Raw genomic sequence first — 57671 nt, forward strand, 5'->3', positions numbered from 1 at the left:
CTCCGCGCCCTACTCGTCCTCACCCACCACGAACAACACCACCCCACCAGCACCACCCACACCCACTGACCAGCCAAAACAGGATGAAAAATCCCCATTGGGGGCACACAGCACCCGGACCTTGCCGGGCCCTGGCATCAGACGCCGTGAGGGCCCCCTTCACGGCGTCGGCGTCAGCCTGCGTCGCACGTGTGAACGCATTCACGAAGTTCAGCGGGTCACGGTCAGCACCGCCGGATAGCCCTCGGCGGCCGGCGGGGGCGGCGCGGCTGGCAGCGTGATGGCGACGGTGTCGCCCCGGCGTTGCCAGCGCAGCGGTTCGCCACGCCCGCCCAGCACCCGGATCCGCGCACCGTCGCGGATGGGTAGGTCGCCGGGGACGACGAGTTCGCCTGCAGGCCAGGTGAAGGTGATGATGTTGAAGGTCCGGTCGGACACGGTGTACCGCAGCGGGCCGTCTTCGGCTCGGTGCCACGGTTTCGAGTCGTGGATGGCCCCGCCGTTGGTCCGCAGCCAGGCGCCGATGGCCAGCAGCCGGTCGCGTTGCCAGGCGGCGATCGTGCCGTCCGGCTTCGGGCCGATGTTCAGCAGCAGGTTGCCGTTCTTGGCGACGATGTCGGCCAGCAGCTGCACCAGTTTCTGGCCGGTCTTGATGTCGTAGGTGGGATCCATGTAGCCCCACGACCGGCTCATCGTCAGGCACGCCTCCCAGGCGTCGGTGCGCAGCGGGTAGCCGGGCTTGTCGCCCTCGACCGAGTCGATGTCGGCGTGCGAGGCGATGAACCTGTCGTTGACGAGGACGCCTTTGCCGCGCCGCACCGCCTTGTTGTAGTAGTACGCCAGGATCTCGTCGCTGTGCCAGTTCCACACCGGCGGGCGGAAGATCTGGCCCGCGCCGAAGTTGTGGCTGCCGTGGCCGTCGCCCCAGAGGATGTCCGGGTCGTAGCGGTCGATCAGGGTCCGCAGGTGGACGTGCTCGTACTCGCGGACGTAGTCGTTCACCGGTCGGTAGCCGGTGTAGGGCACCAGCGCGCCGGTGTACGGGTTGCGTGGCGGGGTGCCCAGTGCCGGGCTGTAGAACTCGCCGAGCGAGTAGTACAGCCCGCGCCTGAGCCGGGTTCCCCGCGCGGCACGGAACAGTTCGCCGACGAGATCCCGGCGCGGCCCGAGCAGGACCGAGTTCCGGCCGGAGGCATGGTTGGGGAACAGCTGGAACCCGTCGTGGTGCTTGGCGGTGAGGACGAAGTAGCCCGCTCCCGAGTCGGTGAACAGGCGAACCCACTCGGCGGGGTCGTAGTGCTCGGCGGTGAACCGCGGAATGAAGCCGTCGTAGGGAAAGTCCGCGCCGTAGGTGCTCCGGTGGTGCTCGTGGACGGTCCCCTTGGCCGTCGCGTTCATGCCGTACAGGTACCACTCCGAACTCCACGACGGGTCGCCGTAGGCAGGCACCGCGTAGACACCCCAGTGGATGAAGATTCCGAACTTCACCCGCGGGTACCAGTCCGGCAGCGGATGCCGGCGCAGCGACTCCGGCGTCGGCAGGTACGGGCCGGAGGCCGACGCGGGCGTGGAGCCGAGCAGTACGCCGCCTGCGGCGAGTGCCGCACCCGTCAGCACATTCCTTCTGCTCACAACCATTCGACGTGCCTTTCCCGGTCAGCCGAGCGTGGCCCGGTAGTGATCGACGGAGGGCTTCATGCCGTGGTCGGGATCGGCGTCGTAGAGACCGTCCGGGCCACGCTTGCCGAAGCTGTAGGGCTGGTAGAGCGTCGCGCAGGACGGCTCCCGTGCGGCGAGACGTTCCCAGCGCCGCCACTCCGCGTCGTAGCGGGCGAGGTGCCAGCGCATGGCCGCCTCGTCGCGGGGCGCACCCTGTTCGGCGGCGAACCCACGCAGCATGACCTCCCAGCCGTGGTGCACGACGCGGTGCCAGTGCAGGCCGTACCGGGTGGACACCCGCAGATAGTCACGGTCCTCTGTGGACCGAATCGGCAAACCATCGGCCAGCGCGACGATCTCGTCCCACATCCGCGCGGCCTCCCGCTTCTCCGCCAGCACCCGGTCGACGAGTCCCTGCCGCACGATGCCGGTGAAGTCCTTCGTGAGGTCCTTGTCGGAGCCGCCGAGGAACTGGTCGCGGGTCCAGGTCCACCGGATCGGGTGATGCAGGCTGTAGTGCCCGCGCAGGACGGCGTCGGCGGAGAGCAGGGCGAGCCTGCGGAACCGCCGGGTGTGCTCGCCGCGCAGGCCGAGCCGGGCGGCGTACTGGGCGAACGCGGCTTCCTCGCCGAGGCCGGTGTCGCGGGCCCAGCGGGCGATCACCCAGGCGTTGAGGTCACACCACAGTTCGTTGCGCAGGTACGGGCCACGCCACCCGCCGCCGCGCGACCAGGTCCAGATTCCCGCGACGACCGGGTTCTCCACGACGTCGGCGAGCCCGATCGGTTCGGTACGCGGCCGCGTGCGGAACTCCTCGAACCCGTTGATCACGCCGTCGATGACGTAGTTGGGGAACGCGCCCTTGCCCTCGTACTCGCGCTGGCACTGGACCTCGACGATCTGCCGGTGCGTGCCGACCCCAATGGTCTGGTTGAACTCGACGGTTCGCCAGAAGTCCCGTGCGGTGTGCTTGATGGAGAACAACAGGTTCTCGTGTGGTGCGACCTGGCCGGTCACCTGGCGGTAGAACGCGGGGTCGCTGGTCAGCTTGTCGCCGCCGGTGGACCAGGTCCGGTAGAACAGGCGTTTCCCGGCGCGGACGCAGACCTCGTCGCGCAGGATCCCGAGCAACGCGAGATGGCTCCGCTCGCCGTTGGTGATGGGGTTGTTCCCGGTGTGGAACGGCGTGTTCTGCAGGTAGGTCTCGCCGGTACGCACCACGATCCCGTCCAGGCCGGGGAACCGGGTGAAGATCTCCCGCAGCATCGCGCGGTGGATCTGGTGGGTGAGCGGGCGTTCGAAGCTGATCCGGCCCTGGTCGTCGAGGATCTGGTCGCCGTAGAGCTCCACCAGCGGCTTGGGCAGCACGATGATGTCGGTGAACACGTAGACCGCGATACCCGCGGCGTGGGCCCTGGCGATGTGGGCGTCGATGCCGCGGGCTGTTGCCTCCACCCAGGCCCGGCCGGGCGAGCCCGCCGGGAAGATGCGAGGGTCGAACGAGTCGAACGTGATGGCCGTCTGCGGCGGCCGGAACTCGTTGATCACCTGGCCGTCGTAGCCGTAGGCGGCCAGGGTGGCCGGATCGTTGAACCGGCTCCGGAAGGACGGCTCGCCGGGGTTGTTGTGCACCATGTCGAGCAGGAACGGCAGCCGGCGCCCGCGTGGCGCCGCGTCCGCGCCGGTGACGGTCACGCCGCTGGCGACGGCCGCCGCCAGCGCGACGCCGCCCCGAAGCACCGTCCTGCGCCCTGTCTCCACCACACAACCCCCGATTCATCAGATGTATCCCCTGACGCTAGGAACGTGTCCGGTCTCCGTCAAGGCTCCATCTGGACGGCTGGCCGCAAGACATCGGATGTAGTCACTGCTCACGGCAGGGGACGGGTCGACCAGGGCACAGAAAGTAACGACAATGCGCTACGTGATCCCTGACCCGCCGCACGTCGCCGCATCGGTGTACTCGGACGTTCGCGCCGAGAATGAGCTACCGGATGTGATCCTTCGCAGCCTCGCCAGGATCGGCGAGGGGTCCGCGTGCCGGTACAGCAGGGCGTGCTCGAACACCAGCCCCGGTGGCGGATCGACCAGGTCGACGTAGGCGGCGCCGGTCCGGGCGACAGCGCGGGCAGACGCCGGCAGCAGGGCCACGCCGAGCCCGCCCGCGACGAGCGCCGCGATCGTCTGCAGCTGGACGGCCTCCTGTGCGACCCTCGGGGTGAACCCGGCGGCGCGGCAGGCCGCGATGACGGTGTCGTACAGCCCGGGCCCCAGCGTGCGGGGGAAGAGCACGAACGGTTCACCGGCGAGGTCGGCGAGCCGGATGTCCGCGGCCGTCGCCAGCCGGTGGGTGTCCGGCAGCGCCGCGACGAACGGGGTGCGCCGCAACATCACCGACGCGAGTCCGCCGTCGTCGTGCAACGGCGGACAGCCGATGCCCGCGTCCACGTCGTCGTCGAGCAGCATGCGGACCTGCTGCGCGGTGGTGGCCTCGGTCAGCACCAGTTCCACGTCGGGATTGGCAGCGCGGAACGCGGTCAGCATGCCGGGCAGCACCTCGAAGGTGGCCGAGCCGACGAAAGCGAGACGCAGCGTCCCCGCCCGGCCCGCTGCCGCGCTGCGGCCGGCGTCCGTCGCCCGCGCGGCCCGGGCGAGGACGGCCCGGGCCTCGGTGAGGAACACCTGCCCCGCCGGGGTCAGCCGGGCGCCCTTGCTGGTGCGGTCGAACAGCCTGCCGCCGAGTTCGGTCTCCAGCCGACGGATGGCGGCCGACAGCGGGGGTTGCGCCATGTGCAGCCGCGCCGCCGCCCTGCCGAAGCCACCTTCCTCGGCGACCGCCACGAACTGGTTGAGCAGTCGGAGATCGATCGCGGCCATACTTTCAGCGTATCGAGCCGGGTGTGAACCGGTATTGGACCGCTGGGCCCGCGCGATGGACCGTGGTCGGTATGAGGCTCAGCATTCTCACGCTCGCGTTGGTGGGCGTGCTCACCGGCGCGAGCGCCACCGCCGACGCGGACGGCGGTCAGGCGCAGCGGCAGACCCTGTTCACCCGGACCGCCGACGGTTTCACCGTCGCGGTGCGGGAAGTACGCCCCGCCCGGGCGTCCGGAACACCGGTCGTGTTGCTGCACGGCGCCAGGGTGCCCGGCGAGGCATCGTTCGACCTGCCCGTGCCCGGCGGTTCACTGGCCGCCGACCTGACCGCCGCCGGGCACCCGGTGTACGTCGTCGACGCGCGGGGTTATGGGCGGTCGCAGCGACCACGGGCGATGCACCGGCCACCGGCCGAGTCGGCGCCGCTGGTGCGCAGCCACGAGGTCGTCCGCGACATCGACGCGGCCGTCGACCTCGTGCGCCGGCGCACCGGCGCGTCCGGAGTCACGTTGTTCGGGTGGGCGACCGGCGGGCACTGGGCGGGGATGTACACCGCGCTGCACCCGGAGAAGGTGGGCGGGCTGGTGTTGTTCAACAGCCTCTACGGCGGTACCGCCGGACACCCGACGCTGGGCCACGGTTCGCCGTACGAGGACCCGGACCGTCCGGGCCGGTTCCATGCCGAAGCCTACGGCGGCTACCGGCTCAGCACCGCGGAGTCGCTGCTCGGGTCGTGGGACGACTCGATTCCGGACCAGGACAAGTCGACGTGGCGCGACCCGGCCGTCGTCGCCGCCTACCAGCGTGCCGCGCTCGCCAGCGATCCCGAGTCCGGCAGGCACAGCCCGCCCGCCTTCCGTGCGCCGACCGGCGCGCTGGCCGACAGCTTCTACCTGGCGATCGGGCACCGGGCGTGGGACGCCTCCGCCATCACCGCACCCGTGCTGATCCTCCGCTCGGAACGGGATTTCTGGAGCCGTGCCGAGGACGTCACGCGGCTGACCGCTGACCTCGTCGACGCGCCCGAGGTCCGCGCGGTGACGCTGCCAGGCGCCACCCACTACGCGCACCTCGACCGGCCCGACCGTGGCAGGGCGACGTTGCTGACGGAGCTGACCGCCTTCCTGGACCGCCGCGCCCGGTGAGGCCGTCAGCGGCCCTGCCGTCGCAGGAGCGCGTCCAGGCGCGGGTAGACGGCGCGGGCGTTGTGCTCCCGGATCGCCGCCCAGTCCTCTTCGGACAGTTTCGCCGCCTCGGCGTAGCGGCGGGTGTCGTCGAGGTGGTGGCCGGTACGCGGGTCGATTTCACGGCGTACAGCCTGCGGCAAGCGGCTGCCGACAACCGCGCCCGGCTCGACCGGGACATGGCCTGGATCGCCGAGGTCACCGGCTACCGAGGGGACGCCCCTGACCAGGGACACTAGAGTGTCCCCATGTCCACTGTGCAGCGTCGCCCCGGCCGACGTCGTACGCAGGAGGAACGCTCCACCGCGATGCGGCAGCGCCTGCTGGAGGCGACGATCGACTGCCTGGTGGAGTACGGCTACGCGGGGACCACGACGACCAGGGTGGCCGAACGCGCCGGCGTGACGCGTGGTGCGCAACTGCACCACTTCCGCACCAAGAACGACCTGGTCACGGCCGCTGTCCGGCATCTGGCGGTCAAGCGGGCCGACGCCGCGCTGGAGCAGGTGGACCGCCTGCGTGGATCGGACGACGTACTGGACGCGGCCCTCGACCTGCTCTGGGACGTCCATCAGGGGCCGATCTTCGCCGCCACCGCGGAACTCTGGATGGCGGCGCGTACCGACCCGGATCTGCAGGCCCAGCTGCGCCAGGTCGAGCCCATGGTCAACTCCGCCCTGCTCAGCTTCGGCGCGGAGCTGGTGCCGGGTTTCGCCAACCATCCGCAGCTTCGGCACTGGGCCTACACCGCGATGGACGTGGTGCGCGGGCTCCTGGTCGGCAGCGGTGTGATCGGTGACGCCCAGCTCGAGCAGCGGTGGCGGCGTGCGAAGGCGCATCTCAAGATCGTCGGCGAACAACTACTCGCCGACGCCGGGGCAACTTACCTGCAGCCCTGATCGTAAATTTAGGCACTCTGACCTGCATGTATATGGCACTCGGTCGGTTCTGCCCTTGTTAAATACAGTCCAGACGGTATCTTTTGTCGCACGGGCGACGAGGAGGTCCGCGGGTGGCGAACAGGGTGTACGTCGTCGGCGTCGGCATGACCAAGTTCGAGAAGCCGGGCAGCCGGCCGGACTGGGACTACCCGCTGATGGCGAAGGAAGCCGGGACGAGGGCACTCGCCGATGCCGGGATCGGGTACGACCGGATCGAGCAGGCCTACGTCGGCTACGTCTACGGCGAGTCGACCTCCGGTCAGCGTGCCCTCTACGAGCTGGGGATGACCGGCATCCCGGTGATCAACGTCAACAATAACTGCTCGACCGGCTCGACCGCGCTCTATCTCGCGGCGCAGGCCGTCAGGAGCGGTCAGGCCGGCTGCGCGCTGGCACTCGGTTTCGAGAAGATGCAGCCCGGGTCGCTCGGGTCGACGTTCGACGACCGGGAACAGCCGCTGGGCAACCACATGCAGGCCCTCGCCGAGATCTCCGAGGTGCTGTTCCCGCCCGCTCCGTGGATGTTCGGCGCGGCCGGCCGTGAGCACATGAAGCAGTACGGCACCACGGCGGAACAGTTCGCGAAGATCGGCGAGAAGAACCACCGGCACTCGGTGAACAACCCCTATGCGCAGTTCCAGGACGAGTACACGCTCGACGACATCATGAACTCGCGGATGGTGTACGACCCGCTGACCAAGCTGCAGTGCTCGCCGACCTCGGACGGTTCCGGTGCCGCGATCCTGGCCAGCGAGTCCTTTGTGGACGAATATGGGCTGGCCGGGCAGGCGGTGGAGATCGTCGGGCAGGCGATGACCACCGACTTCCGGTCCACCTTCGACGGCACCGCGAAGAACATCGTCGGCTACGACATGAACGTCCAGGCCGCACGCAAGGTCTACGAGCAGTCCGGGCTCGGTGCCGGGGACTTCCAGGTCATCGAGTTGCACGACTGCTTCTCCGCCAACGAGCTGCTGCTCTACGAAGCACTCGGGCTGTGTGCCGAAGGCGAAGCCGGGAAGCTGATCGACGACGGCGAGACCACCTACGGCGGCAGGTGGGTGGTGAACCCCTCCGGCGGGCTCATCTCCAAGGGGCATCCGCTCGGCGCCACCGGGCTCGCCCAGTGTGCCGAGCTGACCTGGCAGCTACGCGGCACCGCGGACCGGCGGCAGGTCGACGGCGTCACCGCGGCACTGCAGCACAACATCGGCCTCGGCGGCGCCGCCGTGGTCACCGCCTACCAGCGCGCCGAGCGCTGAACCCGTTCGACACATCACCGCAGGAGGAATCATGGGTCAGGTCGACGCCGTCGCCGAGATCGCCGCTCCGCCGGAGAAGGTCTGGGCCGAGTTCTCGAACCCGAACAACTTCGAGAACTGGCTGACCATTCACAGCAAGTGGAAGGGCGCGGTGCCGGCCGAGTTCAGCAAGGGTGCCCAGGCCTCCCAGGTGGTCACCATGCTCGGCATGCCCAACACCATCACCTGGACCGTCGACGAGTTCGACGCGCCGAAGCGGCTGGTCATCTCCGGGGTCGGCATGGCGGGTGTCAGGTGCACGTTCACCCTCTCGGTCGAAGCCGGGGAGGGCGGCGGGTCCACCGCGACCATCGTCGCCGCGTTCGAAGGTCAGATGATCGTCGGCGCGATGGGCAAGGCGGTGGAGAAGGACGCCAAGAAGCAGCTCGACGCGTCGCTGGAGAAGTTCGCCGCGCTGGTCAGCTGAGGGAGCCGGACATCATGGCCGAAACGGAACTCCGGTTCGACACGCGCGGGCTGGGCACCTGGACCGGGGAGACCACCTTCGAGGTCACCAGGGAACGCCTGATCGAGTACGCCAGGGCGACCAACGACCCGACCCCCGCTCACCTCGCCGGCGACCTGGCCGCCCCGGTCTTCGCGATCGTGCCGGTGTTCCAGTCGCTGCTGGAACCGGCGCTGGAGGTGGTGCCCACCGAGCTGCTCGGCAGGGTGCTGCACGGCGAGCAGGACTTCCGCTTTCACCGGCCGATCCGGCCCGGGGACGAACTCGTCGCCAAGGGCACGATGACCGGCTGGAAGGGCCGGAGCAACGGCACCGCTGCCGCGGTCTACCTGGAGACCCGCGACCGGCACGGGCACCTGGTCAACGAGCAGTACGTGACGTTCTTCGTCCGTGGGTTCGACACCGGTGACACGGCCGGCACGCAGGCGCCGGAGCACAAGTTCGACGAGGCCCTGCGGGAGCGGCAGCCGGTCGCCACCCGTACCCAGCACGTCGACGACGACCAGACGTTCCGGTACGGCCCGGCCGCTGGCGACCCGATGCCGATCCACCTGGACGACGACGTCGCCAAGGCGTCCGGCCTGCCCGGGATCATCGCGCACGGCCTGTGCACGATGGCGTTCACCTCGTGGGCGATCCTGACCGAGGTCGGCGGCTCCGACGTCACCCGGCTGAAGCGACTCGCGGTGCGGTTCGCCAAACCGGTACTGCCCGGGCAGGACATCACCACCACCATCTGGCGGGCGGGCTCGGCCGCCGGCGTGACCAGCTACGCCTACGAGACGACCGTCGGCGACACCGTCGTGATCAAGGACGGCCTCGCCGAGCTCGTGGACTGAGCGGAGGAGAACCACCATGGGACAACTGGACGGGCGGGTCGCCGTCATCACCGGCGCGGGCCGTGGCATCGGCCGTGAGCACGCGCTGCTGTTCGCGCGTGAGGGTGCGAGTGTCGTCGTCAACGACCTCGGCAGCGGGAACGACGGAGCCGGAGCCGACGCGGGCCCGGCCGGACAGGTCGTCGACGAGATCACCGCGGCGGGCGGCAGGGCGGTGGCGAACACGGAGAACGTCGCCACCTGGCAGGGTGCGAAGGCGCTGGTCGATCAGGCGGTGGCCGAGTTCGGCAGGCTGGACGTCGTGGTGAACAACGCCGGGATCCTGCGGGACGCGTTCGTGGCCGGGATCGAGGAATCCCAGTGGGACGCGGTGATCGCCGTACATCTCAAGGGGCACGCGGCGGTGTTGCATCACGCGGCGGCGTACTGGAAGGCGCGGTCGAAGGCCGGGGAACAGGTCGCCGGATCGGTGATCAACACCGCGTCGGCGTCCGGGCTCACCGTGCCGAACGCGGGACAGGCGAACTACGGCGCCGCGAAGGCGGGGATCGCGGCGCTGACCCTGGTCGCCGCCGCGGAACTGGAGCGCTACGGCGTGCGGGTCAACGCGATCGCGCCGATCGCCCGTACCCGCCTCACCCTGGCCACCCCCGGGATGGGCGCGATCTTCGCCCAGGAGGTCGAGGAGGGCGAGTTCGACGCCTTCGCCCCGGCCAACATCGCCCCGCTGGTCGCCTATCTGGCAACCGAGAAGTGCCCGCACACCGGCCAGGTGTTCGCCGTGCAGGGTGGCTGCATCCAGCGGCTTCAGGGCTGGACCGTCGCCGAGACGACCGAGACCGACGGACCGTGGACCGTGTCCGAGGTGGGCGCGCGGCTCGCCGAGTGGGGCACACCGTGATCGAGTGGTCCGAGACCGAGCTCCTGATCCGCGACGCCGTCCGCGAGTTCGTCGACAAGGAGATCCGGCCGAACGTCGACCGGCTGGAGTCGGGCGAGCTACCGCCGTACGACATCATCCGGAAGCTGTTCGCCACCTTCGGTCTCGACGTCATGGCCCGGGAGGGCGTCACGAAACTGCTGGCTAAGCAGCGTTCCGGTGGCGGGAGGAAGTCCGGCGGCTCCTTCGGCGGCCAGGAGTCGATGGCCGTGATCGCCGCGAGCGAACTGGCCGGGGTCAGCCTGGGGCTGGTCGCGTCGATCGGCGTCAGCCTCGGGCTCACCGCGCAGACGATCCTGTCGAAGGGCACCCTGGCGCAGAAGGAACGCTGGCTGCCGAAGCTGGCGACGTTCGAGCACGTCGGCGCCTGGGCGATCACCGAGCCGGACTCCGGTTCCGACGCGTTCGGCGGAATGAAAACCTACGTCCGGCGCGACGGCGACGGCTACGTCCTCAACGGCCGCAAGACGTTCGCCACGAACGGCCCGTACGCGGACGTGATCGTGGTCTACGCGAAGCTGGACGAGGGCGACGGCGCCGACAAGCGTGCCCGGAAGGTGCTGACCTTCGTGCTGGACAAGGGAATGGCCGGCCTGACGCAGGGTAAGCCGTTCAAGAAGATGGGCATGATGTCCTCGCCGACCGGCGAGCTGTTCTTCGACGACGTCAGGCTCGGCAGGGACCGGCTGCTCGGTGAGCGGGAGCCGGACGCGTCCGGTGCGGACAGCAAGGACGAGGTCCGGTCCGGGTTCACCCTCGAACGTATCGGGGTGGCCGCGCTGTCGCTGGGCATCATCAACGAGTGTCACCGCCTGTGCGTCGACTACGCGAAGAGCCGGACGCTCTGGGGTCAGGAGATCGGCCGCTTCCAGCTCATCCAGCTCAAGCTGGCCAGGATGGAGATCGCCAGGGTCAACGTGCGGAACATGGTGTTCGCCTGCCTGGAGAAACTGCGGGAGGGCAGGGAGATCACCCTGGCCGAGGCCTCGGCGATGAAGCTCTACTCGTCGGAGATGGCCACCGAGGTCGCCATGGAGGCCGTGCAGCTGTTCGGCGGCAACGGCTACATGGCCGAGTACCGGGTGGAGCAGCTAGCCCGCGACGCCAAGTCCCTGATGATCTACGCGGGCAGCAACGAGATCCAGGTGACCCACATCGCCAAGGCCCTCCTGGGCTGAGCGCGGCCCCGGCCGACTGTGCCGTGAAGGGAGGCTGCCACCCCGGGGCGGGAGTCCATGAAGGCCACCTTCATCACATGAGACGACAGAAACTCGGCCTTCACACCCCGAACTTCGGGCCACGCCCACGTGAACGGGTCCGTTCGCGCGAGTCGTACGTTCTGGGGCGCGAGTCGTAGGTTCTGACGCGCGAGTTGTACGTTCCCGCCCTCCTGGTCCCACTTTCCGGCACGCTGGTCCCAGATAGCGAGACCAGCTCGTCATCGGCTGGCCGAACGGGCCGCTCGCGCGGCCCTGCCGGGCCGGACCGCGAGTTTCGTCTTCCGGAACGCGAATGACGCGCTCCGGGCCACCCGACTTTGCCGGGGCAAAGTCCTGCATCTGACGTGCACCTCTTCAACTCGGCACGGCAGCGAGGCCGCCGTGTCAGCGCCGTGGCAGGCCGGTGTCAGTGGCCGGCGCGATCGTGGTCGTCATGAGCAGGTTGACGACGGCACCAAGGCGCTTGCGCGCCAGCTATTCAGCGTTACTATGTACCGGTAGTCAGTGTCGCTGAATAGCTGGAGGCGCGGTCGTGGGCAAGCAGATGACGGAGATGCTCAAGGGAGTGCTTGAGGGGATCGTCCTGGCGATCCTGTCCGGCCGCCCCGCCTACGGCTACGAGATCACCGCCTGGCTGCGTGCCCAGGGCTTCACCGACATCGCCGAGGGCACCGTCTACGCGCTGCTGGTCAGGATCGAGCGGCGCGGCCTGGTCGACGTGGAGAAAGTCCCGTCCGAGAAGGGCCCGCCGCGCAAGGTGTTCTCCCTCAACGCGCAGGGACGGCGGCAACTGGACGAGTTCTGGACGGCCTGGGGGTTTCTCGCCGGCCGGCTCGAACAGCTTCGTGAACGAGAGGAATGACATGAACATCCTCGAAGAGGAAGAGAGAACAGTCAGATGACGACACAGCACGCTCCGGCGATCCAGGTGCGTGGCCTGGAGAAGTCCTACGGTGACCTCAGCGTGTTACGCGGTGTGGACTTCGACGTGGCACGGGGCAGCATCTTCGCCCTGCTCGGCTCCAACGGGGCCGGCAAGACCACCGTGGTGCGGATCCTGTCCACGCTGCTCAAGGCCGACGCGGGAACCGCGGCCGTCGACGGGTTCGACGTCGCGGCGCAGCCGGCGAAGGTGCGCGAGGTCATCAGCCTCACCGGCCAGTTCGCCGCCGTCGACGAGGTCCTCAGTGGACGGGAGAACCTGGTGCTCGTGGCCAGGCTGCGGCACCAGAAGAACCCCGGCGCGATCGCGGACGAGCTGCTGGCGCGCTTCTCGCTGACCGAGGCGGGCGGCCGCAGGGTGGCGACGTACTCGGGTGGGATGCGCAGGCGGCTGGACATCGCGATGAGCCTCATCGGGAATCCGTCGGTGATCTTCCTCGACGAACCGACCACGGGTCTCGACCCGGAGGCCCGCGTCGAGGTGTGGGACACCGTGCGGGACCTCGCCGGACGCGGCACGACGGTGCTGCTGACCACGCAGTACCTGGAGGAGGCCGAACAGCTGGCCGACCGCATCGCCATCCTCCACAAGGGACGGATCATCGTGAACGACACGCTCGCCGAACTCAAGCGGCTGCTTCCGCCTGCCGAGGTCGAGTACGTCGAGAAACAGCCGAGCCTCGAAGACGTCTTCTTCGCCATCGTTGGTTCGGACGCGTGAGGAGACAATGATGAACACTCACACCTTCGGCGACACCACCGTCCTGCTGGGACGGTCCATGAAACACATCACCCGCAGCCTGGACACCATCATCACGACCGCGATCATGCCGGTGGCGATGATGCTGTTGTTCGTCTACGTGTTCGGCGGCGCCATCAACACCGGCGCCGAGTCGTACGTGAACTACATGCTGCCGGGCATCCTCCTGATCACGATCGCGTCGGGCATCGCCTACACCGCGTTCCGGCTCTTCACCGACCTCAAGAGCGGGATCTTCGAACGGTTCCAGTCGCTGCCGATCGCCCGGTCGGGCGTTCTCTGGGCACACGTGCTGACCTCGCTGGTCGCCAACCTGATCTCGCTCGTCATCGTGGTGGGCGTCGCCCTGATCATGGGATTCCGCACGGACGCCGGTGTGCCGGCGTGGCTCGCCGTCGCCGGCATCCTGATCCTGTTCACGCTGGCGCTGACCTGGCTCGCGGTGATCGCGGGCCTGTCCGCGAAGTCCGCGGACGGCGCGGGCGCGTTCTCCTACCCGCTGGTCTTCCTGCCGTTCCTCAGCTCCGCGTTCGTGCCCACCGGCACCATGCCGGGACCGGTACGCGCCTTCGCCGAGCACCAGCCGGTGACCTCGATCGTCAACACGATCCGCGCCCTGTTCACCGGCCAGCCGGTCGGCAGCGGAATCTGGACCGCACTCGCCTGGTGCACGGGCATCCTCGTCGTCGCCTACATCTTCGCCATGGTCGTCTACCGCCGGAGGATCTCGTAGTCATGAATTTCTGGGAAACCATCACCGGCAGCGATCTCACCAGGGAATGGAAGGCGTTCGAAGCCAGGGCCGCTGCCCTTCCCGCCGACTTCCAGGCGGCATGGAACGACATCCGGGACCGCCTGCTGCCCTACTCGGACCTGTCCGGCCGCAAGCTGATGCCCATTCTGGACAGTGCGCTGGGGCTGCTCGAGGAGACGGCGGCCGACGGGCAGAGCATCCACGACGTCCTCGGTGACGACGTCGAGGGTTTCTGCGCGGCACTCGCCGGTGCGGAGGGCCGCCGGAACCAGCGCGACCGGTGGCGTGAGCAGCTGAACAGGAACGTGGCCAGGAAACTGGCCCAGCTAGGAGACTGACGTGGGGATCCAGGACATCATCCAGGGCAAGAAGCAGTGGCGGGCACACATGGCGCGGGTCAAGGCGCTCCCGCCGGATTACCAGATCGTCTACAAGGAAATGCAGCGGTACTTCTTCAAGGTCGGCCCGGTCGACCTGCCCGATGGCCCGCTGCTCCCGGGGATCGTCGACTTCTTCGAGGAAGGTGCCGCCGCCGGCAGGGGAGTGCTGGAACTCGTCGGCCAGGACGTCGCGGCGTTCTGCGACGACCTGATCAAGGACTCGCCCACGTACGCGGACATCTATCAGGAGTCCGTCAGCGGAAAGCCTGGTGCGGCAGGGAAGTGACCGGCGAGGGCCACAGCGCCACCGCGGCGACGGTGCCACCGGCGGCGAGGACGCCGAGCGCGATCCAGCCGGTGGTGAACCCCAGTGCGGTGACGCCCCAGCCCGCGATGGGGTAGCTGAGCAGCCAGCAGGCGTGGGACAGCGAGAACTGGGCCGCGAAGATCGCCGGCCGGTCGGCCGGAGCGGTGGAGCGCCGCAGCACCCGGCCGACCGGCGTGAGCACCAGCGCCACTCCGGCGCCGAGGACGGCCCAGATCCCCAGTGCCGCGGGCCATCGCCACGCTCCGCTGTCCACAGCGGACAGTGCCAGCGCACCGGCGACCCCGGCGCACAGCGTGATCGCGCCGCCGGTCATCACCGTCCGTTCGGGCAGCCGGTCGAGCGTCCTCGGCAGGGCGAGTGCCACCACGATGGTGCCCGCTCCGTTGGCGGCGAGCAGGATCGCCACCTCCGGATCGCCCAGGTGCAGGGCGTCGTGGACGTAGTTGACCGTGTTCACCATGACGATGGCGCCGGCGCCCGCGACCACCAGGTCCAGTGCGAGCACCGCCCGTAGCCGCGGGGTGGACAGGAAGATCCGGGTGCCAGCGGCGACGCGGTCCACCACTCCGGTGCGTGCGCTCGGGGTGGCGCGGGGGATCCGGGAGGTCAGCACCAGCAGGGCGGAGACGGCGAAACCCGCCGTGGTGCCGCTGAACAGCCAGTGGAAGCTCACCACGCTGAGCAGTGCCGCCGCCAGCACCGGGCTGAGCAGGGTCTCCATGCTGGACGCGAACTGCGACGCCGACAGTGCCCTGGTGTACTGCTTCTCGTCGGGCAGGATGTCGGGCAGCGTCGCCTGGAAGGTGGGCGTGAACGCCGCCGAAGCCGACTGCAACACGAAGATCAGCACGTAGACCTGCCAGATCTCGGTGACGAACGGCAGCGCCAGCACCACCAGCGCCCGCACCGTGTCGAGACTGACCAGGAACGCGCGCCGGGGCACCCGGTCGGCGTAGGCGCCCGCGATCGGCGCGATGGTCACGTAGGCGACCATCTTGATGGCCAGCGCGGTACCGAGCACCGCTCCCGCGCGTTCGCCCGCCAGGTCGTAGGCGAGCAGTCCCAACGCGACCGTGGCGAGTCCGGTGCCGAACAACGCCACCACCTGCGCCCCGAACAGGCGCCGGTAGTCCCGGTTGGCGAACAGCGCACGCACAAGTGTCCTCCCGTCCTTGGCTGCCGCCAAGGTAGCACACTTGAAGAGATGTTCAATCGTGCGCTGTTTACACTGGTCGCATGGGTCACGAGGCACCGGGACACGCGCGTCCGCGCGGCCAGCTCGACGCGGCGGATGCCATCGTCGTGGCCGACACCCTGCAGGCGCTGGCCACGCCCAGCCGGCTGCGGATCCTGACCCGGCTACGGGAGGGCCCGGCGTCGGTCGGCGAGCTGGCCGAGTCCGTGGAGATGGAGACCTCCGCCGTGTCCCACCAGTTGCGCCTGCTGCGCAACCTCGGGCTGGTCACCAACACCCGGCACGGCCGCAGCATCGTGTACCGCCTCTACGACACCCACGTCGCGATGCTGCTGGACGAGGCGATCTACCACATCGAGCACCTGCGGCTGGGCCTGCGGGACGACTCACCACTGCCGCCCGCCGACGAGCCGGAACTGGCCGAGCGCTAGCCGGTGAACGAATGGTGTTCGTGCGTCACCGTCCACCGGTCCTCAACCTTGGTCAGGCCGATGGTCAGCCGCAGCCTGCGCTCGGGCTCGCGGTCGAGTTCGGTGGGTGTGCCGCACCGCAGCAGTGCGAAGGCGAACGCGACGTCGGTGCCTGCCGTGACCTCCAGCGACTCGATCTCGAACATCGCACCGGAAGCCTGCCACTCGAAGAAGCCCGGCCAGGTGTCCCGGTAGGCGTCGATGCCGCGCACGCCCTGCTCGGGCGGTGGAACGTCGAACATCACGATGCCGGGTGCGTGGTCGGCGAGCACGGTGTCGAGGTCGCCGTCGTGGACAGCGGTGGCCCAGCGTTCGATGAGGTCGCGGATCTGCTGTTCGTCGGTCATGGCCGTTCTCCTTCGTAGGGTTGGTACGGGTGAAACCCGGCGCGTCGCCGGAATTCATCGCGGGGGGCAAGATGGGCGGATGACCGCGCCCCTCGACACCGAGGCGTTCGACCGGTTGGTCGCGCCGTACCAGGACGAGCTGCGGGCGCACTGCTACCGCATGCTCGGATCCGTACACGACGCCCAGGACGCGCTGCAGGAAACGCTCGTGCGTGCCTGGCGCAACATCGGCAGGCTCGACGACCGCGGGTTCGTCCGTGCGTGGCTCTACAAGATCGCCACCAACCGCTGCCTCACCGCGATCGAGCGACGCGGCCGCCGCGAGCTGCCCGTCGACGTCGGCCCCGGCACACCGGCCACCGAGATCAACTGGCTGGAACCGTATCCGGATCCGTCACCGGAGGCGCACTACCTGGCCCGCGAGAACGTCGAACTCGCGTTCGTCGCCGCGTTGCAGCACCTGACCGGGATCCAGCGAGCCGTGCTGATCCTGCGTGAGGTGCTCGGTTTCTCCGCGGCGCAGGTAGCCGATCAGCTGGATACTTCGCCCGCGTCGGTGAACAGCGCGTTGCAGCGAGCGCGGAAAGTGATCGACTCGGCCGCCCCGGCTCGGCACACCATCGTGCGGGACCTCGGCGACGAGACCGTGAACCGCTGGGCTGACGCCTGGCAGCGCGGTGACGTCGACGCGATCGTCGCGATGCTCGCCGACGACGCGCGTTTCTCGATGCCGCCGCTGCCCGAGTGGTACCGCGGCAGGGAGGACATCCGTGCCTTCCTGCTCGACGGCCCGCTGCGGACCCGGTGGCGCTTCCTGCCCACCACGGCGAACGGTCAGCCGGCCTTCGGCACCTACCGGTGGGACGAGGCCACCGGGCACTACCTGCCCGGCGGGCTCGACGTCCTCACGATCCGGCGGGGGCAGGTCCGCGACGTGACGTCCTTCCTCACCGCCGACCTCACCCTGTTCCGGCTGCCCGAGCGCGTCCGCCCGGTGCCGTAGCCCGGCTCGCCGCGCCGCTGCTCGTCACGGGTTGTGCCGGGCCCGGTCAGTTCCACGGTTCCGCGGCCGGGTCCTCGCCGAGCACCTTCGCGGACGCCTCGCACAACGCCATGCCGAAGCGTTGATCCCCGGCGCTGTCCGTACCCCAGACCGCGTCCGCCTCGGTAGCGATCTCCCGCCAGGTCATCCCGGCCGGCTCCGCACGCCACCGCCGGACCTGCCGGGCGACCTCCGCGGTGACGGTCAAGCCAAGGGTGTCTTCCGGAGAGTCCATCGGCATTCCCGTCCGTTCGTCGGAGCGCTGGCGTTTCGGACGATATCGGCCACCCGGCCGGGCCGGGCCCCTAGCACCAGACGCCGTGAGGGCCCCTTCCCGGCATCGAGGTCACTGACGGTGGCCTTCGCATGCGCTGGCCCGGCAGGCAGGCCCGGAGCCGGGTGAGTCCCTCGCCGATCCGCTCGGCACTGACCGTCCCGAAGCCGATCGCCAGGCCCTCCCGCGTTCCGCCGTACGCCGTGAGGTTTTCGACGGCCACCCCGGCCCGGGCGGCGGCCTCGACGACCGCACCGCCGTCGCCTTCCGAGAGCAGGGCGCACACGTGCAGCCCGGCACTCGACGGCACCGTCCGCAGCATGGGCTGATCCCGCAGGGAGGCCAGGATGTGATCGCGGCGCACCGCGTACTCCCGCGTCGTCCGGCGCACGTGGCGGGCGAGCAGGCCCTCGTCGATGAAGCTCGCCAGCGCCGACTGGGTGACGAGGTCGCCGTGCCAGTCCAGCAACTGCCTCGCCTGCCGCAGCGCCGGGTGCAGCGACGCCGGCGCGACGAGGAAACCCATCCGCAGCGCGGGAAGCAACGTCTTCGAGAACGAGCCGACGTAGAGCACGCGCCCGTGGCGGTCCAGGCTCTGGAGTGGTTCGAGTGGCCGGTCGCTGAACCGGTACTCGCTGTCGTAGTCGTCCTCGATGATGACCGCGTCGTTGCGTTCGGCCCACGCCAGCAACGCCGTTCGCCTGGCGAGCGACATCGGCATGCCGAGCGGGAACTGGTGGGACGGCGTCGTGTAGACCAGCCGGATGCCTCTCGGCAGCGCGTCGACGTCCAGGCCTTCGGCATCGACGGGCACCTTCGTGATCCGGGCTCCGTGGGACGCGAACAGCCTTGTCGCCGGGGGATAGCCGGGGTCCTCGACGGCGACCCGGGTTCCGGGTTCGACCAGGACCCGGCCGATCAGGTCGAGGGCCTGCTGGGCGCCCTGGGTCATCAGGACGTCCTCGCCGCTCGTCCGCACCGACCGCGCAGCGCCGATGTGCCGGGCGACGGCGACCCGGAGTTCGGCGAGCCCGGCCGGGTCGGCGTAGCCCGACGGCGGCAGCAGCGACGGCCGCAGTGCCTGGCCGACAAGGCGGCGCCAGGTCCGCAGCGGGAACAGGGCCGGGTCCGGGACGCCGACCCGGAAGTCGAACTCGGGTGCCGCCTGTCCGTCGGCAGGAGAAGGAAGGGACCGCCAGCGTGCGACAGGCCGCAGTCCGGTGCCTGCGGGAGCGGCCCGCGTGGTTCCGGGCGGCACCGGGGCCGCGCTGACGAACGTGCCGCGCCCGACGTGCCCGGTGAGGAAACCCTCCGCGGTCAGCCGTTCGTAGGCGACCGCGACGGTGTTGCGGGATACGGCGAGTTCCCTGGCCAGCTCGCGGGTCGGCGGCAGCCGTTCGCCCGGCCGCAGCCTGCCGTCGAGGATTCCGTCGCGGAGCTGGCGGTAGATCCGCGCGGCCAGGTCGGTGTGGCCGTCGAGACTGATGTGGAACGGCACTCCGCGAGCCTACATTGGCCCAATCAGTATGTGCATTATTGGCGCTGGGATGAGGCCAATGTGCTGCCTAACGTGAACCCATGCAGTCCACGAACCCGGCCCGGGTACTGGCGTCGGCCCAGCTGATCAGCTCCGTCGGCGACGGTGCCTACTACGTCAGCTCCGCGCTCTACTTCACGCTCGTGGTCGGGCTCTCGCCGGCGCAGGTCGGTCTCGGCCTGACCGTGAGCTGGGCCGTCGGCTCGGTCGCCGGTGTCGCGCTCGGGCATCTCGCCGACCGCCGGGGACCGAGAGGGACAGCCGTCCTGCTGGCCCTCGGAACGGCCGCGTCCGTCACCGCGTTCCTCTTCGTCGGCTCCGTGGTCGCGTTCGTGATCGCGGCGTGTGCCTACGCGTGTTTCCAGTGCGGCCTCGGTGCCGCCCGGCAGGCTCTGCTCGCCGGGCTGATCGACCCGGCCGAGCGCACGACGTTCCGCGCCCGGCTGCAGGCGATGTCCAACGCGGGTATCGCGGTCGGCGCGGCGCTCGGCGGGATCGCGCTGGCCGTCGGCACCCGCGAGGCGTACCTGGCGGTGTTCGTCGTCGACGCGCTCGGTTTCGTCGCCGCGGCCGCGGTACTGCGCGGGGCGCCCGAGGTGCGGACGGCGCGTGTGCGCTCAGGGGAACCGTCGATGGCCGTCCTGCGTGACCGGCCGTACGCGCTGCTGGCGCTGCTCAACATGATCATGTTGCTGTACATGCCGTTGTTCAGCCTGGTTATTCCACTGTGGATTTCCACCCGCACGGCCGCGCCGACCTGGCTGGTGTCGGCGATGCTGGTGCTGAACACGGCGAGCGTGGTGATCTTCCAGGTGCGGGTGGCCCGCGGGGTGAGGAGTCTGGGCGCTGCCTCCCGGTACGCCCGCCACGCGGGTCTCCTGCTTTTCGTCTCCTGCCTGGTCTTCGCGTTCTCCGCGCTGAGCGAGTCGGCCTGGCTCGCGGCGCTGGTGCTGCTCGCCGGCGCGGCACTGCAGGTGGTCGGGGAGATGGCGCAGGCGGCCGGCTCGTGGGAGATCGGCTTCGGCCTCGCGCCCGACGGCAAACAGGGCCAGTACCAGGGGTTGTTCGGTGCCGGGACGGCTATCGCCAGGATGCTCGGCCCGGTGCTGCTGACCGGCCTGATCCTGACGGGCGGCATGGTGGGCTGGGTGGTGCTCGGCGGGCTGTTCCTGCTGGCCGGTGTGCTCACCGCGCCCGCGGTCCGCTGGGCGGAACGGAACCGGCGCCCGGCGATGGCCGCCGGCCGGTACTGCGACCCGACCGCGACAGTTCGCCAATGCGTGGTTCCGCGGGGCGACGATACCGGCGGACGAGTACCTGTGGCCTCGGACGAAACCGGCCACCTGACCGATGTGGTCACGTGCGGCCGGTCGGCAGGGTGAGGCCCGGTTGACCGGCGATCGGAAGGACTTTCGAGGATGGTGGGCAAGCTCGTCGTGGCCGCGATGGTGGCCGTGCTGTGCGTGAGCGGAACGCCCGGGGCGGCTTTCGCCGAGACCGGACGACCGGCGTGGCACGACTGCGACCGCCCCGTCGAGGGCATCCAGTGCGCGGAGCTTCCGGTTCCGGCGGACTGGAAACGCCCACGGGGCGCACGGACCACCATCGGGCTGGCGAAGCTCCCGGCCAGGGATCCGCGGCACCGTGCCGGTTCGCTGGTGGTCAACCTCGGCGGCCCGGGCCCGCTCATCGACAACCTGCCGGGCGTCAGGGAGCGGCTCGCGGAGCTGACCAACTGGTTCGACGTGATCGCGCTGGACCCGCGCGGCATGGGTGACAGCGCGGGCATCACCTGTCCCGAGGCGGCGCCGGAGTGGTTCGCCGTCTGGACGTCCCACGACGAGCGGACCTGGAACGAGTTCGCGCGGGCCAACGGCGAGTGGGCCGCGGGGTGCGAGCGGGTGGCCGGTCCGCTGGCGGGCAACCTGGACGCCTGGCAGGTCGCCCACGACCTGGAGGCCGTCCGGGTCGCGCTCGGTGAGGGCGGGCTGAACTACTACGGCAACTCGTACGGCACCGTGTACGGCCAGACCTACGCCGACCTCTTTCCCACCAGGGTCCACCGGATGTACCTGGACAGCGTGGCCGACCACACCACGCGCTCGGCTTTCCGTGCGACAGCGCCGATGGCCGGGGTGATGGGCGAGGAGTTCCGCCGGTTCGGGCAGTGGTGCGTGACCGACGCCCGCTGCGCGGTACATCCCGCCGACGGCCGGGACGTGTGGGACCGGCTGCTGGCCGAGGCGGCCCGGAAACCGCTACCGGCCCCGGGCGCGGGCCCCGGCGCGACGGTGGGCCCGGACCAGCTCCGGTTCGCGGCGTTCAACACGGTCCTGCGCGAATCTCGCTGGCCTGCCTTCGCCGAGGCGCTCGGCCGGGCACGTGCCGGTGACGCGACGGGCCTGTACGTGGGGACCCCGCCGCCCTCCCCGGACACCATGGTGAGCAATGTGGCCTGGTGCGCGGACTTTCCGTTCACCCAGGACCACGACGGCATGCGACGGCTCGACCACCGGCTGCGTGCGGTGGAGCCACGCATCGGGTGGCTGATGGGGCGGTTCCAGTACGCCCGGTGCGCCGGCATGCGTGGTCAGGGCACGTTCCCGCCACGGCCCGTCGGCGCCGTCGGCCTGCCGCCGGTGCTGCTGGTCAACGGGCTGCACGACGCCTCGACGACGGCCGCGGCGGGCCGGGTGGTCGCCGGGCAGCTGCCCGGCTCGGTCTGGATCGGCGCCGACGCCGGGCACGGCGTCTATCTCGACGGGAACCGCTGTGTGCGTGACGTCGTGCACCGTTACCTGCGTACGGGCGAGCGTCCCGTGCCCGGCACCGTGTGCCCCCGGGACGGGGCCTAGGCGACCTTGTTTCGCATTCCCGAACACCGTCCCGCGATCTGGACCGACGCGCCAGACAGTGGGACCAGGCGGACGGGAACGTGCAACTCGCGGGTCCGGAACGGTCGACTCGCGGGTCGGGAACGGAGGACTCGCGCGAATGGCCCGTTCACGCGGGCGACCGGCACCACGTGAGAACCCGCTCCACATCGTGAGTTCTGCGCTCACGCACGCGAGTTCCGCATTCCGGCACGCGAGTTCTACGCTCGGGACCATCCCCTGGCGCTGCCACCCCTGGCATCCAGACGCCGTGAAGCCCCTTCACGGCGAAGTCGGGCGGCCGTCGCGGGTGTCACTTCCGGGTTCCGATCGCACCCCCAGGACGATCGGAACCCGGAAGCCCCCTCGCCCCTTGCCCCCACCTTCAGTCGATGAAAATCGACTGTCAGTCGAATTCGCAGTTCCCACGATGCCGACCCGCCACATAAGAGTCAACTGTGACCTGAGTCACATTTTGCATGGGTCGACGACTGTCAGTCGAAGCCCCTTAGACTGAGAGTCGAGGGATTGTGGAGGTGAAGGATGCCCGAGAGCTCGGAAAGTGCCGGGTTGGCCCAACGGCTGGACGAGCTTTTCCGGCGAGGTCGGCCCGGTGGTGAGCGTTGGACCAACGATGAGGTGGCGGCCGCGATCAAGCGGCTCAACCCGGACATCAAGGTCAGCGGCACCTACCTGTCCGCGCTTCGCACGGGGAAGCGGACGCGTCCCTCTCCGGAACTACAGCTTGCGCTCGCGAAGTTCTTCGGGGTTTCGCCCGCGTACTTCTTCGACCCCGGAAGCGCGGATAAGATCAGTCAGCAACTGGCCGCGCTGGACGAGCTCCATCAGTCCGGGGTTCGCTCACTCGCGGCCCGCGCGGTCGGGTTGTCTCCGGATAACCTGGACGCACTGAAGACCGTCGTCGACCAGATGCGGAAGATGCAAGGACTGCCCCCCGTCGTAGAGTAGAGCGGAATAGTGATCACGCCTCCTCAGCCGGACCGCCGCCCCAACCCCCGACGGATCAAGCAGCTTCGTCGGCAGTGCGAAGCGCGGCTCGCCGCGCTGAACATCCCGGAGGGGCTCACCGTCACCGAGCTGTGCGCGCACATCGGCAAGCAGCGGGGCCGTGCCATCCAGCTCGTGTCGACGAAGATGGAGGCCTCCAACCCCTGCGGCATCTGGGTCGCCGCCGCAGACACCGACTTCGTCTTCTACGACGCCGAGACCAGCAAGCCCCACCAGGAGCACATCATCGTGCACGAGCTGGGGCACATGATCTGCGGCCACCGCGGCAACGGGGAGCTGGACGACGACACGGCCCGGCTGTTCTTCCCCGACCTCGATCCGGACCTCGTCCGCAGCTACCTCAAGCGGACCAGCTACGCCAACGACCAGGAGCTGGAAGCCGAGCTGATGGCCAGCGCCATCCTGGAGAAGATCGACCGGGAGTCGCGCCGGCGCGAAACGCCCGCGCTCGAGCCCGGCAGCGTCATCGCCCGGCTGGCCTCCTCGCTCGCCGAGCCGCCGGAGACCGGTTCCCGCTACCGCCCGCCACCCGCGGAATAGGCGCGGCCGATGGACGTCGACAGCGCGAAGTGGCTTGTGTTCCTGCTCTGCGCTGTCTGTGCGTGGACCGGGTTCTTCTACAAGCTGAAGACCCTCAGGAGAAGTCAGCACGACCGGGCCTTCGTGGCGCTGCTGGTCGCCTTCGCCTGCCACGGCGTGACCTTCGTGATGGCGCTGCTCACGTTCTCCGACGCCTTCGACAAGTTCGTCGGGGTGCCGAACTTCGCCGTGCTCTGCATGCACATCTTCTCCACCGCGTTCATGGGCTCGGTTCTGGTGGCGATCGCGTACTGGACCCGGCCGCGGGAGCAGGCCGTCGCGCAGGCGCGCCGGTGGATCCTGGCCACCATCGTCGTGGAGACGGCCATCATCGCGCTCTTCATCAGCGCGCTGGCGGACGTGACGAAGCGATCCAGCCACTACTTCATGCACAACGCCCATCAACCCATCGTGATGGCGTACCTGCTCGCCTTCGCGGTGTTCGGCTCCATCGGCACGTTCGAGATCACCCGCCTCGGCATCTCGTTCTCCTCGGTGGCGAACTCCCTGCCGTGGCTGAAGCACGGGCTGCGGCTCACCGCGCTCGGCGCCGCGATCAACTTCCTCTACTTCATGAGCCGGGTGATGAACGTCGTCGGCGTCCGCATGGGCATGGACCCGGTGTCCTGGGAGCTGGTGCCGATCGTGCTCACCGGCGTCGGGGTGCCGATCCTGTACCTCGGGCTGACCCTGCCGTCGTGGGGCCCCCGGGTGTCCGCGATCCCTCGGTCGATGAGCCGGTACCGGACGTTCCGCCGCCTGTATCCGCTCTGGCTCGCGGCCTGCGAGGCGTCGCCCGCGACCACGCTGATCCCCCCGCGCCCGCTGCTGCTGGACAAGATCGTGCTGTCCGACCTGAGTTTCCGGATCAACCGGATGGCCGTGGAGATCCGCGACGCCGAACTGGCACTGCGCGACTGGTTCAATCCCCGGGTGACCGAGGCCGCCGAACGGCTGGGCAGGCAACGTGGCCTCGACGGCGAGGAGCTTCGTGCCCTGGTCGACGCCAGCCGGTTCGCGGTCGCGTTGCGGGACAAGAACAACGCACGCCCCGTCAACCCGCCGGGACAGGGCCTGGAAAGCCTGGCACTGGACAGCAGGTCCGACGAGGTGCGCTACCTGGTCAAGGTGGCCACGGCGTTCCAGCGGTCCCCGATCGTCGACCAGCTCAAGCACGAGATTGGCCTTCATGACCCAGCACGGTGACCGGTGGGCGCTGCGAGCATCGGCCCTGTTCGACGGGCGCGCCCTGCACCGGGGACGGCCGCTCGTCGTGATCGACGGTGACCGGATCGCGGACGTGGACCTCTCCGGCGCTCCGCCGTCACCGGACCTGCGCACCGTCGACCTCGGCGATGCCACCGTGCTGCCCGGCCTGGTCGACTCGCACACCCACCTGACGTTCGACCCGCACGGCGACGTTCCGCGGCAGATGCGGGAGGAGGACGACGGGTTCCTCGCCGCGATGGCGCGCCGCCACGCCCGGCAGGCGCTGGCGGCGGGGATCACCACCGTCCGCGACCTCGGCGACCGCGGGTACGTGTGCCTGGCGATCCGGGACGCGGCGGAGCCGGACCTGCCGGAGATTCTCGCGGCCGGGCCGCCGATCACCCGCACCGGCGGGCACTGCTGGTTCCTCGGCGGGGAAGCCGACGGCGCGGACGGGCTCGCGGAGGCCGTCCGCGAGCGGGCCCGGCGCGGGACCGACGTCGTCAAGATCATGGCCACCGGCGGCATGCTGACGCCGCACTGGGCCTCCCACGAATCCCAGTACAGCGAGGACGAACTCGCCGTCGCCGTGCGGACGGCGCACGCGCTGGGCAAGCCGGTCACCGCACACGCACACGGTGTCCGCGGGCTGGCCGACGCGGTGCGTGCCGGAGTGGACGGCGTCGAGCACTGCACGTTCCTGACGGCCACCGATGCCGAGCCGGACTGGACGACGATCCAGGCCATGTGCGACGCCGGCACGTTCGTCGGCGTGGAGGAAGCGCGGCTTCCCGGCGACGACAGCGTGCTCCCCGGGCAGGTCAGGCGAATGCTGGAGGCACGCGGGGAGTACCTGGCGCGGATGAGCCGGGCCGGTGCCAGGGTGGTGGGCTGCTCCGATGCCGGAATCAACGCCCGCAAGCCGCACGACGTGCTGCCGTACGGCGTGATTTCGTTCGCCCAGCTGGGTTTCACCACGGTCGAGGCGCTCGCGTCGGTCACCGAGACCGCGGCGCGGGCGTGCGGGGTCGGCGACCGCAAGGGACGCGTCGCGGCCGGATACGACGCCGACCTGCTCGCGGTCGGTGGCGACGTCGGGGACGGGCTCGAAGCGCTGCTGAACGTGATCACGGTCGTCCGGGCCGGCCGTACGATCCCGGGCAACAACTGACTAGAAAGGCGTACGGGTGGCCGACGACGATCAGCATGTGCTGGAAATGGTGCGACTCGCCTCCCTGGCGACCCCGTGGGCGATCCGCGCCGCGGTGACCTTCGCACTACCCGATCTGATCGATGCCGGCCACAGCAGCGTCGAGGAGCTGGCCCGGCACACCGGCACCGACGCGGACGCACTGGGCCGGGTGCTGCGTTATCTCACCGGACTCGGCGTCTTCGCCCAGTCCGGGGACGGTACCTACCAGGTCACCCCGTTCGGTCGCGTGCTGCGCCACGACCACGGTTCGGGCATTCACAGCTGGCTGGACCAGTCCGGCTTCTCCGGCCGCATCGACCAGACCTACGGCAGGCTGATCGACTCGGTGCGGAGCGGGAAACCGGCCTACGAGCCGCTGTTCGGCCTGCCGGCCTGGGACGACCTGGAGAACCAGCCTGAACTCGCGGACTCCTTCAACCGGATGATGGCCAGCCACACCGACGTCTTCGCCGCCGCGGTGGCCACGGAGTACGACTGGAGCGCGGTGCGGCGGGTGGTGGATGTCGGCGGGGGCCTCGGCCACCTGCTGGCCGAGCTGCTGCGCAGGCATCCGCACCTGCACGGCACCCTGGTGGACCTGCCCAACACCGCGGCGGCAGGCAAGCCGGTACTCGACTCGGCCGAGTTCCAGGACCGGTACGAGATCTGTGGCCAGAGCTTCTTCGATCCGCTGCCCGCGGGCGGTGACGTCTACCTGCTGGCGAACATCGTCCACGACTGGGCCGACCACGAAGCCATCGCCATCCTGCGGCGCTGCGCGGAAGCCGCCTCCCCGCACGGGAAGGTCCTGCTCGTCGACCGGGTGATCCGCGACAACGACGACCATCTCCGGGTCGCTGCCGCGGATCTGCACATGCTCCTCACGCTCGGCGGGAAGGAACGCAGCGAGGCGGAGTTCGCCGCGCTGGGCACGGCGGCCGGGCTGCGGCTGGACGAGGTTCAGCCGCTCACCAGGCCGCCGGACCTGTTCCTCGTCCGGTACGGAGTCAGCCTGCCGGGCGGCGTCCCCATGACGACACCAGAGTCACCGCCAGCTCGATGAAGTCCGGCTTCGCCAGGGTGGCGTAGGCACTGCCCAGTTCCTCCTCGGTGAGCTGACCGGACGCGACGAGCACCGGGCTGACCTGGTCGATGGTCTTGCGCAGGTGCCTGTCGAACGCCTTGGTCGTGCCTGCCTGCCCCAGGTAGAGCGGGGTCAGCGCGACGTCGACGTCGGCCAGCCCGGACCGTGCGATCAGGCTCGGCAACCGGCGGCTCCACCGCATGTCCGCACCCTGGGCCTCGAACTGCGCGGCCAGGGCCGCCGTCACCCGGCCCACCTCCGGGTACAGCGATTCCTCGTGGGAGTGCCAGTAGCCGTCCTCCACCACGAGCCAGCCGCCCGGCGCCAGCCACTCGGTCAGCGTGGCGAGGATGCGCTCCCGCTCCGGCAGGTGCTCCAGCAGCAGGCGGCAGTGGATCAGGTCGAACGCGCCGTCCGGCAGGGTGTCGTGGCGGACGTCGAAGCGGGTGATCTCCAGGTTGGGCTTCCACTCGGCGTCCAGGTACCTGGTGTCGATGTCGGCTGCCACGACGGTGCCGCGCGGGCAGCGCCGGGCGAGCTCGTAGGCGATCGAGCCGGCACCGGCCCCCAGCTCCAGGCACCGCCAGGTGGGCTCCACCGGCAGCCGGTCGAGGACGCCCAGCGTGGTGGGATCCATGGACTCTTCCAGCGAACGCAGCCGTTCGAACTCCGAAGGCAGGTCCTTGCTCAGTACTCCCTCACCATAGGGATCGGTCAGTACCGGGTTCTCGAGATTCAAGCTGTCTCCGTTCCGAAAGAGCGTTCGGTGACGTTATCGGCACCTCCAGGACGATCCCGAGAACCAGCTGCGCATCCGCGCGGTCACCCGCGGTAGCCGAGTATCTTGCGACATCCCCCTCACCGCACATACTGCCAATCCGGACCGGCAGGTCAAGCGATTGTGCTCATCCCGTGGCCGGTGAGGACGGCTTCATGCCCAGGAGCCGCATGAGGAACGCGAGCCAGTGGGTGGCGTGGGTGACGCCGTCGGACCTGCTGGTGGCTATGCCGTGGCCGGCGCGGTCCCAGCCACGCAGCAGCACGGGTGCCGTGGTGCCGGTCGTCGCCTGCAGCCGCGCGACGAACTTGCGGACGAGGGCGGGCGGGCAGGCGACGTCCGCGTTGCCGGCGTGTACGTAGAGTGCCGGGTAGGCCACGCCCTGCTCGACGAGCTGGTACGCCGACATCGTGGCCAGGCGGCTGACGTCGTCGGCGTCGTCGAGGTCGCCGAACTCCGCCATGACGGCGAACCGTGGGTAGGCGTGGCGGTGGGTTCCGACGAGGTCGAGGATCGGGCACTGGGCCACCACCGCGGCCCACAGCTCGGGCCGCTGGGTGAACGCGGCCCCGGCCATGATCCCGCCGTTGCTCCACCCGGTGACCGCGAGCCGGTCGGGTGCCGTCGTCCCGGTGGCGATGAGGTGTTCGGCGATCGCGTAGAGGTCGTCGTAGCTGTTCTGCTTGTTCTTGAGGCGCCCGGCGTCGGCCCAGTCGGAGCCGAGGTCGCTACCACCGCGCTGGTGGGAGATGACCAGGGCGCCGCCGGCCGCGACAAAAGCCGCGACAGGGCCGGGGAACTGCGCGGGCCACGCGACCCGCCCGCCCCCGTACGCGGTGATGAGGGTCGGCAGCGGCTCAGTCGCGTCCGCACCGCCGGGCCGGACGAGGTGATAGGGCACGCCGGTGCCGTCCGCCGAGCGTGCCCAGCGGAGTGTGACCGTCGCGCCCGGAAGGTGCACGCGCGGTGCCCGGAGGGTGTCCACCCGTCCCGAGCCCGGGCGGTAGCGGTACAACCCGGGCGAGGAGATGGGGGTCGAGAACACGAACACGAACTCGTCCGGGTGACCGTCGGGGGTCAGGGCGGCGTTCGGCATGACGTCGAGCGGCAGGGCGCCCCGGCCCGGCAGGGGAACCTCCTCCAGTTCGTGTCCGTCCCGGTCGAAGACCCAGGCGCGGGCTTCGGCGTCGACCGATCCGGTCACCACCAGACGGTCGCCGATCAACCGGACCTGGCCGAGTACCCGGCCGGATTCCGGGACCAGTTCCTGCCAGGTCGCCGGGTCCGAGGGAGCCGGTGCGTCGAACGGGATCGCGACGATCCGCCCGCGTGGCGCGCCATGATTGGTGACCGCGACGTACCGGTCGCCGTCGATGACGCCCGCGACCGACGCGTCGAGTCCTTGCACGAACGGCCGCCAGGTTCGCCGCGGCAGCTCGCAGACGTACTGCGGGAGCGGCCACACCGCGGTCATGATGGCGTGCTTGCCGTCGGCGGCCACCTGAACGGTCGCCGCGGGCGGCACGTCGACCGGTTCGGGTTCGGTGGCGGGCTCGCCTCCCACCTGGTGGAAGTACGGCCGGAAGGTGAACGACTCCGAGGACAGGTCGCCCGCGGTGTAGAAGAACCCGGAGCTGTCCGGCAGCCACTGCGGGACGACCATCGGGCCCATCGTCCGGTGCGGTATCCGGTCCGGCAGCCGATCGCCCGTTTCCGCGTCCAGCAACCAGATCTCGCCGAGTTCGGAGCCGTCCTCGCAGACTCCCAGGACGACGAGCCGCCCGTCCGGTGAGGGAGCGAACCACGCGATGCTGCGGGTTCCGTCGCCGTTGGGGTCGTAGAGCACCGTGCCGGGACCGTCGGGGGCGGCGGAGGCGACGAGTACGGCACGTTCGGGGTAGTCCGGTTCGGGGAGCCGGTCGAGGCGGAACCAGCGGTCACCGGCGAATCGCGGTGCCGGCTCGATCATCCAGTTGGGCGATCCGGTGCCGTCCGCGACGCACCGGTCGACCACGGCGCGAAGTGCGGTTAGGTGTGGCCATTCCTCGACGAACGCGTCGGTGAGGGAGTTCTGCGCCGCCTGCCACGCTTCGGTTTCGCCGGAGTCTTCCTCCAGCCATCGATAGGGGTCCGGGAAACTGACGCCCGCGACGGTGTCCTGGACGTCGACGGTCCTCGCCGCCGGGTAGTTCAGGCGTTCACCGCTGATGCTTCGACCAACCACCGTCGACACCCTTCTGCAGGCCCCCGCTCTTCCCTGCGGCGACCGTAGCTCCGCGAACGCGCCGCCTGCTGCAGACGTTTGTCGAACGACTGACTATGCGTGCCCTACAGGCGTCGAACCGTCGTCAGTTCGTTTCTTCGCGGACGTCCTTTCCCTTTTCGGCGAACGCCTTGAAATCTTCCATGTGCAGCTGCGACTGCTTGCGGAAGGCGCTGGGCATGAGAAGCCCCATCAGCCGCATGAGCAGGTTGCTGAACCGGTATTCGCTCTCGCTTTCCCAGAGCGTCGTCTCCGGACCGGCTTCGGTCAGCCGATCACGCACGACGCTCCACATGCCCGCGCCGACGATTTCCCGGTCGAAGTGAACGACGGTCCCTTCGGGAATCTCGTGCAGGTCTGCCGGATCCCGGCGGGTGATCGTTTCGATGCACTCGATGTTCCGCTTTCCCGACTGCATCACGACTCGCGACCTGGTGCCGAGCTCACCGTGGATTCCGCTCAACGGCTCGTGCAGCACCATGCCCCGCAGCCACTTCGGCAGGTGTTCCGGGTCGGCGAGCAACTGAGCCGTCTTCTCGCGCGGCAGGGCGATCTCGATCGAGTTGGTGTATTTCATGGCGTGAATTCCTTCCAGGCGCGGGGAAGTCAGGTCGGGTCGGGTGCGTAGAACCTGCTGGTGGCCGCGACGGCGGCCGCGACGTGTTCCGGTTCGCCACCGGCGGCCAGGTGAGCCTCGCCCCAGGCCGCGGCGCTGCGCCGGACGAACTCGCGTTCTTCGACCGTCTCGTCGCCACCGGTCAACATCCGCGCCAGGGCGAGGAGAGCCAGATCCCAGCCGACGCCGCCGGCACCGGGGCCGTAGGTCGGGAAGAGCGGCTCCTCGACGACCGCCGCGTGGATCAGTTCGAACTCGGTGTCGCCGTCCGGGCCCGGGGCCAGGCGCACTTCCACCTCGCTGGTGCCGGGCCGGGCGTCCGGCCCGTAGAGCCAGGACACCTTCAGCAGGCGCGGCGGCTCGCATCGGAGGATCTCGCCGTGCTCGTCGCCGTCCAACTCGAACTTCCCGCCAAGCCGCAGGTCCCCGGTGACCGGTTTCAGCCAGCGACGCAGCCGATCGGGGTTGGTCAGGGCGTCCCAGACGTCGTCGACCTGCGCGTCGTATCGCCGCCGCACCTCGATGGTGTACGCGTCGCCTGCGGGCACGCTGCCATGGCCCATCGCCCGGCGCGCGGCGGCCAGTTCGTCCAGGACGTCTCTCACGTCACGTTCCCTTCGGTGGGTCGTGCGGCTGAACTATACCGGCTCTCACTTATATAAGTCACACCTGCTATCCTGGCGCCACGACCGGCACTGCGTGAGAACCCGGTCCACATGTGAGTTCTGCGCTCACGCACGCGAGTTCTACACTCGAGACCAGCCACCTCGCCTGCCCGAGACCCGACTTTCCCGGGGCCATGGCCGTACCCTTGAGCCGAGTCCGATGCAGCTTCGTGGCCGCTGACGGCTTCATGGCCACCCTCGCCGACGGAGCCATCCCCGCCCGCGAGCAGGCCCGGCCCTAGCCGGCTGCGCGCGTACGATGACGGTGGTGGTGACGTGATGTTGCGTGCGGTAGGGAATGGAATCGTGCTGGCCGAAGCGCCACGCCCGGCCCCGGGTTCCGGAGCCGCCTGTTCGGGCGCGCGAGCGCGTCATGACCGGGGAACGCGCGGTCGCCACCGTGTACTGGCGGCAGGGCTGCCCGTACTGTTCGCGGCTTCTCGGCGACCTCGACCGGATCGGCCTGCCTGTCGACAAGGTCAACATCTGGGAGGATCCGGAAGCCGCGGCCACGGTGCGGTCGATCGCGGACGGCAACGAGACCGTGCCCACCGTGGTGGTCGGCGACACCGCGATGGTCAACCCCCGCGCCGCCGACGTGGTGGACGCTGCCCGCAGGCACACTCCCGGCCTGCTCGCCGTGAACACGTCCGCCCTGGTGAAGGGACCGTGGCACAGGGGGTTGGCGGTCGCTCTCGTGATCGCCGTGGGATGGTTCGTCCTCGCGGCGTTCAACCCCACCACGAGCTTCCCGCTGGCACCCGCTCTCCTGACCGCGGCCTGGCCGCTGGGACGGCGCTGGCGTGCCGGACGGGTGCTGCGTCCGGTCACCGCGCTGACCACCGCCCTCGGTGGCGCCGTGCTCGCCGTCGCGATCGCCCTGTTGCTCGAACTGAACGGTGCGCTGGCCGGGGCGATGCTGTTCGGCATGCCGCCGCTGACCGAAGCCATCGTCAGCGTGGCACTCGGAGTCCTCGTCGGCGGGGGACTGGCCCTCGCCGGCCGACGGCCGTCCTGAGATTCAGTACAGCGGGAAGGCCCAGCCGCCCGGGTAGAACGGTTCCCGGTCGTGGCGGAAGGCCGCCGACACCCTGGTGAGTGCCCCCGCTTTCAGTTCCTCCACGCGGCCCGCGGCCGCGAGGGAGTTCAGGGTCGTGCCGCCGAGGAAGACCGCGCCCAGTTCGGTCGTCGTCAGCCGCAGCTCGGCGGCGTCACCGGTGCGTTCGCAGCTGACGGTGGCACCGTCACCGCACAGCCGGAAGCGCCCGGTGTTCCACGGGCAGAAGGCGTCCTCGACGTCCAGCACGGTGTCCACCGCGGTGGCGTAACGGCGGGCGGCGAGTGCCCGGTCCACGTCGACCAGGCGCACCCACAACCGGTCGACGGCGGAGGACTCCACGGCGCGGGGATTCACCAGCAGGTGCCGCAGCGGATCGTCCAGTGCGATCTCGTGCTCGATCCAGGTGGCCAGGTCGATCCCGGCGACGAACCGCCAGAGCGCGGCGTGGGCCTGGCGCGTGGTCGCCACCAGTTCCTCCAGCACGACGGTCCGGGCCTCCTGCCCGGACCGGTGCCGGTACATCGCGTAGCCGGTGACCTCTCCGCCGGGTTCCCGGTGCAGGGCGAACCGCGAGGAGGTGGTGCCGGCGGCCGCGTGCTCGCGGGACAGCCGCACCGTCCAGTGGCAGGGATCCCGGTCGGGCCAGCCGACAGCGGTTGCCCGGGTGCGGTCGTAGACCCGCGTGATGACCGGAAGGGCCGTGGAGCGGTCCACCAGGTGCACGGTTCCGTCACCGAAGTCCACGTCGCGGTGGAAGACCAGCTCACGCCGCTCGCAGCGGATTCGGTCGCCGACGGTGGCCGGGCCGTAGCCGTAGCGGCCGTAGATCGCGGCCTCGGCCGGCCTCAGCACGGCGACCGGCTCCCGGCCTTGTTCATGCAGGTCGTGCAGCTGGCGGCGCATCATCGCGGTGTTGATCCCGCGACGCCGGTGCGTCGGTGTCACGGCCACGGAGGCAACGCCGGCGACCGGCAACCGTGCGCCGGGGACGGTCAGCGTGCGGCGGTAGATCGACGCGCCGCCGACCGGGACGTCCCCGTCGAACGCGCCGAGCGTCCGGTCCAGGTCGGTGGCCGCCCGCTGGTCGGCAATGGCCGTCTCGCTCCGGTCGGCTCCGTAGGTGTCGGCGATCATGCGGGCCCATGGCTCGAACTCGGCTTCCCTGACGGGGCGCAGGACGTAGTCGGTCACAGCCATATGTGTAGCCGGTATGGCTGTGACCCGCTAACCATTTATGCCACGCCGTTTCGTCCACAGCGGACAGATCGGCTGAGGACGCGCGCGACGTGCCGCGCGTCCCTGCCGACGCCGTGCACGGTGGCCGACAGGATGGTGCGCTGATACTCCAGCCCGACGAAGGCCAGCCCGGGATGCCTGCGGGACAAACCGTTCCGCTGCCGGGGCTCGGCGAGGGGCCGGAGGTAGTCCAGTGCCGGCCGGTATCCGGTGGCCAGGATCACCACGTCGACACGTTCGGCGGTCCCGTCCGCCCAGTGCAGCGTGTCGTCGTCGGCCCGGACGAAGAGGTCCCTCCGGTCGGGCCTGCCAGCCGCGATCGCGGTGCCGTAGCCGCCGATGTCGAGGACCGGGATCGCGCCACGGCCGAACAGCGACCCGGCAGGCAGCCTGCCCGCAGCCGACAGTACCGACCAGAATCGCGACCCGGCGGGCACAGGTTCCGTTGTGGCGTAACGGATCGGGGCCCGGCTGGCCAGGCTGACCCGCGCGTGCTCAGCCAGTTCGACGGCGATCTGCACCGCGGAGTTTCCGGCGCCCACCACCACGACCCGCTTCCCGGCGTAGGGCGCCGGATCGTGGTACTCGCTCGCGTGCACCACGGTTCCGGTGTAGCCCGCCAGGCCGGCCAGCCGAGGACGGTACGGATTGCCGAAGCTGCCGGTGGCAGCCACGACCGCGGCGGCGGTGAACTCGGCCCCGTGCCGGGTCCGCACCCGGTAGTGCCCGTCCGCGCGGGTGACCTCGCTGACGCGGTGGCCGGTCCGGATCTCACAGTCCAGGCCCGCGGCCACCGCACGCAGGTAGTCCGCCATCTCGTCGCGGGTGGGGTAGCGATCCGGATCACCTGGGAAACCCAGGCCTGGCAACGTGTTGAAGTGCGCCGGGGTGAACAGCCGCAGGCTGGCGTAGTAGTGCGGCCACGACCCGGCTGTGTCCGCACCCGCTTCCAGGACCAGCGGCCGCAGGCCCCGGTCCAGCAACGCACGGGCGGCAGCGAGCCCGGACTGCCCCGCCCCGACCACGATCACCTGTCTCATGATCGGCATTCTGTGCGAAGCGCAACAAAACGGACAAACAAATTCCGGTCCAGGCGGTTTGTTGACGCAACCGGTCGGTTGCAATATGGTCGCAACCATCCGGTTGCGAAAGGTTGGTTCGAAGATGCCCGCCCCCGATGTGAACATCCTGAGCCCGGGCCGCACCTGGCTGGTTCTGGTCGTGCTGTTCCTCTGCACGTTCGTCCTGGGGACGGCCGAGCTGATCGTGCCCGGGATGTTGAATCTGATGGCCGCCGACCTGCACGTGTCGATTCCGGCGGCCGGGATGCTGGTGACCGCGAACGCGTTGGGGCTCGCGCTTGGCGGACCGGCCCTGACCGCGTTGACGATCAAGCTTCCCAAACGGACGATCCTGACCGGTGCGCTGGCGCTGTTCGTCATGGCGAACTTGGTGCTGGTGCTGACGGATGACTACAGCCTGTTCATCGTGGCGCGCGTGCTGGCCGGCGCGGCGCAGGGACTGTCCATCGCCGCCGCGTTGGAGGTCGGGTCCTCGATCGTGCCGCGGGAGCGGATGGGGCGGGCGATCTCCGTGGTCATCTCCGGGTTCTCTGTGTCGGCCGCGCTGGGCGTGCCGCTGGGGACGTTGGCGGGGCAGGCCTTGGGCTGGCGGGGAACGTTCACCGCGATCGTGGTGCTCGCCGCGTTGGCGCTGGTCGCCATCATCGGTGTCGTTCCGCAGGTGCCCGCCGGTGGCGGAGGTGTCGGCAGTCAGGCCAGGCACGCATTCGCACCGCGGGTGCTTGCCGTGCTCGGCTTCGGTTTTCTGCTGTGCGCGGCGGTGTTCGCCGCGTTGACCTACATCGTGCCGTTCCTGGAACAGGTCACCGGCGTCTCCGGCACGTTGATCAGTCTTTTCCTGCTGGCCTACGGTGCGGCGACCGCATTCGGCTCGTTCGGCGGCGGCCGGTTCGCCGACAACGACGCCGCGCGTGCGCTGATCATCGGGTCCTGCGCTCTCGCGGCGTCCCTGCTGGTGCTGTTCCTGGCGGGCGCGGTCGCGGCACTGGTTGTGCTGGCGCTGCTCGCTCTGGGGGTGTTCGGAATGGCGATGGTGCCGGTGATGCAGTACCGCGTGGTCACGCTCGCCGGTCCCGGCGCTCAGCTCGCCCAATCCTTGCCCGCGTCGTTCGCCAACCTCGGTGTGGCGCTCGGTTCGACCGCGGGCGGCGTGGCGATCGGCGCCTTCTCCGCCGGTGCCGCGGTGCTCACCGGCTTCGGTTTCGCCTGCGCGACCGTGGTTGTCGCCTGGGCGACCAGCTTCCTCAAGCCACCTGGGCGTCTCGTCGCCGAGGAACCGTCCGCAGCGGCGCGGGCCGCGTGCGGAGAGTCGTAACCACCGCCGGTTGCCCTAGTGTGGTGACCGCCTGACCAGAGGACGGAAATGGGTATTCCTGATCGTATCGAGCGGACAATCGAGGTCGCGCACTCGCCGGCGAAGGTGTGGGAAGCACTCACCACTGCCGAGGGACTCGGTAGCTGGTTCGGCGATTCGGCGACCATCGAGCTGCGGCCGGGCGGCCCGGCCAAGGTGATGTGGGACAGCGGTCACGTGATCGATCTGACGGTGGAACGGGTGGAGGAACCGGCCGTGTTCGGCTTCGCCTGGAAGATGCCCGGCCTGCCGGAGAACGACCCGCACCACACTCACGTCGAGTTCACCCTGGAACCGAGCGGGACCGGCACCCGGCTGCGCGTGGTGGAGACCGGGTTCGCCCAGCTGCCCGCGACGATCGCCAGTAACGAGTTCGAAGGACACACCGACGGCTGGCCGCACGAACTCAGCGAACTGGTCGACTACCTCAATGCCAGCTGACCAGGAGTCGATCGCCGAGCAGGTCTTCACCGCGCTGTCCGATCCGAGCCGCCGCGCCATCTTGGCCGCGCTGGCCGCGGCCGGCCCGGCCACGGCGACGGACCTGGCGAATCGCCTGCCGATCACCCGGCAGGCGATCGCCAAGCATCTCGGGCTGTTGACGGAGGCCGGACTGGTCCGGGCGGAACCCGGAGAGCGGCGCCGGGTGCGGTACCACCTGCAGTCAGCGCCGATGCGAGTCGCCCAGCAGTTCCTCGCCGCCCTGGCGAGGGACTGGGACAGTCCGCTCAACGCATTGAAGGACCATCTGGACCGGAACCCGGGAGCGCCATGAGGGCGGCGGCGACCTCGCGGATCGCCGCCGCCATGGCCGCCGACGTTGAGCTTCCGGACGGCCGACACCAGGGATGACGACCACCGCGGGCGCGAGCCGGTACTCGACGGTCACTGCCACGCCGTTGTACTGATGCAGCCAGCCGAACAGTGCATCGATGCTGGTTGCCGGAGATCATCCCGCGGATTCTCCTCACCCTCGCCACTGTCGGTCACCGACCAACGCCGCTTCGGCGCCGCCGTCGGCGAAGATCACTTGACCGGTGACGAAGCGGTTTTCCGGGCTGGCCAGCCAGCTGATGAGGTTACCGACCCACTCCGGCCGCCCCGGAAAGCCGAGCGGTTGCGGTGTGGCCGCCTCGATGGTGGTCCGCACCTCGTCGTCGGTGAGAATCCAAGCGGCGGCCGGGGTGTCGACGACTCCGGGAGCGACCGCGTTGAGCGGGATACCGGCGCCGGCCCAGCCGGGCGTTGGAGCGGTCCTCCGCACCCACCCGTTCAGCGCGCGTTTCGCGATGCCATAGGCGGAATCGCGCAGCGAGGGGTCGGCGTCCGTCAAGGCGATCGCGGTGGCTTCGTCGCCGTCCGCGCAGGCCCGCAGGACCCGTTCGTCCGCGGGCGCCAGCGACGAGGTCGAGGACACCGCGACGGCCCGCGGGGCTTCGCTGCGGGCGAGCAGGGGGCGCAGCCCGTCGAGCGTGGCGACCGCGCCGAAGTAGTTCGTCTCGAGGAGCCCGGTCCGGCCGCCGCCGGCGACGGCCAGTACCGCGTCGACGTACCCCCATTCCGCCACCTGATCGACCAGCGACCGGCGGCCGGCAGGCGTCGACAGGTCGGCGATGACGTCGGCGTCACGCAGGTCGCAGCCGATGACCGTGGCACCTTGGGCCCGAAGGATCGAGGCGGTGGCAGCGCCGATTCCGGAAGCCGAGCCGGTGACGACGTACCTGCGCGCGCTCATCGGCCGTCCCGCGCAGGTTCGGCCGGTAGGAGCGGTACGCCCTTGCGCCTGAAGGTCACCTGACTGGTCACCTCGGCGAGGACGATCAGCGCCACGAGCTTGAGTGCACCGATCAGCGGAACGCTGTCGACCGGCAGCGTGTAGGCCAGTACCACCGTGCTCACGGCGTCCAGCAGCAACGCGGAACCCCAGATCACCGTGCCTGCGTGCACCACCCGCCGGAAGGCGGGCGTGTCACGCCACGCGGCGTTGATCCGCTCGCGCAAGGTGCCGCCGGTGAAGGTCCGCAACGCGTACAGATAGTACGGGGTCCCCGGGAGCGTCAGCAGGATCCAGCCGCCCGCCACGGCGGTGATCCAGCCGTCGCGCGCCAGCAGGGTTCTCGGGCTGCCGGTCAGGAACGACAACGCGACGCTGAGGAGCAGGACGGTCACGATGAGGCCGGCGAGCATGTCGATCCGCCGTTTCGTGATCACCGAGTGAACCGTTTTGACTGCCGGTGCGACCAGGCCCAGCATCAGGGCCGTCCACTGGTCGACCCCGGCCGCGCGCAAGCCGTAGAACACCGCGATCGGCGCCACGGCGTTGATCAGCAGGCTCAACACCAGCTCGCGTTGCGCGCCGGCTCCGCCACTGTTCGCCGCCGGGTTCATCGTCGCAGGCCGAATCGCTGGAGCCCCAAGTTAATGACCATGTGGTCAATAGTAATGACCGAGTGGTCAATAGTCCACCGGTCGGGGTCCGGCGCGGTGTCAGTTCCCGGCTTGCATGCCGCTGAGCAGGATCTCCGCGAGCTGGGACGCGTAGTCGCGGGGATCGACGTCGGGATGGTCTTCGAGGTAGGCGAGCATGGTGTCGATCGAGCCCTGGTAGGTGACCGCCATGACCCTGGTGTCGAAGTCACGCAGGCTGCCCTCGGCCTGGCCGCGGCGGAACAGTTCCTCCTGTCCGCGGTAGGTCTCCTCGTAGAAGTCGTTGACCACCCGCTCGGTGCCGCCGGGCCGGTGGAGGTTGTGCACGATCCGGTTCAGCGCGATCAGTTCGTCCCGATGGGTCACGATCTGCGAGGCGGCCAGGGGCAGGGCGGCGCGGATGATGTCCGGCACCGGCTGGTCCAGGTCGAGCGCGTCGACGATCTGCCGCCGCATGGTCTCCATCGTCGCCTTCGCCGTGGACTCCATCAGGTCGTCCTTGCCGCTGAAGTAACGCCAGACCAGCCCCTTGGCGACGTCGGCGCGTGCGGCGATCCGGGTCAGCGACGCGCCCTCGTAGCCGCGGTCGGCGACCTCGCGGATCGCTGCCGCCATGATCTGCTGCCGCCGTTGATCCTCACTCAGGCGTTGACGTGGGCCGCGTGACGGGCGGGAGGTGGACGTCATGACGCTGTCGGCTCCGGCAACGGCTTCGCATCCACAACGGACACACTACCGCCGCGGCCGCCCTCGGGAACCCGCACGTTGTATCCGTCGCCCGGATACGCCACAGCATGTGTCGGTCGTTGGACCGACGCCACGGCCACGACCCGCCCGGTACCAAGAACGGGTGCTCGTTACAACACTGCGTCTTGGTGTCCTCGGCCCGATCTCACTGGGTCCCATGGACGCCCCGGTCGCGATCAGGGGTACGAAACGGCGGGTTCTCCTGGCGCGTCTGCTGTTCGACCGCGGCCGGGCGGTGCCTGTCGATCGACTTCTGGACGCACTGTGGCCCACCCGGCCACCGCGCTCGGCGGTGGCGAACCTGCAGCAGTACGTCCACGACATCCGGCGGCTGCTGATCTCGGCAGGCTCACGGGCCACCATCGTCACGTCCGGCGGATACCGGATCGAAGTACCCGCGGGCGAACTGGACGTGGAGGTGTTCGAACAGGGCCTCGACCGGGCCCGCGGGCTGCGAGCCGCCGGTGACCCGGTCGCGGCGAGCGGTCTGGTCGCCGACCTTCTCGGGCTCGTCCGGGGTGAACCTGTGGAGGACCTTCCCACAGCGGGAATCGACGACGCGGAACTGACCCGGCTCGGCGAGCTGGTGTTGTGCGCCAAGGAACTCAAGGTCGACCTGGATCTGACGCTCGGCGACAGCGACAAGGCGTTGGCGACGCTCCGGCAGCTGCTGGCGAGGTATCCGTTCCACGAACCGTTGTGGAAACAGCTCATGCTGGCGCTGTGTGCGCAGGGGCGGCCGACCGAGGCGTTGCGTGCCTTCGCGGCACTGCGCCGCCAACTGGTCGAGGAACTGGGGGTGGAACCTGGCGACGAACTGCGCGCCGTACATGAGGCGATCCTTCGCGGGAACACCGCACAGCGGAGGTGTGGCTGCGGACGGGTGTCGGTCCCGCTGCGGGCTGCCCCACAGCGGGACCGGTGAGCCGCCGGCTCAGTTGTTGTTGCCCGCCTTCCAGCCGAGGTAGTTCTTGAAGTAGTTCACGCTCGACTTGTGGCCGATCTTGCCGTTCACCGACGTTGCCCAGAACCCACCGTTACCGTCCGCGATGCCGACGTGCCCGTAGCTGCTGATGTTCCAGAAGACGAAGGCGCCCTTGGGCGGCTTGCCCGAGGTGTGGCGCTTGCCGTCGCTTGACCGCCAGAACGCGATCGCCGAGGGGTGCTTGGTCTTGCGGTTCCAGGCCAGCCCCACCGACTTCTGGCAGCACCCCTGGTACTTCGTGCTGCCCTTCCGGTCGGCGAACCACTTCACCGCGGCCGCCGCACTCGGCTTCTTGGTGGGGTCGTTCGGTGCGTTGTCACACGAGCCCATCACCACCGTGTCGACCCCGGCCGGCGCCCGGTCCACCTGAGCCGCCGACGCAGCTCCGGTGCCGCCCGCCAACGCCAGCGCCCCCACCGCCACAACCATCGCCTGCGCGATCTTCCGCTTCATGAACGAACTCCTCCCGCTGGATCACGTGTGCCCGTGATCAGGGCACGCCGCAACCATCGGATCGCCGGCCATATTGGCGCTACATCCGGTCAACCTTCAGGTCAGCTGAAGAACGGCCCGTGTTCCTGGCGAGCCCGCCGCCCTGGCGGAGGGCAAGGAGGCCAAGAAGGAGGCGCAGCGGGCACGCGCCGACCAGGAGCAGCATCTGGCGATCTGGTGGCTGGACCGCATGGTCGCCGACGACGCCGAGCGGCTCACCTGGTTCTGGCACGGGCACTTCGCCACTAGGGAGCAGAGGTCCGCGATCATCGGCTGATGCTGAAGCAGAACGAGACCCTCCACCGGCTCGGCCGGGGCGGGTTACGAGAACCTGGCGCGGGAGTTCCTTGAACTGCTGACCGCGAGTCGATGCAGATCTTCGGCCGAACCGGCGACGTCATCACCGAGTCCTTTGTGGACCTAGTGCTGGAGCGTCCGGAGAGCGTCGCCTTCGTCACCGCGTGACTGTGGTTCTGGCTGGGCTCCCCGGCACCGCCAGTGCCGGACGTGCACGAGCGCGCCATCGCCGCATACGGTCCCAAGCGGGACATCCCGGCCGCGCTGCGCGCCATCGCGAACGAGGCGGGGAGCCTGGCCCTGGCCGCGGGCAATGACTTGAAGGTCGTGCAGGCGATGCTCGGGCGTTCCGGCATCGTGCTGACCGCCGACACCTACGCACGTGCGTCCTGCCCTGCCTCGCGCGTCGTGCAACGGAGGCCACCGCCGCTCTAGTCTCCAGGCAGCACACGACACCGCCCGGTCCTTGCGTCGCAGCAGCCGCACACGCCCGAGCACAGAAACGCACACGTAAGAGGAGGACGCGGAAGCGGTGAGAAGGGGAGGCGCGGCGGCCCCATTCGGCCCCACGCCGGTCCCATCAATCAACGAAGCCCACCGGCAAGATCCTCTTGATCAAGGGCCTGCTGGCGGGCGTCGATTCAGATGGTGCGCCATCAGGGACTCGAGCCCCGAACCCGCTGGTTAAGAGTGGGTGGCGCCGCGGTCGCATCGGCGGTGGACCTGACGGTAGTGGCGATCCGCCGCCCGTCGTCCTAGGGTGCCGATCCGAAGGTCGTGCGGTCCGCGCGTCCATTGCACCGCGACATTAGGCCACCGCCTCGCTGCGTGATCGTTTGTTCACTCTGTTGGAGTCTTACCGGCGAACCGGACATCTCAGTACGTTGCTGTTCGGGGTTCGCCGATTGCCTTGAGCTTTCTTCGAGAGGGGTTTCACGCGCGCTTTTCACTAGCGTAGTGGTAGGCGGATTCTTGAGTCGACAGGCAATTCTGCCGGTTTCCATGAGCGAATTCGGGAGCTCGTTCGTTTGCGCGACTGGCTGTTGTGGCCATTTGATAGGGGAGGGTTCGATGGTTGGGCGCTGGGCGTGCGCGCGACTCAGATGTATAGCATCGGTTGTCACGGTTGCTGTATTTGCTTCGTTAATTTCCCACGGCGCGTCCTTTGCCTCGCCGCCGCCGGTGGTCGAGTCGCCGGAGGTCAGTGCCGCGCTGGCGGAGGCGAGGTCGAGCGGTCGGGAGGTTGCGGTCGCTTCGCTGACCGACGAATACGGCGAGGTCGTGGCCGGTCCCGATGGGACGTTGGTGTCGCGGCAGGGCCTGGAGCCGGAGCGTGTTCGTCGCGGTGGCCACTGGGTTCCTATTGATTTGACCCTGGAGGCGCGTCCGGACGGCACCGTGGGCCCGAAGGCCGGGTATGTGGACGTGCGGTTCTCCGGTGGCGGGACCAGTGGGAGGTCCCTGGCAGCGGTGTCACGCGATGGGCGGGAAGTCGGCATTGGCTGGCGCGGCGCGTTGCCCGCTCCGGAGTTGAACGGCGCGGTGGCGACGTACCGGGAGACCTTGCCCGGCATTGATCTGGTGCTCACGGCCAAGGCGACCGGTTACAGCCAGGTTCTGGTGGTGAAGAACGCTGCGGCGGCCCAGGATCCGCGGTTGCGGGAGATCGCGTTCACCAACCATGCCGTGGGAGTGACAACCCGGGTGAATGCCGGCGGTGGCCTGGAGGCGGTTGATGCCGCCGGTGTGACTCATTTCCTCGGCGATGCGTCGAAGATGTGGGACTCGCGTGGAACGGCCGGGGCGCGGGCGACCGGAGCCGTGCAGGAGGAGCCCGCGACGTCCACGATGCGAGTGGAGGTGACCGGGGAGTCGGTGGTGGTGCGACCGGATCAGCGGTTTCTGACCGATCCGGGCCGGGTGTTCCCGGTGTTCATCGATCCGGAGTACTGGTGGGCCGGTTCCAAGCAGAGCCATGTGATGGTGCAGAGCAGGTGGCCGGACCAGCGCAACTTCAACCGGACCGACGGTGATCTGGCAGACCTGAAGGCCGGCTATCAGGGTGGCTATACGTCGCGTTCGTACTTCAACTTCAGCGTGGGCGCCATGCGCGGCAAGGTGATCCATCGCGCGACGGTCCGGTCCCGGGTGCTGCACTCTTGGTCCTGTGGCGGCGGTCCGACCGAGTTGTGGCTGAGCGGTGGTATCGGGCCGGAGACGACGTGGAACAACCAGCCGGGTTGGTCGCCGAAGCTGGGCGACATCACGCGGTCCAACCACGGCGCGTTCTGTCCGAGCGATGGGATCGCCGAGGTCGGGGTCACGAACCTGATGCGTGATGCCGCCGGTGGCGGGTGGACCAACATGGTGTTCATGTTGAAGGCCCGCAACGAGGGTAATCAGGATGACTGGCGACGGTTCGACCTGAATCCGGTGCTCGAGGTGGTCTACAACAGTGTCCCAGACAAACCAGGACAGCTGGGGATGGAGAACGGGCAGATTCCTTGTGTGACAGGGGAGAACCGGCCGTTCGTGTTCACCGCGACCCCGCGGTTGCGTGGTCGGCTGACCGATCCTGACGCCGGGATGCTGCAGGCCAGGTTCAGCCTACGAAAGGGGTCTGTCGGCGGCGGTACGGAGGTGTGGAGCGGGCAGACCGGCAATATTCCCTCCGGCTCGTTCGCCGAGGTGACGGTGCCTGCCGGTGTTGTCGCGGACGAGGGTGTCTACAACTGGTCGATGTATGCCAGCGACGGCGGCAGTTCGTCGGCGTGGGTGGGCAGTTGTGAGTTCTCGGTGGACAAGACCGTGCCCGGGACGCCAGAGGTGTCATCGGTGGACTATCCGACCGGAGGTGACCCGTCGGGTGGTGTCGGGCAGACCGGCGCGTTCACCTTCAAGTCAGCCGGAACCCCGGACGTCGACCATTACCTGTGGTCGGTCACGGAGCAGGAGAACGACGACCCGAAGAACCGCGTTGACGCCGAGGTGCTCGGCGGCAGCGCGTCGATCCGATGGACGCCCACGGTGGACGGGCCGCAGACGATGTTCGTGCGGTCGGTGGATCGCGCGGGTAACCGGTCGGCGATTGTCAAGTATCGGCTCAACGTGCTCGTGGGTGATCCGCTGGTGGCCAACCTGGCCGGCCATTGGAAGCTCGACGGCACCCTGGCCGATGCCAGCCCGCATGGCCGCGCGCTCAACGCCGTACCGGGAACGGAACCCACCGCACCGGGATACGAGGGCCAGGCGGTCCAGCTTGACGGGGCAGGGAAACGGTTGCACAGCACCGGTCCGGTCGTCGACACCGGGCAGAGTTTCTCGGTGGCGGCCTGGGCCAAACTGGACCGGGTCGGTGGCTGGCCGAACATCCTGTCCCAGGACGGCAGCCGTACCAGCGGGTTCCAGCTGCAGGCAGCACCGGACGGGAAGTGGGCTGTGGCGATGTTCGGCCAGGACGTCGACGGCGGCGGCAACGTGCAGGCTCGGGCCTACTCGCCAGGGCCCGCGCAACTGGGTGTATGGACTCACCTCGCAGGGGTCTACGACCACGGCGCGGAAAAGCTGCGACTCTACGTCAACGGTGCCCTCGCGGGCGAAGTCGGTTACACCAGTCGGTGGTCGGCACGCGGGGACCTCCAGGTCGGCGCCTCGCTGTGGAAGGGCAACCGGGGAGACTTCTTCCCCGGAGCGGTCGACGACGTGCGAGCGTTTCAGCGCGTGATCGTGCCCAGCGAGGTCGCGTTGCTTGCCAATCAGCCGGTGCTGCGCGCGCACTACCGGCTGGCCGAAGGCACTGGCACGGTCACCAAGGACCAGGTCAGTGGGGCGGTGGGGCAACTGCGCGGTACGGCGGGCTGGTCGTCCGATGCCGGTGTGAGCTTCACCGGCAAGGCCGGTGCCGAATTCGGGGTGATCTCCGGACCGCGGCCAGAACTGCGGACCGACCGTTCCTACACGGTGTCGACGTGGGTCTACCTCGACGAGGCCACCACACATGCCCGCACCGCGGTGGCCTTCGGGGGAGCGCAGTATTCGCCGTTCATGGTGCAGTACCGGCCCGAGCTGAAGCGGTGGAACTTCCTGGTCAGCATGCAGTCCGGCAGCGGCTGGTGGATCCCGGCAGGCAATCCGGTCACGGCGGGTAGATGGGTGCACCTGACCGGCGTCTACGACGTCGCGAAAGCCGAGGCACGGATCTATGTGGACGGTGCCTACGCCGGCCGGGTCGCCGGTGTCACCGGCTGGAACGGGCCGGGTGATCTGCTGATCGGTGCCGGCCGCTGGAACTCGCAGGATGCCGACCCGTGGGACGGCTCGATCCGTGACGTGCGCCTGTACTCCGGGGTGCTGAGCGACCAGCAGATCGCCCAGCTACCCGTCGCCTCCCACTAACTCCTGGCTCGGTCAAGTCGGAAGGAACTGTCGTGACCGTCAGACCTGTCCTGCGCGCGCTCGCCCTGTTTGTCGGCGTGGCCGTGGGGACCACCACAGTTGTCGCCGCCGCTCAGCCTCCGGACCCCGTCTACACCAATCTTCCGGCGCTACGGCCGGAACGCTCGGTGCCGGGCCACGACGTACCGGTGGCGCCACTGCCCCCGAACCCGGTCGACGCTGTGGCGGTCACCGATCTGCCCGCACCGCAATGGCCGGTGGCCGCCTCTGCGCGAGTGTCCCTCGCCGCGCAGGCTCGCGTCAGCGGTGAACGTCCCGGTGAGGGTGATTACCGCCCCGTAGGGGACCTTCCGGTGGCTATCGCGGTTACCACTCCGACGGCTCGTACAGCTGGGCCGGGAGAGCTCGAGGTACGCACGTTCGACCAGGGCCTGGCCTCCCGAGCCGGGGTCGACGGGGTGCTGGTCAGCGTCGCGGACACCATCGGCGCCTCGGGTGCGGGTGTGTCAGTACGGGTGAACTACAGCAAGTTCGCCCACGCCTACGGCGGTGACTACGGGGCCCGCCTGCGTGTACTGCGCATGCCGACCTGTGTGCTCACCAGCCCGGAGAAGCCGGAATGCCGCGAGGGCGAGCCGGTGCGCACCGACAACCGCACTCCGAAACGGGACGTGACAGCCGACGTCACCGTGCCCGCGGGACCCGATGCGGCGGTGCTGGCGGTCGCGGCCGCTCCCAGTGGAGCGGGCGGATCGTTCCAGGCGACCGACCTGAGTCCGGCAGGCAGCTGGTCAGCCGGTAGCTCGAGCGGTGACTTCGTCTACTCGGTGCCGTTGCGAGTTCCTCCTCCGGCAGCGGGGACAGCACCGAAACTTGGCCTGGGCTATTCGTCGGGCAACGTCGATGGTCGTACCAGCGCTACCAACAACCAGGCCTCGATCGTCGGCGACGGGTGGGACCTGAGCACCGGTGGCTTCATCGAGCGTCAGTACAAGTCCTGCTCGGAGGACCTGCACGGCAACCAGGGAAGTCGCAAGACCGGCGACCTGTGCTGGGCGACCGACAACGCGACCCTCAGTCTCAACGGGGTTTCATCGGAACTTGTCAAGGACGCCAAGACCGGTGCTTGGCGCCCGAAGCACGATGATGGTTCGCGGATCGAGCGGCTGTTCGGCGCGGTCAACGGGGACAACGACGGTGAGTACTGGAAGATCACCGGCTCCGACGGCACGCAGTACTTCATGGGGCTCAACCGGCTTCCTGGTTGGAGGGACGGCAATCCCCTCACGAATTCGGCCTACACGGTGCCGGTGTTCGGCAACCACGCCAACGAGCCGTGCAACAAGGCCGCGTTCGGCGACTCGTGGTGCGATCAGGCGTACCGGTGGAACCTCGACTACGTGGTGGACCCCAACGGCAACGCCACCACCTACACCTACGAACCCGAATTCAACTTCTACGGACGCGACGAGTCCGGGAGCAAGCAGACCCGCTACATTTCCGGCGGTTCGGTGCGGAAGATCGAGTACGGCCTGCGCGCGAACGCGCTGTTCGCACCGGCACCGGCCCGGGTGTGGTTCGACACCGTCGAGCGGTGCCTTCCCAAACCTGGTTTCGCCTGCAATCCGGAGCAACTGAACAAAGACACCGCCAAGTCGTGGCCGGACGTGCCGTTCGACGTGATCTGCAAGCAAGGCGAGAAGTGTGACAACAAGAACTCGCCCGCCTTCTTCACGCGTAAACGGCTGGTGAAGGTGCTCACCCAGCTGCGCCGCGACGACGTCACGGGCGCGGCACAGTGGCGCGACGTGGACTCCTGGGTGCTACGGCACCAGTTCCCCCACATCGAGGGCGACGGCCTGGCCCCGGCGCTCTGGTTGGCTGGCATCACGCGCCACGGTCACGTCGGCGGTAACGCGAGCCTGCCCGAGATGACCTTCCGCGGCCGGGCGATGCCCAACCGCGTCGACACCAATTCGGACAACCGGCCGCCCATCACCCGGCACCGCATCGAGGGCGTCGTCAGTGAATCCGGGGGCATCACCGAGGTCAAGTACTCCGACCCACAGTGCGCCAAGGGCGGGCCCATGCCCGCCAACGCCGAACACAACACGATGCGCTGCTACCCGAGTTGGTGGGTGCCTGAGTCCGGTTACGAACGTGAACTGGGCTGGTTCCACAAGTACCGGGTCGATGCGGTCACCCAGGACGGCCGCACCGCGGGCCCGTCGCTGCAGAAGACCTACTACGAGTACTCGGACCAGGCGGCGTGGCACTTCGACGACGCCGAGTTCACCGAAATGAAGTACCGCACCTGGTCACAATGGCGCGGTTACGAACTCGTCCGCACCATTGTCGGAGAACCAGGCACAACCCAGTCGGTCACCGAGGAACGATTCCTCCGCGGAATGGACGGTGACCGGCTGCCGAACAACGGCAAACGCTCCGTCCAGGTGACCAACTCCGAAGGAGGCAAGGTCACCGACTCCGAACAACTCGCCGGCTACGTCTGGGAAAGCCTCCAATACCAGGGCGGCAAGTTGGTCTCCGCGTCGGTCAAGAACCCCTGGATCCGTGGTCCCACCGCCACCAACGGTGACGACAAGGCCTACATGACCAACACCGCCGACGTCCGCGGCCGCACACTGCTCGGCGACGGAACCTGGCGCCGCACGCAGGTCACCAACAGCTTCGACGACCACGGCAACACCACCCAGATCGAGGACCTCGGTGACATCGGCAAGCAGGGCGACGAGAAATGCGCCCGCACCACCTACGCCTACAACACCAACGCCTGGATCCTCACCCGTCCGAGCACGGTACGCACTATCGGGCAGCCCTGCGCCGCTTTCCCCGGTCAAGCAGAGCACCTGATCTCCGACGTACGGACCTCCTACGACGACCTGCCGCACGGTGCACCCCCGGTAGAGGGCAACCCGACGTTGACCGAACGGTGGACCGGCAGCAAGTACGAGGTCAGCCAGCGCACCAGCTACGACGACCTCGGCCGGACCACCAAGATCACCAACATCGAGAACCACGAGGTCAGCACCAGCTACGCCCCCGGCCCGGAGTTCCCGACCCGGACAGTCACCAAGACCAACCCACTCGGCCATCCGTCAGTCACCACACTGGAACCGGCCTGGGGCCAGGCCCTGTCCGAAGTCGGCATCAGCGGCGAACGAGCCGATCTCGACTACGACCCCCTGGGCCGCGTCATCCGCATGTGGAAACCAGGCCGGTCGAAAGCTGACGGACAGAGCCCGAACGGCGAAGTCGACTACGACTATCGCATCGACGCGCCGACCGTGGTGACCACCAGATCACTGCGCGACGATGGCAGGTACAACACCAGCTACACCCTGTACGACGGGCTGTTACGGGAACGGCAGAACCAGATTCCCGCCGTGTCCGGCGGACGGATCGTCAGCGACTTCTTCTTCGACACCCGCGGTCTGCAGCACAAGGTCAACGGCGCCTACTACAACCAGGACGAACCCAGCAAAGCCGTGCTCGGCGTGCTGGACAACGCCGTGCCCAACCAGACCGTTACCGAGTTCGACGCCCTGCAGCGCGAGACCGCGGTGATCTATCGCAAGCTCGGCGCGGAGCAATGGCGCACCAGCTCCAGCTACGCCGGCGACCGGACCACCGTCGTGCCGCCCGCCGGAGGCACCACGACCACGGTCATCAAGGACGTCCAGGGCCGGATCGTGGAACGCCGCCAGCACCACACCGCAGACGCCACCAGCGCCTTCGACACCACCCGCTACGTGTTCAACAGTCGCGGTCTGCAGGAGTCGATGACGGGTCCGGACGGCGCCCAATGGCGCTACGACTACGACGAACTGGGCCGCAAGAAGGCCGACCACGACCCGGACACCGGCACATCGACCTACACCTACGATTCGCTCGACCGGGTGCAAACCAAGACCGACGCACGAGGGCAGGTGCTGCGCACCGAATACGACCCGCTCGGCCGCAAGGTCGCCGAGTACGAGCGCAAAGCCCCCGATCAGTCCGAGGCCAAGACCGCCAGCTGGGCCTACGACACCTTGAAGAAGGGCCTGCTCGACTCCTCCACCCGGTGGATCGGCGACAAGCCCTACATCAAGAAGATCGATGGCTACGACGACGCTCTACGTCCCATCGGCAGCAGTGTCGTCATTCCCGACACCGAGCAGGGCTTGCAGGGAACCTACAAGTTCGGCAGCAGTTACGACCCGCACACCGGGGCTGTGCTGTCCGAAACACACCCCGGCGCCGGTGGACTGCCGGGTGAGATCGTCCAGCACCGCTACAACAGCCTCGGCCTGCCCACTTCCACGTTCGGCATTGGCACCTACGTCTCCAACCACCTCTACACCAAGTACGGCGAAAGCCAGCGCCTGACAATGGGCACCGGCGCCAAGACGATCACCACCTCGACCTTCTACGAAGAAGGCACCCGTCGACTGGAATCGGTCGACGTTCAGCGCAACACCACACAGAACGCCTACTTGGCCAAACGGGCCTACACATACGACCCGGCCGGCAACATCACCAAGATCGCCGACACCCCGCCCGACTCCATCAACGACGTCCAGTGCTTCGACTACGACCATCTGCAACGGATGACCGAGGCGTTCACCCCCGCCAATGGTGACTGCACGAAGGAACCCACGGTCGCCGGCCTTGGCGGTCCCGCTCCGTTCTGGAAGGAGTACAAGTACGACAAAGGCGGAAACCGCACCCAGGAGATCGACCACAGCGCCAAGGGCGACACCACCCACACCTACCAGTACGGCGGTCCTGACGGCTCCCAGCCACACACCCTGCGCTCGGTCACCCAGGCCGGACCCAACGGCACCGCCAAAGACGAATACGGCTACGACCCTGCCGGCAATATGACCAGCCGCAACGTCGCAGGTTCACCTCAGAAGCTCGACTGGGACAGCTCCGGCCGCAACACCAAGGTCACCGAGCACGACGGCCGCACCTCCGACTACCTCTACGACGCCGACGGCAACCGCCTCATCAAACGAGCCGGCCACGTCACCACGCTCTACCTCGGCGCCATGGAACTCCGCCTCAACACCGCCACCAAACAGGTCACCGGAAGCCGCTACTACAAGCATGGCAACGCCACCGTCGCCGTCCGCACCAGCGGCATGCAAGCCGGCGTCTCCTACCTGCTCGGCGACCACCAGGGCACCGCGGGCATCAGCGTAAACGCCGAAACCCTGGAGGCCCACAGCCGCCGCCAAGACCCCTTCGGCAACCCGCGCGGTGAGCAACCCTCCACCTGGCCCGACGACAAAGGCTTCGTCGGCGGCACCAACGACGAAACAGGCCTCACCCACCTCGGCGCACGCGAGTACGACCCCAAAACCGGCCGTTTCATCTCCGCCGACCCCGTCCTGGACCAGGACGACCCACAGCAGATGAACGGCTACGCGTACGCCAACAACGCCCCAGCAACCAACTCCGACCCCAGCGGCCTCTACTGGAAGACCATCTCCGTCGAAAAACGGGTCAAGAAAACCGTCTTCCTATGGTCGCTGTTCATTATCGGGCTCTTTGTGCCGATTATGATGCTCGTCGCCTTCAGTTACTGGGTCGTACAGGTTTACGTATACCGAATCTGGATTGAGCCACCTTTCAAATATCTGAAAAAACGCGTAACAGACGAGGATGCCGCCAGAGAAGCAGGTCTCAGTCAGGCAGAATATGAGGCGGCGAAAGCCGCTGCGGCCGACAAGCGCAGCTGGGTGCAGGTCGCCATCGAACACGGCGGCGAGATCATCCAAGAAGTCATCGGCGCAGAAGACGTCATCAACGACTGCTTCAAGAACTTCAACCTCTTCAAATGCGGGGTCGCTGTCGCCTCTGCGCTACCTTGGGGAAAGCTCATCTTCAAGGGTGGAAAGATTGTCGGAAAGATCATCGAAGCCTTCGAGAAGACTTTCGACTGGATCCGCAGGCGCGATCGGGCGCAGGAGCAGTTGCGCAGTGTCGAGTTGGCCAGAGAACGGCTCCAGGCTCGACAACGTGCTGATGAAGGCCGTTCGGCCCTCTCGTGCGAGAATAGCTTTATTGCGGGAACACTAGTTACGCTCGGGGATGGCACACGGCGGCCGATTGAAGAAGTAAAACTAGACGACCAGGTCTTAGCGATCGAGCCAAACACTGGTGATCGTGTGCCCCAGAAGGTGGTAGCGATCATTAGAGGGGAAGGCAACAAGCGCCTGACCGAGATCAGCGTTTCAAGTGTTCAGGATGAACATCCACCAAGCAGGTTGACTGCTACATCTGACCACACCTTCTGGGTTGACGGCTTGCGCAAGTGGGTGCCTGCGTCCAGCCTGCGTCCAGGCGATCGACTTAGGACGGAGCAAGGTGCCAACGTGCAGGTGCTTGGTCTCCGCACGTGGGAGGACTTCCAGCGAGTCTACAACCTTACGGTCAATGTCAACCACAACTACTTCGTGGCCGCGAGCACTGCGTCGAGTGGTATCCTTAACCATAACTGCGACAATGACCAGGGTGTATACGCGTTCCATCATATAGGTAAAGGGAAGACTTATGTTGGACAGACGAACGATTTCAAGACCCGCCTGCGCACTCATGCTCGCGAGGGGCGTCGAACCTCCGGTGGGCACGTCATCTGTGTGCATGTATGCGGTGATCGAATTGATCGAGAGGCTGCCGAGGCGGACTTGATTGAACATCTAGGCGGAATCGGAAACCTTGCCAACGAGATCGAGTCGCCAGGAAAGCGTCGGCGACAATAATGAGGAATTGCTAAATGGCTCACAAAGAAGACATTCATACAATTGTCGTCACGTACAAATTGACTGGCGAAGAATATGGTACGGCGGAGGAGCGCGAAGCAATCTTCGCTCTAGGTGATCAAATTTCTGATCTAATTGATAAAAGTCGGGTTGGTGGGTATTTTGATGGCAACGAATTCGGCGATGGCGAGGCCAGGTTGTACCTTTATTCGCCGGATGCGCCGAAATTGTTGCAGTTGTTGGATTCTTTGATAAAGAGTTTTCGAAACCGTCCTGCATATGCAACAGTCTGGCTTGGCGAGGCCGATGATGCTCCAAAGAAGATAATAGAGCTGTAGCGGCATGAAAGATCGCTCGGCGATTGGGGATTTTGTTTGTGGCAGAGTGAGCCTTTTTCATCGGGGGTGGCGGGTGGGTGTGTCGGTGCGGTGAACGTGGCGGAGCTCCTGGTAGATGGATCGTCGACCAAGATCAACCCAGGAGCCAGCAGGAGCTTCGCGTGTTGTTGTATCCCTCGTCGATCAACTTGTCCACCACCACGCTGCGGTATGTCGCTCAGCTCATCCGGGACACTTGAAGCGGATCGGGTCGCCCTGGCGGCGCCTGGTTCCGGGCCGGCAGGCGCTGCTGGAGCTGGCCCATCTACGCAACGGCGATACCTACGCCCGCCTCGCCACCGGGTTCGGTACCGGGGTGGCCACCGCGTTTCGCTACATCCGTGAAACCACCCAGCTGCTGGCCGAGCAGGCCCCCACGCTGACCGAAGTGCTGTGGAAACTGGCCTGGAGCCGGCACAACTTCGCCATCCTCGACGGCACCGTGATCCGGATCGACCGGATCTGGGCGAACAGGCCCTACTACTCCGGCAAACACCGCTACCACGGCATCAAACCTACAAGGCCTGACCGACCCCTACGGCAACCTGCTGTGGATCTCCGACGGCCTGCCCGGCGCGATCAACGACACCGCCGCCGCCCGCCACCACGACATCCCCGACCTCGCCCACCAAGCAGAGATCCTGCTGCTGGCCGACTCCGGCTACCACAGCATCAGCCCCGACGTGCACACCCCGTACAAGAACCACCGAGGCCCCCATCAGGACAAACGAGAACTCGGGCCCGCCTACACAACCGCCAACACCGCCCTCGCAGCCAAACGCGCCTTCGTCGAACATGGCTTCGCCATCCTCAAAAACTGGCGCATCCTCACCCGCGCCCGCTGCAGCACCGACCGCGTCACCACCCTCGCCAAAGCCATCCTCACCCTCGAACACCACGGATGAAAAAGGCTCAGTGATACTGAACCGTATTTCGAATAGCGATGGGCTGGTCAACCTAAGCCTTACGTGGGAAAAGAAGGACAACGAACTGCGGTCAGTCCGAGTGTGGTTCTCCGTTGAGCTCGATAACGGATTCGGAGGATTCAACGAATTCGATGTCGACTCCGATCGTCGATCACGCTGCCCGCGTCGGTGAGCCAATGCGCGGGGTGGCCGCGTGATCGTGCTCCTTTCTGCCGGTCTGTGTGAGGTCGGGATCACTGGCGGGCGACACGTAGAACTGTGACGTTTCGTATTTGGCGAGCGGGGCTTTGTTCGAGGGCGTTCCGTCGGTGATGTCGGTTAGCGCTTCGACGGTCACCTTGTCTCTGCGGCTGGCTCTTTGGCCGCCGGTCATTCATCTGGGCTGTCGCGCAGGCAGCCTGTGGTGGTTGGTGACGAACAGGCGCACGCTGCTGTCCTCGTTAGGAGGGCGTGGTGAGGTGGACATCGGTGCGCAAGCGGTGCGGTTGCCGGGTGGGTGAGGGCCGTACCTGGCGCGAGGTGCACTCGGCTGGCCGACCGTGGGCATGGAAGTTGGTATTTCTCGCTGGAGTCGCCCGTGTGGCGGGGATGGTCGGCGGCATCGCAGTGGGCGGGGTCGGTTCCGGACTAGAAGGCCGCGGAGCAGACGCGTGCGTACCTGCTCGGGGTTGATGTTGATCCCGGGCGCAGCGCGGTGACGGTCGGGCAGTGGCTGGACATCTGGTTGGAGATGCGACAGACCCTGAGTTTCAACACCCACCGCCTCTACACCCAGCACGTGCGGGACTACTACCTGAAACCGCATCTGGGAGTGTGCCGTTGCCTCCGGCGCGGCGGCCGCGGGCGGTCGTGTGGGCTGATGCACGGATCGTGCCCTGGCGGGCCACGGGTGGGCGGCCGCCGGTGGCCGTGTGGACGGCCCGGCAGACAGCCGAGTTCCTGAACCACACCCGTGGGCGTCCGCTCTACACGCTGTATCTGGCGGTCGCGCTGCTCGGCCTGCGCCGTGGCGAGGTGACTGGGCTGCGCTGGTGCGATATCGGTCTCGACGCCGCCGTCCTGCAGGTGTCACATCAGGTCCAGGACCGCAGTGGCCGGGCCGTCGTCTGCCCGCCGAAGACCGGCAGCAGCGTGCGAACCCTGGCCGTGGATCGCCCACTGGGGGCGGCGTTGCGCGCACTGCGGGTCCAGAACACCGAGGGTGAGCGCACCGCGCAGCGGAGGCCACCGCCGCTCTGGTCCTTCAGGCAGCACACGACACCGCCTGGTCCTTGCGTCGCAGCAGCCGCACACGCCCGAGCACAGAAAACGCATAGGTAAGAGGAAGACGCCGAAGCGGTGAGAAAGGGAAAGGCGCAGCGGCCCCATTCGGCCCCATACCGGCCCCCCAAGCAACGAAGCCCACCGACAAGGTCCTCTTGATCAAGGACTCGCTGGTGGGCGTCGATTCAGACTGTGCGCCATCAGGGACTCGAACCCCGAACCCGCTGGTTAAGAGCCAGCTGCTCTGCCAATTGAGCTAATGGCGCGGATTGGTGGGCTTGCCGCCCTGACCAACGAGAAGAACGTTAGCACAGCCCTCCGGAGGGCTGTGCGAGCGGGGGTCACCTTAGGTGTCCGGGCACGAGTTGACCAGTCCCGCACACATGAGCTGATCGCGTGCGGCACACTATGGGCAACCTTGGGGCATTTTTGACACGAATGGACGGTTCTCCATGAGGGTTGGGGTGGGTCGTCGTACTGCTTCGCGCCTGTCGCTGCTGGTCGTGGCGGCTGCGTTGGTGGTCGCCGGGTGCACGTCGTCGCCGAGTGACCCTGGTGCGTCCGGGCAGGGCGGTGCTCCTGAGGCACCCGCGCCCCCGCCCAAGCCCGTCCAGCTGGTGCTGAGCCCGTCGCAGGGGGCCGCCGAGGTGGGTCCGGGGGAGCCGGTGACCGTGGCGGCCACCGACGGCAAGGTGACCGAGGTCAAGCTCACCAACGCCGAGGGCAAGGTGGTGGCCGGGCAGGTCAAGCCGGACGGCACCGGCTGGCAGGCCACCGAGCCGCTGGGCTACGGCAAGTCGTACACGCTGAACGCCACCGGCGTCGGCACGGACGGCAAGCCTGCGACGTCGACCTCGACGTTCACCACCGTGGCCAAGCCGGCCAAGCAGACGACGGTGTCGATCAACGCCCAGGACGGCGAGACGGTCGGGGTCGGCATGCCGCTGGTGTTCACGTTCGGGATGAAGATCCCGGACAAGGCGGCCGCGGAGAAGGCGCTGCAGATCACAGCGGAGCCGGCGACCGAGGGGGCGTTCCACTGGTTCAGCGACCAGTCGGTGACCTGGCGGCCCAAGGACTACTGGCGCAGCGGCACGAAGGTGTCGGTCAAGGCGGCGGTGTACGGCAAGAACCTGGGCAACGGCATCTACGGCAAGGAGGACCGGACGGCGAACATCACCATCGGCGACAAGCTGGTGGCGGTCGCCGACGGTGCGACCTTCCGGATGAAGGTGCAGGTCAACGACCAGCAGGTGCAGGACTTCCCGATCTCGATGGGCAAGAAGTCCAGCAGCACGCCGAACGGCACCTACACCGTGATGAGCGAGCACAACGGCTACACCATGGACTCCAGCACCTACGGCGTGCCGACCGACAGCGCCGCTGGGTACCGGACGTTCGTGAAGTACGCGGTGCGCATGTCGAACAGCGGCATCTTCTACCACTCGGCGCCCTGGTCGGTGGGGTCGCAGGGCAAGCGCAACGTCAGCCACGGCTGCATCAACCTCTCCACCGAGAACGCGAAGTGGATGATGGACAACTCGAAGAAGGGCGACATCATCACCGTCCAGAACGGTGGCTCGCAGACCCTCGAGGCCAGTGACGGCTGGAGCGTCTGGCAGATGTCCTGGGACGAGTGGAAGGCCGGCGGCAAGAAGAACTAGCACAAAGCGACCCAGCGAAAGGCCGCCTTCACCAAGAGGGGAAGGCGGCCTTTTCGCTGGTCACCACACAAAGCAACCACGCAGTCAGGGCGAGAAGCTCGCACCGTGGGGGGTTCGGGGGGCTCGGCCCCCCGGCGACATGACGAAACCCCGCCTGAGGGAAAGGAGGCGAAGCCTCCTGAACAGGCGGGGCCGTGGGGTGAGTAACGGGACTCGAACCCGCGACATCCTGGACCACAACCAGGTGCTCTACCAACTGAGCTATACCCACCATGCGAGTCGCTCCTGCGGAGCACCTCGGCTTGGCTATCGTACCGTGCCCTCGCGCGGGGGCTGAACCGGGTTATGGCCTGTGCTGTCGCAGCACGTCGGTGGCCACGGCGCGGGCCTCGTCGCTGGTCGGGCCGGGCTGGGGGACGAAGGCGATGCGGCGGTAGTAGTCCAGCTCACCGATGGACTCCCGGATGTCGGCGAGCGCGCGGTGGGCCAGGCCCTTCTCCGGCTTGGCGTAGTAGATCCGGGGGTACCAGCGGCGGACCAGCTCTTTGACCGAGGAGACGTCGACCATCCGGTAGTGCAGGTGGGCGTCGAGTTCGGGCATGTCCCTGGCGAGGAAGCCGCGGTCGGTGGCGATGGAGTTGCCCGCGAGCGGTGCGGCGCCGGCGTCGGGGACGTGTTCGCGGATGTAGGCGAGGACCCGCTGCTCGGCTTCGGCCAGGGTGACGGTGGAGCGCCTGACCTCCTCGGTGAGGCCGGACTTCGCGTGCATGTCCCGGACGACCTCGGGCATGCTGTTCAACGCGGTGTCGTCGGCGTGGATCACCACGTCGAGTCCCTCACCGAGGATGT

53 protein-coding genes, 2 tRNA genes and 1 pseudogene (1 of these 56 running past the window's edge) are annotated in these 57671 nt (G+C 68.3%); 34 read left to right on the forward strand and 22 right to left on the reverse strand.

The genetic code is table 11. From position 1 onward, the window contains the following. Positions 1-210: 210 nt before the first annotated feature. The 3 genes from EWH70_RS33410 to EWH70_RS33420 all read right to left on the reverse strand — a co-directional run bounded on the left by EWH70_RS33410 (position 211) and on the right by EWH70_RS33420 (position 4536). Positions 211-1632 (reverse strand): alpha-L-fucosidase, encoded by a 1422-nt coding sequence (locus EWH70_RS33410; RefSeq protein WP_205669368.1) that lies wholly within the window; start codon positions 1630-1632, stop codon positions 211-213. A gap of 24 nt (positions 1633-1656) precedes the next feature. Then, complete coding sequence (locus EWH70_RS33415; RefSeq protein ID WP_205669370.1) at positions 1657-3420, reverse strand: hypothetical protein; 1764 nt, start codon at positions 3418-3420, stop codon at positions 1657-1659. Positions 3421-3579: 159 nt separating this feature from the next. Further along, positions 3580-4536 carry a LysR family transcriptional regulator gene (locus EWH70_RS33420; protein WP_130479595.1) on the reverse strand — a complete coding sequence of 319 codons (957 nt, stop codon included), beginning with the start codon at positions 4534-4536 and terminating at the stop codon, positions 3580-3582. 71 nt (positions 4537-4607) lie between these two features. Here EWH70_RS33420 and EWH70_RS33425 point away from each other — a divergent pair, with 71 nt between their 5' ends. After that, on the forward strand, positions 4608-5681 hold the full coding sequence (locus tag EWH70_RS33425) for an alpha/beta hydrolase (RefSeq protein WP_130479596.1): 1074 nt from the start codon (positions 4608-4610) through the stop codon (positions 5679-5681). Between the two features lie 5 nt (positions 5682-5686). On the opposite strand, the gene EWH70_RS36405 is transcribed toward EWH70_RS33425, so the two are convergent. Further along, positions 5687-5956: a hypothetical protein gene (locus tag EWH70_RS36405; protein WP_240687366.1), complete on the reverse strand. Its 270-nt coding sequence runs from the start codon at positions 5954-5956 to the stop codon at positions 5687-5689. 12 nt (positions 5957-5968) lie between these two features. Between EWH70_RS36405 and EWH70_RS33435 the strand changes: the two genes are divergently transcribed. From EWH70_RS33435 to EWH70_RS33485, 11 genes are all read left to right on the forward strand, one after another. Further along, the gene (locus EWH70_RS33435) at positions 5969-6619 is read left to right on the forward strand and encodes a TetR/AcrR family transcriptional regulator (protein WP_338078628.1); all 651 of its coding nucleotides are present in this window, start codon (positions 5969-5971) and stop codon (positions 6617-6619) included. Positions 6620-6732: 113 nt separating this feature from the next. Beyond that, positions 6733-7923 (forward strand): lipid-transfer protein, encoded by a 1191-nt coding sequence (locus EWH70_RS33440; protein ID WP_130479597.1) that lies wholly within the window; start codon positions 6733-6735, stop codon positions 7921-7923. 31 nt (positions 7924-7954) lie between these two features. Next, positions 7955-8389: a type II toxin-antitoxin system Rv0910 family toxin gene (locus EWH70_RS33445; RefSeq protein WP_130479598.1), complete on the forward strand. Its 435-nt coding sequence runs from the start codon at positions 7955-7957 to the stop codon at positions 8387-8389. 14 nt (positions 8390-8403) lie between these two features. Further along, positions 8404-9267: a MaoC/PaaZ C-terminal domain-containing protein gene (locus EWH70_RS33450; protein ID WP_130479599.1), complete on the forward strand. Its 864-nt coding sequence runs from the start codon at positions 8404-8406 to the stop codon at positions 9265-9267. Between the two features lie 16 nt (positions 9268-9283). Beyond that, entirely contained in the window at positions 9284-10168 is an 885-nt protein-coding gene (locus tag EWH70_RS33455; RefSeq protein WP_130479600.1) for an SDR family oxidoreductase, read from the forward strand. Next, complete coding sequence (locus tag EWH70_RS33460; RefSeq protein WP_130479601.1) at positions 10165-11385, forward strand: acyl-CoA dehydrogenase family protein; 1221 nt, start codon at positions 10165-10167, stop codon at positions 11383-11385. Before EWH70_RS33455 ends, EWH70_RS33460 begins: the two co-directional genes overlap by 4 nt. A 574-nt stretch (positions 11386-11959) precedes the next feature. After that, positions 11960-12289: a PadR family transcriptional regulator gene (locus EWH70_RS33465; RefSeq protein WP_130479602.1), complete on the forward strand. Its 330-nt coding sequence runs from the start codon at positions 11960-11962 to the stop codon at positions 12287-12289. Between the two features lie 36 nt (positions 12290-12325). Then, the gene (locus tag EWH70_RS33470) at positions 12326-13090 is read left to right on the forward strand and encodes an ABC transporter ATP-binding protein (RefSeq protein WP_130479603.1); all 765 of its coding nucleotides are present in this window, start codon (positions 12326-12328) and stop codon (positions 13088-13090) included. Positions 13091-13100: 10 nt separating this feature from the next. Beyond that, positions 13101-13862 (forward strand): ABC transporter permease, encoded by a 762-nt coding sequence (locus EWH70_RS33475; protein WP_130479604.1) that lies wholly within the window; start codon positions 13101-13103, stop codon positions 13860-13862. Between the two features lie 2 nt (positions 13863-13864). Then, entirely contained in the window at positions 13865-14221 is a 357-nt protein-coding gene (locus tag EWH70_RS33480) for a DUF1048 domain-containing protein (RefSeq protein WP_130479605.1), read from the forward strand. A 1-nt stretch (position 14222) separates the two neighbouring features. Next, on the forward strand, positions 14223-14549 hold the full coding sequence (locus tag EWH70_RS33485) for a DUF1048 domain-containing protein (RefSeq protein WP_130479606.1): 327 nt from the start codon (positions 14223-14225) through the stop codon (positions 14547-14549). Here the strand turns inward: EWH70_RS33485 and EWH70_RS33490 are convergent. Further along, entirely contained in the window at positions 14518-15747 is a 1230-nt protein-coding gene (locus EWH70_RS33490) for an MFS transporter (protein WP_130479607.1), read from the reverse strand. The genes EWH70_RS33485 and EWH70_RS33490 overlap by 32 nt on opposite strands. An 80-nt stretch (positions 15748-15827) precedes the next feature. Here EWH70_RS33490 and EWH70_RS33495 point away from each other — a divergent pair, with 80 nt between their 5' ends. Further along, positions 15828-16217, forward strand: coding sequence for an ArsR/SmtB family transcription factor (locus tag EWH70_RS33495; RefSeq protein ID WP_130479608.1), 390 nt, complete (start codon positions 15828-15830; stop codon positions 16215-16217). Here the strand turns inward: EWH70_RS33495 and EWH70_RS33500 are convergent. Then, complete coding sequence (locus EWH70_RS33500) at positions 16214-16603, reverse strand: YybH family protein (protein ID WP_130479609.1); 390 nt, start codon at positions 16601-16603, stop codon at positions 16214-16216. The genes EWH70_RS33495 and EWH70_RS33500 overlap by 4 nt on opposite strands. A gap of 79 nt (positions 16604-16682) precedes the next feature. On the opposite strand from EWH70_RS33500, the gene EWH70_RS33505 reads away from it, so the two are divergent. Further along, positions 16683-17606: a sigma-70 family RNA polymerase sigma factor gene (locus EWH70_RS33505; protein WP_130479610.1), complete on the forward strand. Its 924-nt coding sequence runs from the start codon at positions 16683-16685 to the stop codon at positions 17604-17606. Positions 17607-17652: 46 nt separating this feature from the next. On the opposite strand, the gene EWH70_RS33510 is transcribed toward EWH70_RS33505, so the two are convergent. Both EWH70_RS33510 and pdxR read right to left on the reverse strand, forming a co-directional pair. Next, positions 17653-17853: a beta/alpha barrel domain-containing protein gene (locus tag EWH70_RS33510; RefSeq protein WP_205669371.1), complete on the reverse strand. Its 201-nt coding sequence runs from the start codon at positions 17851-17853 to the stop codon at positions 17653-17655. A 97-nt stretch (positions 17854-17950) separates the two neighbouring features. After that, positions 17951-19417 carry a MocR-like pyridoxine biosynthesis transcription factor PdxR gene (gene pdxR, locus EWH70_RS33515; protein WP_130479612.1) on the reverse strand — a complete coding sequence of 489 codons (1467 nt, stop codon included), beginning with the start codon at positions 19415-19417 and terminating at the stop codon, positions 17951-17953. An 80-nt stretch (positions 19418-19497) separates the two neighbouring features. Between pdxR and EWH70_RS33520 the strand changes: the two genes are divergently transcribed. The 7 genes from EWH70_RS33520 (at position 19498) to EWH70_RS33550 (ending at position 27401) form a co-directional block, all read left to right on the forward strand. Further along, entirely contained in the window at positions 19498-20838 is a 1341-nt protein-coding gene (locus EWH70_RS33520; RefSeq protein WP_130479613.1) for an MFS transporter, read from the forward strand. Positions 20839-20874: 36 nt separating this feature from the next. Continuing rightward, positions 20875-22311 (forward strand): alpha/beta fold hydrolase, encoded by a 1437-nt coding sequence (locus tag EWH70_RS33525; protein WP_130479614.1) that lies wholly within the window; start codon positions 20875-20877, stop codon positions 22309-22311. 561 nt (positions 22312-22872) lie between these two features. Continuing rightward, positions 22873-23298 carry a helix-turn-helix domain-containing protein gene (locus tag EWH70_RS33530; RefSeq protein WP_130479615.1) on the forward strand — a complete coding sequence of 142 codons (426 nt, stop codon included), beginning with the start codon at positions 22873-22875 and terminating at the stop codon, positions 23296-23298. 9 nt (positions 23299-23307) lie between these two features. Then, positions 23308-23898 carry a M78 family metallopeptidase domain-containing protein gene (locus tag EWH70_RS33535; RefSeq protein WP_240687367.1) on the forward strand — a complete coding sequence of 197 codons (591 nt, stop codon included), beginning with the start codon at positions 23308-23310 and terminating at the stop codon, positions 23896-23898. A 9-nt stretch (positions 23899-23907) separates the two neighbouring features. Then, positions 23908-25143, forward strand: coding sequence for an MAB_1171c family putative transporter (locus tag EWH70_RS33540; protein WP_130479616.1), 1236 nt, complete (start codon positions 23908-23910; stop codon positions 25141-25143). Next, the gene (locus tag EWH70_RS33545; RefSeq protein ID WP_130479617.1) at positions 25127-26317 is read left to right on the forward strand and encodes a metal-dependent hydrolase family protein; all 1191 of its coding nucleotides are present in this window, start codon (positions 25127-25129) and stop codon (positions 26315-26317) included. Before EWH70_RS33540 ends, EWH70_RS33545 begins: the two co-directional genes overlap by 17 nt. 16 nt (positions 26318-26333) lie before the next feature. Beyond that, entirely contained in the window at positions 26334-27401 is a 1068-nt protein-coding gene (locus EWH70_RS33550; RefSeq protein WP_130479618.1) for a methyltransferase, read from the forward strand. On the opposite strand, the gene EWH70_RS33555 is transcribed toward EWH70_RS33550, so the two are convergent. From EWH70_RS33555 to EWH70_RS33570, 4 genes are all read right to left on the reverse strand, one after another. Then, complete coding sequence (locus EWH70_RS33555) at positions 27346-28161, reverse strand: class I SAM-dependent methyltransferase (protein WP_130479619.1); 816 nt, start codon at positions 28159-28161, stop codon at positions 27346-27348. The two genes, EWH70_RS33550 and EWH70_RS33555, sit on opposite strands and share 56 nt — an antisense overlap. A gap of 166 nt (positions 28162-28327) precedes the next feature. After that, positions 28328-30424, reverse strand: a complete 2097-nt coding sequence (locus EWH70_RS33560; protein WP_165436529.1) for a prolyl oligopeptidase family serine peptidase — start codon at positions 30422-30424, stop codon at positions 28328-28330. 124 nt (positions 30425-30548) lie between these two features. Beyond that, a complete protein-coding gene (locus EWH70_RS33565; RefSeq protein WP_130479621.1) occupies positions 30549-31040 on the reverse strand; it encodes an SRPBCC family protein in 492 nt (163 codons plus the stop codon). Positions 31041-31069: 29 nt separating this feature from the next. After that, positions 31070-31684, reverse strand: coding sequence for an SRPBCC domain-containing protein (locus EWH70_RS33570; RefSeq protein WP_240687368.1), 615 nt, complete (start codon positions 31682-31684; stop codon positions 31070-31072). A gap of 433 nt (positions 31685-32117) precedes the next feature. On the opposite strand from EWH70_RS33570, the gene EWH70_RS33575 reads away from it, so the two are divergent. Beyond that, positions 32118-32762, forward strand: coding sequence for a glutaredoxin domain-containing protein (locus EWH70_RS33575; RefSeq protein ID WP_130479622.1), 645 nt, complete (start codon positions 32118-32120; stop codon positions 32760-32762). 3 nt (positions 32763-32765) lie between these two features. On the opposite strand, the gene EWH70_RS33580 is transcribed toward EWH70_RS33575, so the two are convergent. Together EWH70_RS33580 and EWH70_RS33585 are read right to left on the reverse strand one after the other, a co-directional pair. Continuing rightward, positions 32766-33995, reverse strand: a complete 1230-nt coding sequence (locus EWH70_RS33580) for a GNAT family N-acetyltransferase (RefSeq protein WP_240687369.1) — start codon at positions 33993-33995, stop codon at positions 32766-32768. A 41-nt stretch (positions 33996-34036) separates the two neighbouring features. Beyond that, positions 34037-35080: a flavin-containing monooxygenase gene (locus EWH70_RS33585; protein WP_130479624.1), complete on the reverse strand. Its 1044-nt coding sequence runs from the start codon at positions 35078-35080 to the stop codon at positions 34037-34039. Between EWH70_RS33585 and EWH70_RS33590 the strand changes: the two genes are divergently transcribed. The 3 genes from EWH70_RS33590 to EWH70_RS33600 are packed head-to-tail and all read left to right on the forward strand — an operon-like array spanning position 35079 to position 37251. Further along, entirely contained in the window at positions 35079-36437 is a 1359-nt protein-coding gene (locus EWH70_RS33590; protein WP_205669372.1) for an MFS transporter, read from the forward strand. The genes EWH70_RS33585 and EWH70_RS33590 overlap by 2 nt on opposite strands. A 48-nt stretch (positions 36438-36485) precedes the next feature. After that, complete coding sequence (locus EWH70_RS33595; RefSeq protein WP_130479625.1) at positions 36486-36917, forward strand: SRPBCC domain-containing protein; 432 nt, start codon at positions 36486-36488, stop codon at positions 36915-36917. Beyond that, positions 36907-37251 carry an ArsR/SmtB family transcription factor gene (locus EWH70_RS33600; RefSeq protein ID WP_130479626.1) on the forward strand — a complete coding sequence of 115 codons (345 nt, stop codon included), beginning with the start codon at positions 36907-36909 and terminating at the stop codon, positions 37249-37251. Before EWH70_RS33595 ends, EWH70_RS33600 begins: the two co-directional genes overlap by 11 nt. A gap of 192 nt (positions 37252-37443) precedes the next feature. Here EWH70_RS33600 and EWH70_RS33605 read toward each other — a convergent pair whose 3' ends face one another. From EWH70_RS33605 to EWH70_RS33615, 3 genes are all read right to left on the reverse strand, one after another. Further along, positions 37444-38211, reverse strand: coding sequence for an SDR family oxidoreductase (locus EWH70_RS33605; protein ID WP_130479627.1), 768 nt, complete (start codon positions 38209-38211; stop codon positions 37444-37446). Further along, positions 38208-38864 (reverse strand): VC0807 family protein, encoded by a 657-nt coding sequence (locus EWH70_RS33610; RefSeq protein ID WP_130479628.1) that lies wholly within the window; start codon positions 38862-38864, stop codon positions 38208-38210. The genes EWH70_RS33605 and EWH70_RS33610 overlap by 4 nt, the downstream gene beginning before the upstream one ends. 99 nt (positions 38865-38963) lie before the next feature. Continuing rightward, complete coding sequence (locus EWH70_RS33615; protein ID WP_165436530.1) at positions 38964-39518, reverse strand: TetR/AcrR family transcriptional regulator; 555 nt, start codon at positions 39516-39518, stop codon at positions 38964-38966. Positions 39519-39807: 289 nt separating this feature from the next. On the opposite strand from EWH70_RS33615, the gene EWH70_RS33620 reads away from it, so the two are divergent. Beyond that, positions 39808-40575, forward strand: coding sequence for an AfsR/SARP family transcriptional regulator (locus tag EWH70_RS33620; protein ID WP_165436531.1), 768 nt, complete (start codon positions 39808-39810; stop codon positions 40573-40575). A 9-nt stretch (positions 40576-40584) separates the two neighbouring features. Here the strand turns inward: EWH70_RS33620 and EWH70_RS33625 are convergent, their stop codons facing one another. Then, positions 40585-41088, reverse strand: coding sequence for a hypothetical protein (locus EWH70_RS33625; protein WP_130479631.1), 504 nt, complete (start codon positions 41086-41088; stop codon positions 40585-40587). 220 nt (positions 41089-41308) lie between these two features. On the opposite strand from EWH70_RS33625, the gene EWH70_RS36410 reads away from it, so the two are divergent. The 7 genes and pseudogenes from EWH70_RS36410 to EWH70_RS36775 all read left to right on the forward strand — a co-directional run bounded on the left by EWH70_RS36410 (position 41309) and on the right by EWH70_RS36775 (position 53874). Next, positions 41309-41404, forward strand: a complete 96-nt coding sequence (locus EWH70_RS36410) for a hypothetical protein (RefSeq protein ID WP_476692395.1) — start codon at positions 41309-41311, stop codon at positions 41402-41404. A gap of 230 nt (positions 41405-41634) precedes the next feature. Beyond that, entirely contained in the window at positions 41635-41859 is a 225-nt protein-coding gene (locus EWH70_RS33635; protein WP_130479632.1) for a site-specific integrase, read from the forward strand. Positions 41860-42495: 636 nt separating this feature from the next. After that, entirely contained in the window at positions 42496-45819 is a 3324-nt protein-coding gene (locus tag EWH70_RS33640) for a LamG-like jellyroll fold domain-containing protein (protein WP_130479633.1), read from the forward strand. Between the two features lie 32 nt (positions 45820-45851). Beyond that, positions 45852-52592, forward strand: a complete 6741-nt coding sequence (locus EWH70_RS33645; protein WP_130479634.1) for an RHS repeat-associated core domain-containing protein — start codon at positions 45852-45854, stop codon at positions 52590-52592. Positions 52593-52606: 14 nt separating this feature from the next. Continuing rightward, positions 52607-52930, forward strand: a complete 324-nt coding sequence (locus tag EWH70_RS33650) for a DUF695 domain-containing protein (RefSeq protein WP_130479635.1) — start codon at positions 52607-52609, stop codon at positions 52928-52930. Positions 52931-53045: 115 nt separating this feature from the next. Further along, a pseudogene (locus EWH70_RS36770) lies at positions 53046-53285 on the forward strand (helix-turn-helix domain-containing protein); the annotation flags it as partial. Positions 53286-53517: 232 nt separating this feature from the next. Continuing rightward, on the forward strand, positions 53518-53874 hold the full coding sequence (locus tag EWH70_RS36775; protein WP_420809118.1) for a transposase family protein: 357 nt from the start codon (positions 53518-53520) through the stop codon (positions 53872-53874). Between the two features lie 172 nt (positions 53875-54046). Here EWH70_RS36775 and EWH70_RS33660 read toward each other — a convergent pair whose 3' ends face one another. Both EWH70_RS33660 and EWH70_RS33665 read right to left on the reverse strand, forming a co-directional pair. Continuing rightward, complete coding sequence (locus tag EWH70_RS33660; RefSeq protein WP_130479636.1) at positions 54047-54232, reverse strand: hypothetical protein; 186 nt, start codon at positions 54230-54232, stop codon at positions 54047-54049. A gap of 1119 nt (positions 54233-55351) precedes the next feature. Continuing rightward, positions 55352-55424, reverse strand: a tRNA-Lys gene (locus EWH70_RS33665). 186 nt (positions 55425-55610) lie between these two features. On the opposite strand from EWH70_RS33665, the gene EWH70_RS33670 reads away from it, so the two are divergent. Continuing rightward, positions 55611-56822, forward strand: a complete 1212-nt coding sequence (locus EWH70_RS33670) for a L,D-transpeptidase (protein WP_130479637.1) — start codon at positions 55611-55613, stop codon at positions 56820-56822. Positions 56823-57017: 195 nt separating this feature from the next. Here the strand turns inward: EWH70_RS33670 and EWH70_RS33675 are convergent. Together EWH70_RS33675 and orn are read right to left on the reverse strand one after the other, a co-directional pair. Then, positions 57018-57093, reverse strand: a tRNA-His gene (locus tag EWH70_RS33675). 72 nt (positions 57094-57165) lie between these two features. Next, positions 57166-57671, reverse strand: partial view of an oligoribonuclease gene (gene orn / locus EWH70_RS33680; RefSeq protein WP_130479638.1) — the 3' portion only. It continues 103 nt past the right edge of the window; the window shows 506 of its 609 coding nt (coding positions 104-609); its start codon lies beyond the right edge, outside the window — the gene reads right to left on this strand; its stop codon occupies positions 57166-57168.

The organism is Amycolatopsis suaedae (assembly GCF_004214935.1).
GTDB lineage: Bacteria > Actinomycetota > Actinomycetes > Mycobacteriales > Pseudonocardiaceae > Amycolatopsis > Amycolatopsis suaedae.

Coding starts and splice junctions, on each gene's coding strand:
- EWH70_RS33420 (WP_130479595.1), bottom strand. CDS start 4,536: ATGGCCGCGATCGATCTCCGACTGCTCAACCAGTTCGTGGCGGTCGCC.
- EWH70_RS33425 (WP_130479596.1), top strand. CDS start 4,608: ATGAGGCTCAGCATTCTCACGCTCGCGTTGGTGGGCGTGCTCACCGGC.
- EWH70_RS33435 (WP_338078628.1), top strand. CDS start 5,969: ATGTCCACTGTGCAGCGTCGCCCCGGCCGACGTCGTACGCAGGAGGAA.
- EWH70_RS33445 (WP_130479598.1), top strand. CDS start 7,955: ATGGGTCAGGTCGACGCCGTCGCCGAGATCGCCGCTCCGCCGGAGAAG.
- EWH70_RS33450 (WP_130479599.1), top strand. CDS start 8,404: ATGGCCGAAACGGAACTCCGGTTCGACACGCGCGGGCTGGGCACCTGG.
- EWH70_RS33455 (WP_130479600.1), top strand. CDS start 9,284: ATGGGACAACTGGACGGGCGGGTCGCCGTCATCACCGGCGCGGGCCGT.
- EWH70_RS33470 (WP_130479603.1), top strand. CDS start 12,326: ATGACGACACAGCACGCTCCGGCGATCCAGGTGCGTGGCCTGGAGAAG.
- EWH70_RS33475 (WP_130479604.1), top strand. CDS start 13,101: ATGAACACTCACACCTTCGGCGACACCACCGTCCTGCTGGGACGGTCC.
- EWH70_RS33480 (WP_130479605.1), top strand. CDS start 13,865: ATGAATTTCTGGGAAACCATCACCGGCAGCGATCTCACCAGGGAATGG.
- EWH70_RS33495 (WP_130479608.1), top strand. CDS start 15,828: ATGGGTCACGAGGCACCGGGACACGCGCGTCCGCGCGGCCAGCTCGAC.
- EWH70_RS33500 (WP_130479609.1), bottom strand. CDS start 16,603: ATGACCGACGAACAGCAGATCCGCGACCTCATCGAACGCTGGGCCACC.
- EWH70_RS33505 (WP_130479610.1), top strand. CDS start 16,683: ATGACCGCGCCCCTCGACACCGAGGCGTTCGACCGGTTGGTCGCGCCG.
- EWH70_RS33520 (WP_130479613.1), top strand. CDS start 19,498: ATGCAGTCCACGAACCCGGCCCGGGTACTGGCGTCGGCCCAGCTGATC.
- EWH70_RS33525 (WP_130479614.1), top strand. CDS start 20,875: ATGGTGGGCAAGCTCGTCGTGGCCGCGATGGTGGCCGTGCTGTGCGTG.
- EWH70_RS33530 (WP_130479615.1), top strand. CDS start 22,873: ATGCCCGAGAGCTCGGAAAGTGCCGGGTTGGCCCAACGGCTGGACGAG.
- EWH70_RS33540 (WP_130479616.1), top strand. CDS start 23,908: ATGGACGTCGACAGCGCGAAGTGGCTTGTGTTCCTGCTCTGCGCTGTC.
- EWH70_RS33545 (WP_130479617.1), top strand. CDS start 25,127: ATGACCCAGCACGGTGACCGGTGGGCGCTGCGAGCATCGGCCCTGTTC.
- EWH70_RS33565 (WP_130479621.1), bottom strand. CDS start 31,040: ATGAAATACACCAACTCGATCGAGATCGCCCTGCCGCGCGAGAAGACG.
- EWH70_RS33575 (WP_130479622.1), top strand. CDS start 32,118: ATGACCGGGGAACGCGCGGTCGCCACCGTGTACTGGCGGCAGGGCTGC.
- EWH70_RS33590 (WP_205669372.1), top strand. CDS start 35,079: ATGATCGGCATTCTGTGCGAAGCGCAACAAAACGGACAAACAAATTCC.
- EWH70_RS33585 (WP_130479624.1), bottom strand. CDS start 35,080: ATGAGACAGGTGATCGTGGTCGGGGCGGGGCAGTCCGGGCTCGCTGCC.
- EWH70_RS33595 (WP_130479625.1), top strand. CDS start 36,486: ATGGGTATTCCTGATCGTATCGAGCGGACAATCGAGGTCGCGCACTCG.
- EWH70_RS33600 (WP_130479626.1), top strand. CDS start 36,907: ATGCCAGCTGACCAGGAGTCGATCGCCGAGCAGGTCTTCACCGCGCTG.
- EWH70_RS33605 (WP_130479627.1), bottom strand. CDS start 38,211: ATGAGCGCGCGCAGGTACGTCGTCACCGGCTCGGCTTCCGGAATCGGC.
- EWH70_RS33610 (WP_130479628.1), bottom strand. CDS start 38,864: ATGAACCCGGCGGCGAACAGTGGCGGAGCCGGCGCGCAACGCGAGCTG.
- EWH70_RS33615 (WP_165436530.1), bottom strand. CDS start 39,518: ATGGCGGCAGCGATCCGCGAGGTCGCCGACCGCGGCTACGAGGGCGCG.
- EWH70_RS33620 (WP_165436531.1), top strand. CDS start 39,808: ATGGACGCCCCGGTCGCGATCAGGGGTACGAAACGGCGGGTTCTCCTG.
- EWH70_RS33625 (WP_130479631.1), bottom strand. CDS start 41,088: ATGAAGCGGAAGATCGCGCAGGCGATGGTTGTGGCGGTGGGGGCGCTG.
- EWH70_RS33640 (WP_130479633.1), top strand. CDS start 42,496: ATGGTTGGGCGCTGGGCGTGCGCGCGACTCAGATGTATAGCATCGGTT.
- EWH70_RS33650 (WP_130479635.1), top strand. CDS start 52,607: ATGGCTCACAAAGAAGACATTCATACAATTGTCGTCACGTACAAATTG.
- EWH70_RS33670 (WP_130479637.1), top strand. CDS start 55,611: ATGAGGGTTGGGGTGGGTCGTCGTACTGCTTCGCGCCTGTCGCTGCTG.